This is a genomic window from Achromobacter aegrifaciens (assembly GCF_902859735.1).
GTDB lineage: Bacteria > Pseudomonadota > Gammaproteobacteria > Burkholderiales > Burkholderiaceae_B > Achromobacter > Achromobacter aegrifaciens.
On the sequence record NZ_CADIJY010000001.1, the window covers coordinates 282588 to 338582 of the forward strand.

General features: G+C 65.7%; 51 protein-coding genes and 1 tRNA gene (2 of these 52 running past the window's edge). 30 read left to right on the top strand and 22 right to left on the bottom strand.

Translation table 11 applies throughout. The features are described from left to right. Positions 1-558 carry the 5' portion of an NAD(P)H-hydrate dehydratase gene (locus HV766_RS01315; protein ID WP_175180411.1) on the bottom strand. The gene continues 303 nt to the left of window position 1, outside the view, so only the first 558 of its 861 coding nucleotides appear in the window; it begins with the start codon at positions 556-558; its stop codon lies beyond the left edge, outside the window. Positions 559-671: 113 nt separating this feature from the next. Here HV766_RS01315 and HV766_RS01320 point away from each other — a divergent pair, with 113 nt between their 5' ends. Then, positions 672-1505 carry an enoyl-CoA hydratase/isomerase family protein gene (locus HV766_RS01320; RefSeq protein ID WP_054455150.1) on the top strand — a complete coding sequence of 278 codons (834 nt, stop codon included), beginning with the start codon at positions 672-674 and terminating at the stop codon, positions 1503-1505. Positions 1506-1551: 46 nt separating this feature from the next. Here the strand turns inward: HV766_RS01320 and HV766_RS01325 are convergent, their stop codons facing one another. Continuing rightward, positions 1552-2292 carry an enoyl-CoA hydratase-related protein gene (locus HV766_RS01325; protein WP_175180412.1) on the bottom strand — a complete coding sequence of 247 codons (741 nt, stop codon included), beginning with the start codon at positions 2290-2292 and terminating at the stop codon, positions 1552-1554. Then, a complete protein-coding gene (locus HV766_RS01330; RefSeq protein WP_175161198.1) occupies positions 2289-3260 on the bottom strand; it encodes an NAD(P)H-dependent flavin oxidoreductase in 972 nt (323 codons plus the stop codon). Before HV766_RS01330 ends, HV766_RS01325 begins: the two co-directional genes overlap by 4 nt. 194 nt (positions 3261-3454) lie before the next feature. On the opposite strand from HV766_RS01330, the gene HV766_RS01335 reads away from it, so the two are divergent. The 4 genes from HV766_RS01335 (at position 3455) to HV766_RS01350 (ending at position 8243) form a co-directional block, all read left to right on the top strand. Beyond that, positions 3455-4078: a TetR/AcrR family transcriptional regulator gene (locus tag HV766_RS01335; RefSeq protein WP_175180413.1), complete on the top strand. Its 624-nt coding sequence runs from the start codon at positions 3455-3457 to the stop codon at positions 4076-4078. Between the two features lie 47 nt (positions 4079-4125). Continuing rightward, positions 4126-5274: an acyl-CoA dehydrogenase family protein gene (locus tag HV766_RS01340; RefSeq protein WP_054455144.1), complete on the top strand. Its 1149-nt coding sequence runs from the start codon at positions 4126-4128 to the stop codon at positions 5272-5274. Positions 5275-5456: 182 nt separating this feature from the next. Beyond that, entirely contained in the window at positions 5457-6686 is a 1230-nt protein-coding gene (locus HV766_RS01345; protein ID WP_054455142.1) for a CaiB/BaiF CoA transferase family protein, read from the top strand. Between the two features lie 30 nt (positions 6687-6716). After that, positions 6717-8243: a 3-hydroxyacyl-CoA dehydrogenase gene (locus tag HV766_RS01350; RefSeq protein ID WP_175180414.1), complete on the top strand. Its 1527-nt coding sequence runs from the start codon at positions 6717-6719 to the stop codon at positions 8241-8243. 90 nt (positions 8244-8333) lie between these two features. Here HV766_RS01350 and HV766_RS01355 read toward each other — a convergent pair whose 3' ends face one another. The 3 genes from HV766_RS01355 to HV766_RS01365 are packed head-to-tail and all read right to left on the bottom strand — an operon-like array spanning position 8334 to position 11813. Next, positions 8334-9299 (bottom strand): Bug family tripartite tricarboxylate transporter substrate binding protein, encoded by a 966-nt coding sequence (locus HV766_RS01355; protein ID WP_119452137.1) that lies wholly within the window; start codon positions 9297-9299, stop codon positions 8334-8336. Between the two features lie 41 nt (positions 9300-9340). Continuing rightward, positions 9341-10774 carry a dihydroorotase gene (locus HV766_RS01360; RefSeq protein WP_310533835.1) on the bottom strand — a complete coding sequence of 478 codons (1434 nt, stop codon included), beginning with the start codon at positions 10772-10774 and terminating at the stop codon, positions 9341-9343. Then, a complete protein-coding gene (locus tag HV766_RS01365) occupies positions 10755-11813 on the bottom strand; it encodes a CobW family GTP-binding protein (RefSeq protein WP_175180416.1) in 1059 nt (352 codons plus the stop codon). Before HV766_RS01365 ends, HV766_RS01360 begins: the two co-directional genes overlap by 20 nt. A gap of 161 nt (positions 11814-11974) precedes the next feature. Between HV766_RS01365 and HV766_RS01370 the strand changes: the two genes are divergently transcribed. Beyond that, positions 11975-12799 (top strand): IclR family transcriptional regulator, encoded by an 825-nt coding sequence (locus HV766_RS01370; protein ID WP_054455132.1) that lies wholly within the window; start codon positions 11975-11977, stop codon positions 12797-12799. Positions 12800-12907: 108 nt separating this feature from the next. Here the strand turns inward: HV766_RS01370 and HV766_RS01375 are convergent, their stop codons facing one another. Continuing rightward, on the bottom strand, positions 12908-13819 hold the full coding sequence (locus tag HV766_RS01375) for a c-type cytochrome (RefSeq protein ID WP_175180417.1): 912 nt from the start codon (positions 13817-13819) through the stop codon (positions 12908-12910). Between the two features lie 232 nt (positions 13820-14051). On the opposite strand from HV766_RS01375, the gene HV766_RS01380 reads away from it, so the two are divergent. Together HV766_RS01380 and HV766_RS01385 are read left to right on the top strand one after the other, a co-directional pair. After that, positions 14052-14126, top strand: a tRNA-Arg gene (locus HV766_RS01380). 290 nt (positions 14127-14416) lie between these two features. Further along, positions 14417-14737: a HigA family addiction module antitoxin gene (locus HV766_RS01385; protein WP_309600011.1), complete on the top strand. Its 321-nt coding sequence runs from the start codon at positions 14417-14419 to the stop codon at positions 14735-14737. A gap of 42 nt (positions 14738-14779) precedes the next feature. Here the strand turns inward: HV766_RS01385 and HV766_RS01390 are convergent, their stop codons facing one another. The 3 genes from HV766_RS01390 to HV766_RS01400 are packed head-to-tail and all read right to left on the bottom strand — an operon-like array spanning position 14780 to position 18692. After that, positions 14780-15535: a GntR family transcriptional regulator gene (locus tag HV766_RS01390; RefSeq protein WP_175180418.1), complete on the bottom strand. Its 756-nt coding sequence runs from the start codon at positions 15533-15535 to the stop codon at positions 14780-14782. Next, entirely contained in the window at positions 15532-17301 is a 1770-nt protein-coding gene (locus HV766_RS01395) for a glycerol-3-phosphate dehydrogenase/oxidase (RefSeq protein ID WP_175180419.1), read from the bottom strand. Before HV766_RS01395 ends, HV766_RS01390 begins: the two co-directional genes overlap by 4 nt. Beyond that, positions 17298-18692 (bottom strand): FGGY family carbohydrate kinase, encoded by a 1395-nt coding sequence (locus HV766_RS01400; RefSeq protein ID WP_175180420.1) that lies wholly within the window; start codon positions 18690-18692, stop codon positions 17298-17300. The genes HV766_RS01395 and HV766_RS01400 overlap by 4 nt, the downstream gene beginning before the upstream one ends. Before the next feature lie 179 nt (positions 18693-18871). Here HV766_RS01400 and HV766_RS01405 point away from each other — a divergent pair, with 179 nt between their 5' ends. The 5 genes from HV766_RS01405 to HV766_RS01425 are packed head-to-tail and all read left to right on the top strand — an operon-like array spanning position 18872 to position 24323. Continuing rightward, positions 18872-19906 carry a substrate-binding domain-containing protein gene (locus HV766_RS01405; RefSeq protein ID WP_054455120.1) on the top strand — a complete coding sequence of 345 codons (1035 nt, stop codon included), beginning with the start codon at positions 18872-18874 and terminating at the stop codon, positions 19904-19906. After that, positions 19903-21426 (top strand): sugar ABC transporter ATP-binding protein, encoded by a 1524-nt coding sequence (locus tag HV766_RS01410; RefSeq protein WP_119452145.1) that lies wholly within the window; start codon positions 19903-19905, stop codon positions 21424-21426. Before HV766_RS01405 ends, HV766_RS01410 begins: the two co-directional genes overlap by 4 nt. Positions 21427-21467: 41 nt before the next feature. After that, complete coding sequence (locus tag HV766_RS01415) at positions 21468-22454, top strand: ABC transporter permease (protein WP_175180757.1); 987 nt, start codon at positions 21468-21470, stop codon at positions 22452-22454. Beyond that, positions 22451-23431 carry an aldo/keto reductase gene (locus HV766_RS01420; protein WP_175180421.1) on the top strand — a complete coding sequence of 327 codons (981 nt, stop codon included), beginning with the start codon at positions 22451-22453 and terminating at the stop codon, positions 23429-23431. The genes HV766_RS01415 and HV766_RS01420 overlap by 4 nt, the downstream gene beginning before the upstream one ends. Before the next feature lie 13 nt (positions 23432-23444). After that, complete coding sequence (locus tag HV766_RS01425; protein WP_175180422.1) at positions 23445-24323, top strand: class I fructose-bisphosphate aldolase; 879 nt, start codon at positions 23445-23447, stop codon at positions 24321-24323. Between the two features lie 15 nt (positions 24324-24338). On the opposite strand, the gene fdx is transcribed toward HV766_RS01425, so the two are convergent. From fdx to HV766_RS01440, 3 genes are all read right to left on the bottom strand, one after another. Further along, complete coding sequence (fdx, locus tag HV766_RS01430; RefSeq protein ID WP_054455112.1) at positions 24339-24677, bottom strand: ISC system 2Fe-2S type ferredoxin; 339 nt, start codon at positions 24675-24677, stop codon at positions 24339-24341. Positions 24678-24693: 16 nt separating this feature from the next. Further along, positions 24694-25173 (bottom strand): Cu(I)-responsive transcriptional regulator, encoded by a 480-nt coding sequence (cueR, locus tag HV766_RS01435; protein WP_054455110.1) that lies wholly within the window; start codon positions 25171-25173, stop codon positions 24694-24696. Positions 25174-25282: 109 nt separating this feature from the next. Continuing rightward, positions 25283-26284, bottom strand: coding sequence for a 2Fe-2S iron-sulfur cluster-binding protein (locus tag HV766_RS01440; RefSeq protein ID WP_175180423.1), 1002 nt, complete (start codon positions 26282-26284; stop codon positions 25283-25285). Between the two features lie 348 nt (positions 26285-26632). On the opposite strand from HV766_RS01440, the gene HV766_RS01445 reads away from it, so the two are divergent. The 3 genes from HV766_RS01445 to HV766_RS01455 are packed head-to-tail and all read left to right on the top strand — an operon-like array spanning position 26633 to position 32363. Then, positions 26633-27697, top strand: coding sequence for an efflux RND transporter periplasmic adaptor subunit (locus HV766_RS01445; RefSeq protein WP_280528335.1), 1065 nt, complete (start codon positions 26633-26635; stop codon positions 27695-27697). After that, complete coding sequence (locus tag HV766_RS01450) at positions 27694-30870, top strand: efflux RND transporter permease subunit (RefSeq protein ID WP_125471752.1); 3177 nt, start codon at positions 27694-27696, stop codon at positions 30868-30870. The genes HV766_RS01445 and HV766_RS01450 overlap by 4 nt, the downstream gene beginning before the upstream one ends. Before the next feature lie 20 nt (positions 30871-30890). Continuing rightward, on the top strand, positions 30891-32363 hold the full coding sequence (locus HV766_RS01455) for an efflux transporter outer membrane subunit (RefSeq protein ID WP_175180424.1): 1473 nt from the start codon (positions 30891-30893) through the stop codon (positions 32361-32363). A gap of 111 nt (positions 32364-32474) precedes the next feature. Here HV766_RS01455 and HV766_RS01460 read toward each other — a convergent pair whose 3' ends face one another. After that, positions 32475-32978, bottom strand: coding sequence for a ClbS/DfsB family four-helix bundle protein (locus HV766_RS01460; RefSeq protein WP_166738351.1), 504 nt, complete (start codon positions 32976-32978; stop codon positions 32475-32477). Between the two features lie 278 nt (positions 32979-33256). Here HV766_RS01460 and HV766_RS01465 point away from each other — a divergent pair, with 278 nt between their 5' ends. Both HV766_RS01465 and HV766_RS01470 read left to right on the top strand, forming a co-directional pair. Continuing rightward, the gene (locus HV766_RS01465) at positions 33257-35086 is read left to right on the top strand and encodes an ATP-binding response regulator (RefSeq protein ID WP_175180425.1); all 1830 of its coding nucleotides are present in this window, start codon (positions 33257-33259) and stop codon (positions 35084-35086) included. Continuing rightward, on the top strand, positions 35083-35709 hold the full coding sequence (locus HV766_RS01470) for a response regulator transcription factor (RefSeq protein ID WP_054455098.1): 627 nt from the start codon (positions 35083-35085) through the stop codon (positions 35707-35709). Before HV766_RS01465 ends, HV766_RS01470 begins: the two co-directional genes overlap by 4 nt. Before the next feature lie 147 nt (positions 35710-35856). Here the strand turns inward: HV766_RS01470 and HV766_RS01475 are convergent, their stop codons facing one another. Together HV766_RS01475 and HV766_RS01480 are read right to left on the bottom strand one after the other, a co-directional pair. Then, positions 35857-36615 carry an alpha/beta hydrolase family protein gene (locus tag HV766_RS01475; protein WP_054455097.1) on the bottom strand — a complete coding sequence of 253 codons (759 nt, stop codon included), beginning with the start codon at positions 36613-36615 and terminating at the stop codon, positions 35857-35859. Then, positions 36602-37735, bottom strand: coding sequence for a DUF3182 family protein (locus tag HV766_RS01480; protein ID WP_175180426.1), 1134 nt, complete (start codon positions 37733-37735; stop codon positions 36602-36604). The genes HV766_RS01475 and HV766_RS01480 overlap by 14 nt, the downstream gene beginning before the upstream one ends. Before the next feature lie 195 nt (positions 37736-37930). On the opposite strand from HV766_RS01480, the gene ku reads away from it, so the two are divergent. From ku to HV766_RS01505, 5 genes are all read left to right on the top strand, one after another. Next, a complete protein-coding gene (gene ku, locus HV766_RS01485; RefSeq protein WP_054455092.1) occupies positions 37931-38854 on the top strand; it encodes a non-homologous end joining protein Ku in 924 nt (307 codons plus the stop codon). A 2-nt stretch (positions 38855-38856) separates the two neighbouring features. Next, on the top strand, positions 38857-41382 hold the full coding sequence (ligD, locus tag HV766_RS01490) for a DNA ligase D (RefSeq protein WP_175180427.1): 2526 nt from the start codon (positions 38857-38859) through the stop codon (positions 41380-41382). 135 nt (positions 41383-41517) lie between these two features. After that, positions 41518-41997: a carboxymuconolactone decarboxylase family protein gene (locus HV766_RS01495; protein ID WP_119452206.1), complete on the top strand. Its 480-nt coding sequence runs from the start codon at positions 41518-41520 to the stop codon at positions 41995-41997. Positions 41998-42006: 9 nt separating this feature from the next. Beyond that, positions 42007-42762 (top strand): SDR family oxidoreductase, encoded by a 756-nt coding sequence (locus tag HV766_RS01500; RefSeq protein ID WP_175180428.1) that lies wholly within the window; start codon positions 42007-42009, stop codon positions 42760-42762. Between the two features lie 20 nt (positions 42763-42782). Next, positions 42783-43277, top strand: coding sequence for an Ohr family peroxiredoxin (locus HV766_RS01505; protein ID WP_054455086.1), 495 nt, complete (start codon positions 42783-42785; stop codon positions 43275-43277). Between the two features lie 3 nt (positions 43278-43280). Here the strand turns inward: HV766_RS01505 and HV766_RS01510 are convergent, their stop codons facing one another. The 4 genes from HV766_RS01510 to HV766_RS01525 all read right to left on the bottom strand — a co-directional run bounded on the left by HV766_RS01510 (position 43281) and on the right by HV766_RS01525 (position 46992). After that, positions 43281-44285 carry a LysR family transcriptional regulator gene (locus tag HV766_RS01510; RefSeq protein WP_054455083.1) on the bottom strand — a complete coding sequence of 335 codons (1005 nt, stop codon included), beginning with the start codon at positions 44283-44285 and terminating at the stop codon, positions 43281-43283. 140 nt (positions 44286-44425) lie between these two features. Further along, positions 44426-44860, bottom strand: coding sequence for a cupin domain-containing protein (locus tag HV766_RS01515; protein WP_054455081.1), 435 nt, complete (start codon positions 44858-44860; stop codon positions 44426-44428). Positions 44861-44978: 118 nt separating this feature from the next. Continuing rightward, a complete protein-coding gene (locus HV766_RS01520) occupies positions 44979-45857 on the bottom strand; it encodes an RNA polymerase sigma-70 factor (protein ID WP_175180429.1) in 879 nt (292 codons plus the stop codon). 133 nt (positions 45858-45990) lie between these two features. Then, complete coding sequence (locus HV766_RS01525; RefSeq protein ID WP_175180430.1) at positions 45991-46992, bottom strand: bestrophin family protein; 1002 nt, start codon at positions 46990-46992, stop codon at positions 45991-45993. A 438-nt stretch (positions 46993-47430) separates the two neighbouring features. On the opposite strand from HV766_RS01525, the gene HV766_RS01530 reads away from it, so the two are divergent. The 4 genes from HV766_RS01530 to HV766_RS01545 all read left to right on the top strand — a co-directional run bounded on the left by HV766_RS01530 (position 47431) and on the right by HV766_RS01545 (position 51611). Then, a complete protein-coding gene (locus HV766_RS01530; RefSeq protein WP_217472148.1) occupies positions 47431-48264 on the top strand; it encodes an alpha/beta fold hydrolase in 834 nt (277 codons plus the stop codon). Between the two features lie 27 nt (positions 48265-48291). After that, a complete protein-coding gene (locus HV766_RS01535; RefSeq protein WP_175161156.1) occupies positions 48292-49191 on the top strand; it encodes an MBL fold metallo-hydrolase in 900 nt (299 codons plus the stop codon). A 69-nt stretch (positions 49192-49260) separates the two neighbouring features. Then, complete coding sequence (locus tag HV766_RS01540) at positions 49261-50010, top strand: SDR family NAD(P)-dependent oxidoreductase (RefSeq protein WP_054455070.1); 750 nt, start codon at positions 49261-49263, stop codon at positions 50008-50010. 680 nt (positions 50011-50690) lie between these two features. Then, positions 50691-51611, top strand: coding sequence for a LysR family transcriptional regulator (locus tag HV766_RS01545; RefSeq protein ID WP_166738350.1), 921 nt, complete (start codon positions 50691-50693; stop codon positions 51609-51611). A gap of 34 nt (positions 51612-51645) precedes the next feature. On the opposite strand, the gene HV766_RS01550 is transcribed toward HV766_RS01545, so the two are convergent. Both HV766_RS01550 and HV766_RS01555 read right to left on the bottom strand, forming a co-directional pair. Beyond that, the gene (locus HV766_RS01550) at positions 51646-52638 is read right to left on the bottom strand and encodes a Bug family tripartite tricarboxylate transporter substrate binding protein (protein WP_254593261.1); all 993 of its coding nucleotides are present in this window, start codon (positions 52636-52638) and stop codon (positions 51646-51648) included. A gap of 181 nt (positions 52639-52819) precedes the next feature. Beyond that, positions 52820-53065 (bottom strand): hypothetical protein, encoded by a 246-nt coding sequence (locus HV766_RS01555; RefSeq protein ID WP_054455066.1) that lies wholly within the window; start codon positions 53063-53065, stop codon positions 52820-52822. Positions 53066-53262: 197 nt separating this feature from the next. Between HV766_RS01555 and HV766_RS01560 the strand changes: the two genes are divergently transcribed. The 3 genes from HV766_RS01560 to HV766_RS01570 all read left to right on the top strand — a co-directional run. Continuing rightward, positions 53263-54387 (top strand): cupin domain-containing protein, encoded by a 1125-nt coding sequence (locus HV766_RS01560; protein ID WP_175180432.1) that lies wholly within the window; start codon positions 53263-53265, stop codon positions 54385-54387. Positions 54388-54476: 89 nt separating this feature from the next. Continuing rightward, a complete protein-coding gene (locus HV766_RS01565) occupies positions 54477-55388 on the top strand; it encodes a fumarylacetoacetate hydrolase family protein (RefSeq protein ID WP_013391208.1) in 912 nt (303 codons plus the stop codon). Between the two features lie 51 nt (positions 55389-55439). Beyond that, positions 55440-55995, top strand: partial view of an ABC transporter substrate-binding protein gene (locus HV766_RS01570; RefSeq protein ID WP_054455062.1) — the 5' portion only. It continues 629 nt past the right edge of the window; 556 of the gene's 1185 nt are visible here — the first part of the coding sequence; the start codon lies at positions 55440-55442; its stop codon lies beyond the right edge, outside the window.

The window sequence follows — 55995 nt, forward strand, 5'->3', positions numbered from 1 at the left end:
GGCCAGTTTCCTGGCGGCGGCCGGCCGGTCGGCCTGCACCTCGGCCGTGTCCATGCCGAGCAGCCGCCCGGCCTCGGCCGGGTGAGGCGTCAGCACCACGGCGCCCTCGCCCCAGTTGGGCTGGATGTCGCCGCGGGCCAGCAGATTCAGGCCGTCCGCGTCCAGCACCAGGGGCGAGCCGCGGCGCAGCACGAATAGTTCGGACAAGGCGTTGGCCGCCAGGGCGTCCGTGCCGATGCCGCAGCCCGCCACCCAGGCGGTGACGCCCCAGTCTTGTTCCAGCAGCGAGCGAGCGTCGCGCAGCATCAGTTCGGGCTGCAGCGGATCGCAGGCCAGCGGCGCGGCGTCCTGGGCGAAGCCGACCAGCACCTTGCCGGCGCCGGTCTTCAGGGCGGCGCGCGCGGCCAGCAGCGCCGCGCCCGTCATGCCCGGGCCGCCGCCCACCACGCCCACTGTGCCGAAACTGCCCTTGTGGGTGTCCTGGCCGCGCGGCGCGAACAGGGCGGGCAGGGCGGCGCGGTCGATGGCGCCGCCGGCGGACGGGGCGGTAGTGTTCATGGGCTGAGGCTCCTGGGGATGGCGGCATGGCGCGAAAGCGCGTATCTACTATAGTGCGCCCAAACCGGCCGGCATCCGGCCCGGCCCCAAGACAAGATTACGTGGAGACGAACATGAGCGACATCACGCTGGAACACTATTCCGCCTATGAGTCCCTGAAACTGCGCCGGCACCCCGGCGGGGTGCTGGAGGTGATCATGGGCGCCAAGGGCGGCATGCCGGGCAAGCTGTCCACCGCCGATGACCGCATGCACCGCGAATTGGCCGACATCTGGCGCGATATCGACACCGACCCGGACACCCGGGTGGTGGTGATCCGCGGCGAGGGCAAGGGCTTCTCGGGCGGGGGCGACCTGGACCTGGTGCAGCAGATGGCCGACGACTTCGACGTGCGCACCCGCGTCTGGCGCGAGGCTCGCGACCTGGTCTACAACATCATCAACTGCAACAAGCCCATCGTGTCCGCCATGCATGGCGCGGCCGTGGGCGCGGGCCTGGTGGCCGGCCTGCTGGCCGACATCTCAATCGCGGCGCGCGACGCGCGCATCATCGACGGCCATACCCGCCTGGGCGTGACGGCCGGCGACCACGCCGCCATCGTCTGGCCGCTGCTTTGCGGCATGGCGCGCGCCAAGTACTACCTGATGCTGTGCGAAACCGTGACCGGCGAGGAAGCCGAGCGCATCGGCCTGGTGTCGCTGTGCGTGGACGAGGCCGAACTCATCGGCCGCGCCTTCGAGGTCGCCAACAAGCTGGCCGCCGGTTCCCAGACCGCCATCCGCTGGACCAAGTACTCGCTGAACAACTGGCTGCGCATGGCCGGGCCGAGCTTCGATACGTCGCTGGCGCTGGAATTCATGGGCTTTGGCGGCCCGGACGTGCGCGAAGGGATCCAGTCCCTGCGCGAACGCCGCGCCCCGAACTTCCGGCCGGATTCGCCGTTCTGAGGCGACGGATTACGCGCGCCAGGCTAGGGCGCGCAATCCGGCTTTCCTACTTCTTGAAGAACTTCGCGAACGCCGCCTGCGCTTCCTCGGATTGCAGGCGGATGCGGAATTGCTGGGCTTCATAGTCCAGCGTGTCCTGGATCACCTGGCGGTCCGGGCGGCGCAGCATGGCCTTGGTCAGGCGCAGCGCGGCCGGCGGCTGGCGCGCCAGGTCGGCGGCGGTGGCTTGCGCCGCCGCCAGCGCCTGGCCCTTGGGCGTGACCGAAGTGGCCAGCCCGGCGTCGCAGGCGTCCTGCGCCGTGAAGGCCTTGCCCTGCAACAGCCATTCGGCGGCGCGGCGGGCGCCGGCCAGGCGCGGCATCAGCAGGCTGGAAGCGCCTTCCGGGCACAGCCCCAGCGCCACGAACGGCATGCGCAAGGTGGCGCCTTCGCCGATGTGGACGAAATCGCAGTGCTGCAACAGGGTCACACCGATGCCGATGGCATAGCCTTCGACTGCGGCGATGACCGGCACGTCCGCCATGACCAGCGCCCGCAGGAAGGTCAAGGCGGCGCTGTCGCCTGCGCCGCGTTCCGCCTGGAAGTCGCGCAAATCATTGCCCGCCGTGAAATGCTCGCCCGCGCCGGTCAGGACCACTGCCGCCAGCGCCGTGTCGGCGCATGCCAGAGTGATCTGCTCGGTCAGGGCGGCATAAGTGGCCGTATCCAGCGCGTTGCGGCGGTCCGGGCGATTGATGGTCAGCGTCAGCACCGCGCCGTCGCGGCTGACCTGCAGGCCGGCGCTCATGCGCCGAAACCGTCGGCCAGGCGGGACTTGGCGTCCGCGTATTCGCTGCGCAGCGTGTCCACGATCTGGCGGGTCGGCAGCACGCTGGCGATGCCGCCTACGCCCTGGCCCGCGCCCCAGATGTCCTTCCAGGGCTTGACCCGGGTGGAGCCGAAATTGGACGCGCCGCTGTCTGGCTGCGGCAGGTTGGCCGGGTCCAGGCCGGCGGCGGCGATGCTGGCCTTCAGGTAGTTGCCGGGAATGCCGGTGAAGAACGGGGTATACAGGATGTCCGAGGCGCTGGCGTCCACGATGGCGGACTTGTAGCCTTCGCTGGCGTTGGCTTCCTCGCTGGCGATGAAGCGCGTACCCATATAGGCGAAGTCCGCGCCCATGGCCTGCGCGGCCAGGATGTGCGCACCCGAGGTGATCGCGCCCGACAGGATCAGCGGGCCGTCATAGAAGCGGCGCACTTCGGACACCAGCGCGAAGGGGCTGAGCGTGCCCGCATGGCCGCCAGCGCCGGCGCACACCAGGATCAGGCCGTCCACGCCGGCTTCCAGCGCCTTTTCGGCGTGGCGGATGGTGGTCACGTCATGGAACACCTTGCCGCCCCAGTCATGGATGCCTTTGACCAGGTCGCCGGGGGCGCGCAGGCTGGTGATGATGAGCGGCACGCGGTGGCTGGCGCACACGGCCAGGTCCTGCTCCAGCCGGTCGTTGGACTGATGGATGATCTGGTTGACCGCAAACGGCGCCACCGTCGCGCCGGGGTTGGCCTCGCGGTGCGACGCCAGGCCGGCCTGGACTTCGTCCAGCCAGTCGGTCAGCAGGCTCTGCGGACGCGCGTTCAGCGCGGGGAACGACCCCACGATGCCGCTGGTGCACTGCGCCACCACCAGCTTGGGATTGGACACGATGAACATCGGGGCGCAGATGACCGGCAGGGACATCTGGCCGTACAAATCATTCACGAGAGAGTGGGGCATGGCTTCGTCGCGGAAAAAGGTCACGGGAGAACTTGAACATCGGGACTTGAACACCGTTGGCGGGTGTGCCTATAATTACCTACCGACCGTCCGGTAATTAATTAATCCTTATTAAACGGCATGCGCTGAAGCGCTGTCAATGGAGGTACGCGAGTCCCTCCGGCAGCTGCGGCGCGGCCCTTGCAAAGGCTGCCATGGCGACCTCCGCCCCTCCCGCCCAGAAACGCGCCCGCGCCGGCCGGCCGCCCACCGTGGCGGCCCCGCGCGAACGCATCCTGGAAGAAGCCGCCAAGCTCTTCGCCCAAAGCGGCTACGACGGCAGCTCGGTATCCGACCTGGCCGGCGCGCTCGGCGTGTCCAAGGCGGCCATCTACCACTACTACACCACCAAGCAGGACATCTACGACGCCATCATCCTGGCCGTGCTCAGCGGCCTGACGGAGGCCGTCGCCCAGGATGTGGCGCGGGCGGAGGGCGCCACGGCCAGGCTGCGCGCCTTCATGGTGGGCCACGCGCGCTACTTCGAGCAGCACCACGCCGAATTCGTCACCATGCTGATCGGCTATTCCGGCATGGCCCTGACCGAACGCGAAGACGCCGCCCGGCTGCGCGACGGCTACGAGAAGCGCCTGCGCGAACTGATCGCGCAAGGCGTCGCCGCCGGCGAGTTCCGCGCGCTGGACGTGGCCGCCGCGGGCCGCGCCGTGTTGTCCATGCTGAACTGGATGGTGCGCTGGTACAAGCCCGGCCAGGGCGACAGCGCCGAAGCCATCGCCGCCGGCTATTTCGATCTATTGGTCGGAGGCATGCGCGCCTGAGGCGCGGCTGTCCCCGGCTTGCCCCGTATCTTCTTGAGACTCCCACCATGGCCCTTGATACCGAAACCCTGAACCTGTTGCTGGACGCCGTGCGCCGTTTCGTGCACGAACGCCTGATCCCCGCCGAAGACGAACTCGCCGAAAGCGGCCAGGTGCCGCCCGACATCGTCAACGAGATGCGCGACCTGGGCCTGTTCGGCCTGTCCATCTCGCCCGACCATGGCGGCCTGGGCCTCACCATGGAAGAGGAAGTGCGAGTGGTCTTCGAACTGGGGCAGACCTCGCCCGCGTTCCGTTCGCTGGCCGGCACCAACATCGGCATCGGCTCGCAGGCCATCGTGCTGGCCGGCACCGACGAGCAGCGCGCCCGCTACCTGCCCAAGCTGGCCAGCGGCGAATTGATCGGCTCGTTCGCGCTGACCGAACCCGACGCAGGTTCCGACGCAATGGCGCTGCGCCTGTCCGCGGTGCGCGACGGCGACAGCTATGTGCTCAACGGCACCAAGCGCTACATCACCAACGCGCCCATCGCCGGCCTGTTCTCTGTCATGGCCCGCACCGCGCCGGAACGTCGCGCCAATTCCATTTCGTGCTTCCTGGTCGAAGCAGGCACGCCGGGCCTGACCATCGGCAAGCCCGACAAGAAGATGGGCCAGGCCGGCGCCTTGACCAGCGACGTGGTGTTCGACAACTGCCGCGTCCCGGCCAGCGCGCTGCTGGGCGGCGAAGAGGGCAACGGTTTCCGCACCTCGATGCGGGTGCTGGACAAGGGCCGCCTGCATATCTCGGCGCTGTGCGTGGGCATCGCCGACCGCCTGCTGAGCGATGCCGTGAAGTACGCCATTGAGCGTAAGCAATTCGGCCAACCCATCGCCGAATTCCAGCTGATCCAGGCCATGATCGCCGACAGCCAGGCCGAACTCTACGCCGCGCGCTGCATGGTGCTGGACGCCGCCCGCATGCGCGACCGCGGCGAGAACACCACCATGCAGGCCGCTTGCTGCAAGCTGTACGCCACCGAAATGGTGGGCCGCGTGGCTGACCGTGCGGTGCAGATCCACGGCGGCGCCGGCTACATGTCGGAGTACGCGGTCGAGCGCTTCTACCGCGACGTGCGTCTGTTCCGCATCTTCGAAGGCACTTCGCAGATCCAGCAGCTGGTGATCGCCCGCGAAACCATCAAGGCGCATTCCTGAGCGCGGACCCGGCGCAAGAGGCTAATATCCTGCATGACTGACGGTGATCCGGCGCACGGCCCATGGCCGCGCCGGCATATGACGCGCCAGCGGCCGCGCGCCGCCGGCATGACGGAATTCCAGTCTGGCTTGCGCGCCGCCGCAAGCCGGACGTTTTCATTTCTCTTCTAGCGAAAAGACTAATGTCGCAACGTCCCGCTCCCCTTACCGGCATACGCGTGCTGGATCTCACCCGCGTCCTGGCGGGTCCCTGGTGCACCCAGAACCTCGCCGACCTCGGCGCCGAGGTCATCAAGATCGAACGCCCCGGCGCGGGCGACGACACGCGGGCCTGGGGGCCTCCGTACCTGAAGGACGAGGCGGGCAACGACACCACCGAAGCTGCGTATTACCTGTCCGCCAACCGCAACAAGCTGTCGGTGGCGCTGGACATCGCCTCGCCGCGCGGCGCCGAGCTGGTGCGCGAACTGGCGCTGCAAAGCGACATCCTGGTTGAAAACTTCAAGGTGGGCGGCCTGTCCAAGTACGGCCTGGACTACGAAAGCCTGAAGGAGCTCAACCCGCGCCTGATCTACTGCTCCATCACCGGCTTCGGCCAGACCGGCCCTTACGCCAGCCGCCCCGGCTATGACTTCATGATCCAGGGCATGGGCGGGCTGATGAGCATCACCGGCGAACGCGATGACCTGCCCGGCGGCGGGCCGCAGAAAGCGGGCGTGGCGGTGACCGACCTGATGACCGGCATGTACTCCACGGTGGGCATCCTGGCCGCGCTGCACGAGCGCTCGCGCAGCGGCCTGGGCCAGCACATCGACATGGCGCTGCTGGACTGCCAGGTCAGCATGCTGGCCAACCAGAACCTCAATTACATGACCTCGGGCGTGGCGCCCAAGCGCGCCGGCAATGCGCACCAGAACCTGGTGCCTTACCAGGTCTTCGCGGCCAGCGACGGCCACCTGATCGTGGCGGTCGGCAACGACAGCCAGTTCCGCAACTACTGCGGCGCGATCGGCCTGCCCGAGCTGTCGGCAGATCCGCGCTTTGCCACCAATCCGCAGCGCGTGAAGAACCGCGCCGAACTGGTGCCGCTCCTGGCCGAACGCATGGCCACCGGCGCGCGCGACCACTGGCTGGCCGCGCTGGAAGGCGTGGGCGTTCCCGCCGGCCCCATCAACACGCTGGACCAGGTCTACGAAGACCCGCAGGTCCTGGCGCGCGGCATGAAGCGCGAAATGCCGCATCCGACCGCGGGCACAGTGCCCATTGCCTCCAGCCCGCTGAAGTTTTCCGACAGCCCGGTCGAGTACCGTCGTCCGCCGCCCATGCTGGGCGAGCACACCGAACAGGTGCTGTCCGAGAAGCTGGGCCTGTCGGCCGAAGAAATCCTGGCGCTGGCGCAAAGCCGGGCCTGAACCCCATCCAATAAAGGCAGGAGAGTGTTGATGAAGGAGATTCAAACCATCGGCGTCGTCGGCGCCGGGGCCATGGGGCGCGGCATCGCGCAGATCGCGGCGCAGGCCGGGCTGCGCGTGCGCCTGTACGACACCAGCGCCGATGCCGTGGCGGCTGCGCGCGAATCGTTGCGCCAGACCTGGGACAAGCTGGCCCAGAAGGGCAAGCTGAGCGCGGCCGACGCGCAGGCCGTGCTGGAACGCGTGGAATCCGCCACCGCGCTGACCGACATGTCCAACTGCCAGCTGGTGGTGGAAGCCATCGTCGAACGCCTGGACGTCAAGCGTGACCTGTTTGCCGCGCTGGAAGGCGTGGTGGCCGAAGACTGCATCCTGGCGTCGAACACGTCGTCGCTGTCGATCACCGCCATCGCCGCCGCCTGCAAGCGGCCGCAGCGCGTGGCCGGCTACCACTTCTTCAACCCGGTCGCGCTGATGAAGGTGGTCGAAGTCATCGACGGCCTGCGCAGCGCGCCCGAAGTCGGCGACGCGCTGGCCGAGCTGGCGCGCCGCATGGGCCACACGCCCGTGCGCGCCAAGGACATGCCGGGCTTCATCGTCAACCACGCTGGCCGCGGCATGAATACCGAAGGCCTGCGCGTGGCGCAGGAAGCCGTGGCGACCTTCGCCCAGGTCGACGCCGTGATGCGCGAGCAGGCCGGTTTCCGCATGGGTCCGTTCGAACTGCTGGACCTGACGGCGCTGGACGTGTCGCACCCCGTCATGGAGTCCATCTACCGCCAGTTCTTCGACGAGCCGCGCTTCCGTCCTTCGCCCATCACCACCGTGCGCCTGGCGGGCGGGCTGATCGGCCGCAAGGCCGGCGAAGGTTTCTACGTCTACGCCGACGGCCAGAAGCAAGTGCCAGCCGAGCCGCCCGTGCCGGCGCTGCCCGAAAACCTGAAGGTCTGGGTCAGCCCCAAGCACGCCGAGGGCTACGCCCGCGCCGCCGCGCTGGCGGAAAAGCTGGGCGCCACGCTGGTGACCAGTTCCACGCCTGACGCCGACGCGCTGATTCTCGTCACGCCCTACGGCGAAGACGTCTCCACCACCGTTTCCGCGCAAGGCCTGAACGCGGCCCGCACGGTCGGCCTGGACACGCTCTACGCCTTCGACAGCGCCAAGCGCCGCACCATCATGGTGTCGCCCGCCACCGAAGCCAAGTGGCGCGACGCCGCGCACGCGCTGCTGGCTGCGGACGGCGTGCCCGTCACGGTGATCGAGGATTCGCCTGGCTTCATCGCCCAGCGCATCGTCGCCACCATCGTCAACATCGCCAGCGACATCGCGCAGCAGCAGATCGCCACGCCCAAGGACATCGACCTGGCGGTGACGCTGGGCTTGGGTTATCCGGTGGGCCCGCTGGCCCTGGGCGACAAGCTCGGCGCCGACCGCATCCTGGAAATCCTCAAGAGCATGCAGCGCGTGACCGGCGATCCACGCTATCGCCCCAGCCTGTGGCTGCAGCGCCGCGTGCAGCTGGGCATGTCGCTGACCAAGGCGGCTGGCGAAGAGTGACGCGATGAGCATGGCAGGCGCCGCCCTGGCATGCGAAAAAGCCCGCAAGACATCGTGTCTTGCGGGCTTTTTTTCGCGACGCCGGCCGCCTCAGTTCGCCGGCTTGACCCCGATCAGGGACACCAGCGGCGTCCATAGCGCGATGTCGTCGCGGATGCGCCGGGCGAACTTCTCCTTTACTTCGCCTGCCCGCGGCTGGCTGCCGGACGCGTCGAATTTGCTGAGCACCTCCGGGTCGCGCAGCATGACCTGCACGGCGTCGGCCAGCCTGTCCACCACTTCGGCGGGCGTGCCAGGGGGCGCGAACAGGCCGTTCCAGGTTTCGATCTCGTGTCCGGAGATGGTGTCGGCGATGGCCGGCACGCCGGGCAACTGAGGCACGGGCTGGCGGCTGGACACGCCCAGGAAACGAATGCGGCCGCTGTCCTTGTACGGCAGGATTTCGGAGATGTTGGCCGAGTACAGATCGGTCGTGCCGCCCATGGTGTCGAGCAGGGCGGGCGCGCCGCCCCGGTAGCCGATCAGTGTCGCCTCGACACCCGCGCGCTTGAGAAACACCAGCACCGACATGTGCGACATCGACCCTTCGCCGCCGTGCGCGACGGTCAGCGCGCCCGGCTTGGCCCGGCCATACTCGATCAGTTGCGCCAGGCTCTGGAAACGCGAACTGGACGGCACCGTGAGCACCAGCGGATTGCTGGCGATGTTGGCGACCGGCACCAGATCGTTCAACGGGTCGTAACGCACATTGAACAAAAACCGCACCAGCGAAACCTGGCCGATGGAGCCCACCATCAGCGTGTTGCCGTCGTTGCGCGAGCGTATCAGCGCATCGGTGGCAATAGTGCCGCCTGCGCCGGCCTGGTTCTTCACCACGACCGATGAACCCAGGGTGCGGCGTAGCGAATCGGAGGTAATGCGCGCCACGTAGTCGGTATTGCCGCCAGGCGGATACGGCACGATCAACGTGATGGCGGTCCCATCCTGGGCGCGGACCAACGTGGGCAGCAGCAATGGCGCAGAAGCCAGCAGCCGCGAGAACTGACGACGATTCATGATGTTTTCCCCTTGTGTCGTAGTGATGCGCGGCCTGGGCTTCAGCGTACCGCGGCAGCCATCTGGCCGCCGCCCTTGGCGCCGACCACTTTACCGTCCGCATATACCGTGGCGCCGCGCACCAGGGTGTGCACCGGCTTGCCCTTGAGGCGGCGGCCGGCATAGGGGCTCCAGCCCACCAGGCTGAGCACGTCCTCGTCACGCACCTCGTATTCCGTCTCCAGATCGACCAGCACCAGATCGGCGTCCAGGCCCGCGCGGATTTCACCCTTGCTGCGCAGTCGGAACAATTCCGCGGGCTTGGCCGAACATGCCTCGGCCACGCGCTCCAGGCTGATCTTGCCTTCCTGGGCCGCCGTCAGGAACATGCTCAGGTAGAACTGCGTCGATGGCGTGCCGGTATGGGCTTTCCAGCCATCGGTCCAGCCCACTTCCTTTTCTTCGCGCGTGTGCGGCGCATGGTCGGTGGCGATGATGTCGATCGTTCCGTCGTTCAGGCCTTCCCACAAGCCGGGCACGTTCTTCTCCGGCACCCAGTACGACAGCGCATACGAGCCCAGGCGCTGGATGGCCGACCATTCGCAACCCAGGAACAGGGCCCAGGGATTGATTTCGCAGGTGACCTTCTGGCCTGCCGCCTTGGCCTCGCGGATGAGCTGCACGCTGCCGGCGGTCTGGGTGTGCAGGATGTGCAGGTGGCAGCCGGCCGCCTTCTGCAGCCGCAGCAGCGTGGCAATGGCGGTTTCCCAGATCACGCCATCGTGGGCGGCGTAGGCGCGCGCATAGGCGAGAGCGTCACGTTCGCCCCGGTCCCAGTAGGTCTGTTCGATCACGTCCATCAGGGCCTGGTCGTGGGGATGCACCATCAAGGGCACGTCCAGTTCGGCGCAGCGCTGCATGATGCGCAGCAGCTTGCCGTGATCATGCACGCCGATGCCGGGCATGTGCGGGTAGTCTCGGCCCGTGTCCACCACCATGAAGATCTTGAACGCGGCGATACCCGTGGCGGTCATGGCTTCCATTTCCGACTCTATCGTCGGCGCCGGGTTGAAGTTCCAGTCGACCACGGCATCGCTGCGGTAGATGCCGAACTGCTTTTCCAGCAGGTCCAGCGAGTTGGGCGGCGGATTGACGTTGGGCATGCCCACGCTGGTGGTAACGCCGCCAGCGGCGCATTGCTGCGTGGCGGTGAGGATGGTGTCCTTGTACTCGAACCCCTTCTGCGAGCCCTGGCGGTGGTGCGAGTGCATGTCGATCGCGCCCGGCAATACGGCCAGGCCGCTGGCGTCGATGACGTTGCGCGCCTCGGGTTCGCTGCCTGCCTCGTACAAGCCGGCGATCTTGCCGTCGCGGATGCCGATAGAGGCGCGCACCTGTCCCTGGGGAGTGACCACCAGGCCGTTCTTGATCAAAGTGTCCATGCTGTTTTCCTTGTGATGGGGAATGCCGAAACGATCAGGCCGCGCGGGCGGCAGGCGGGAGGGCGCGCTCGCGCACCGTGTCCCAGACCTGCATGACGTAGTCCTTGCTCAGGCCTTTGGTAATGAAAACCATGCGGGATTGCCGGTCCGCGTCCGGCCATTGCGGCAACTCGACAGGCGGATGGAACAGGCGCTGCACCGCTTGCAGCACGATGGGCCGTTCGTGGCCGGCGATGTGCAGAATGCCTTTGACGCGCAGCAGCTCGTCGGGATGCGCCATGACCAGCGCATCCAGCCAGGCGCTGACCTGGGACCAGTGCAAGGGGTCGGCGAAGTCCAGGCAGAAGCTGTCGATGCGCGCATGGTCATGCGCATGCGTGTGTTCATGGTGGTGCCCATGCCCGTCCGCGTAGGGCGAGGCATTGAGCCATTGCCGCGCCTGCTCCGGAAGCACATCCACGTCATAGACGTCGGGTCCGTCCAGCACGGTGGCGTCCGGCCGGGCGGCGGGGTCGCAGACCAGGCGCCTGGCGCCGGGGTTGACTTGCGCAAGCGTGTCCACAAGCGCCGCGGCGCGCGCGTCCGGCAGGTCGGTCTTGGTGACGATCAAGGCATCGGCCACAGCCACCTGCTTGATGGCTTCCGGGTGTGCCGCCAGGGTGCCTGGCCCGTTGACGGCATCCACCACGGTCAGCACGCGGTTCAGGCGAAACGAGCGCGCCACCGGAAACGTCATCAAGGCCTGGATGACCGGCACCACGTCGGCCATGCCCGTGGTCTCGATCAGGACGCGGTCGAAGGCCGGAATCTGGCCAGCGCTGCGCTTGGCGCGCAAATCGCGCAGCGTCTCGACCAGATCGCCCTGCACGGTGCAGCACAGGCATCCCGTGCTTAGTTCGATGGTGTTGTCGTTACTGCTGGCGATCAGCGCGTGATCGATGCCGATCTCGCCAAACTCGTTGACGATGACCGCCGCATCGGCCAGCGCCGGATCGCGCAGCCAGTGATTCAGCAGAGTGGTCTTGCCGCTGCCCAGGAATCCCGTCAGCAAGGTGACCGGGATGCGTGTTTCGGAGGTTTCATCGATTGCCATGATGCGCCTTTGCAAAAAACATTAAATTCGCAACCATTGCGATTAAATGAATTTTTGCATCGAGTTGACGCTTTGGCAAGCCCCCCGCGATTTCGCGCCACAGCCCCCGGGGCAGAGGGAGGGATGACGCTGCTAGAATCGCGGAGAAATTAAATTTCGCAATGGATGCGAAATTGCGGGCCGTAAAGGCGCAACAACAAAGAGAGGGCGACGTGGCGGGTGAAATCAGGACGCGCAACCGGATACTGCACATCCTGCAGCTCTATGACAGGAGCGCCGCATGGTCGGTGGAGGAAATCGCCGTTGAAATGGATGTGTCCGTCAGCTCGGCCTATCGCGACGTGCAGGAACTGGTGCGCGCGGATTTCCTGACCCCGGTGATGGGCGCGCGCTACGTGCTGGGGCCCACGTTTGCCCATTTCGACCTGCTGATGCGCCATGGCGACCCCTTGCTCAAGGTGGCGGAGCCGCTGATGCGGCGGCTGGTGGAGGCCACCACGCCCTCGTCGGCCTCGGTGCTCACGCGCAGCTACCAGGACAAAGTCATGTGCATCCACCAGGAAATCGGCGACCCGGCCGCGCGCGTGGGCCGCTACGAACGCGGCGCCACCATGCCGATGTTCCGCGGCGCCACCTCCAAAGTCATCCTGGCGCACCAGAGCCGCCGCGCCCTGGAGCGCATGTACCTGGCCCACGAAGAGGAAGTGCGCGCCATTTCGCACTGGAAGAGCCTGAAGGACCTGTGCCTGGAACTCGATGCCATCCGCGAGGCGGGCGTCGCCGTCAGCGATTCCGAGATCACGCCGGGGACCATAGGCATTGCAGCGCCGATTTTTCTGGAGCAACGCGTGGTGGCCGGGCTGAGCCTGATCGTGCGCGCCGAGCATTGCCGTCTCGAGCCGTTCCGCGCGGCGGTCATCGAGGCCGCCGGCCAGATCAGCAGCCAGTTGGCCGAGGTGGAAGGCGCCTGGGTGGCGCGCGCCTGAGCGCCAGCACAAGACTTCGCAATCGAGTCGCGCCCGTGGTCTGGCGCAAAGAAAAAGCCCCTTGATCAGATCAAGGGGCTTTATTCATCATGGGCCGCGAGCCTTACTTCACTTGGCCGCATCCACCATGTACTGCACCGCTGCGCGGATGTCGTCTTCCGAGGCGTTGGCCGCGCCGCCCTTCGGGGGCATCGGCGGCTTGCCTTGCATGGCGACCTTCACCATGGCGTCCATGCCGGTCTTGATGTAGGGCTCCCAGGCGGCCTTGTCGCCGAACTTGGGGGCGTTGGCCACGCCGGTGGCATGGCAGGCGAAACAGACGCTCTTGTACAGCTTTTCGCCAGCCGGATTGACTGCCGCTGCTTGCGGCGCGGCGGCTTGGGCTGCCGGAGCGGGAGCAGGCGCGGCGGCGGCCGGTGCCGGGGCTGCCGCAGCGGGGGCGGCAGCGGCGGGCGCTGCAGGCGCTGCGGCGGGAGCGGCAGCGGCTTCCTTCTTGTCGCCTTCCGCGGCCGGAGCGGCGGGTTCGGGCAGCGAAGCGCCCGACTTGTTGGCCATGTACACCACGGCGCGCGCGACTTCGTAGTCGGACAGCGTGGGGTTGCCACCCTTGGCGGGCATGCCGCCCTTGCCGTGCAGGGCCACGTTCATCATGGCGTCGTAGCCCGCGGTGATGAAGGGCGCCCAGGCGGCGTTATCGCCCACCTTGGGTGCGCCAGCCACGCCGGCGGTATGACAGGCCGTACAGACGGCGGCGAAGACCTGTTCGCCGGTCTTGAAGACCTTGGGGGCATTTGCATCGACCAGCTGGAAACCCGCGACCGGGGCAATGCGCTTGGCGACAGCTTCTTGGGACAGCGTGTCCGAACCCGCTCCTGTTTTGGTGCCCGAGACCACCATGTTCACCAATAGGATGATGATGGCGATCGGGATCACGAAAGACAGGACGATCGTGACGATCAGTTGCTTCGGGGTCTTGATGGGGGAGGAGTGCTCTTCTATGTGTTCCTGCTCGTTGCTCATGACCAAATCCTGCTAACGGGTACCGGGGGCGCCTGGCGGCGGCAACAGAAAATCAGTACTGCACAAGTCGGCGGCATGAAGAGCCCGCCTTGCAAGCAAACGCTGGATTATATAACGGTGTCATAGACACGAGTCCAATGCAACCGACGGGGTTTTCGCTGAGTTTGCCGGAAGATTTGATCCCGTTCATGCAGTTCAGCGAAAACTGGGTACAATACCGCCTCCTTGCGCTGCGCCCGTAGTTCAATGGATAGAATGAGAGTTTCCGAAGCTCTTGATACAGGTTCGATTCCTGTCGGGCGCGCCACCAAATCCAAGCTAAGGAATGGCTTGGGTCCGCACCGGGCCTGAATGTGGCTGTTCCGATTCCGGTTCAGAAGGCCTGATTGGCCTCGCCCGAAGATGCCGCGCAGCAAGCCGCCGCATCGTGTCTCTCCCCTGGCTGATTTGCGATCTTGTCGATCCACTTCGAGTAGCGCTCGAAGAGCATCTTGACGTCTTGCGCCCATCTGCGTGGACGGATGCTTCAGGATATGCCACTTCAAGAACTGCGGTAGACACGAGGCTTGTCGCAGAAGGTTTTGGCTGACATATTGCATGTCCAGCAGCCGTTCAAGGCCAATCATGATGCAGAACCCTCCGCATCCGGGTGAAATTCTCCGGGACGATGTAATTGTTCCCTTGGGGCTATCGGTGACCGAGGCTGCCGACAGGCTGGCCATGTCGCGCGTGGCGCTTTCACGAGTTCTCAACGGCAAGGCGGGCATCAGCCCGGATCTTGCCGTCCGTCTGGAGCATGCCGGGGCCAGTACTGCCCAAGCTTGGGTCGCAATGCAGGCTAACTATGATCTGTGGCAGGCGCTACAGCATGAGCAGCCGCCCGTTAGGCCGTTGACTTCGACAGCAGCCGCGCAGTGATCCTGTCAATTTGATCGCCAAACAGGCCAGCCTCCTGCCGTCTCAGGTAGTAGTCTGCACATGCAGCCGGCTGGACTTGCAGCGGTGCAAGGCGCGGTAGTGCTCCAGCGCCCGCCCGTTGGCGCCATAGGCGATGGACTCGATGCGCAGCATGGGTTCGGGATCTTTCATGCCCAGCAATTCGCAGGTCTGGGCGTCCGGTTGCACCGCGTCTATCCAACGTTCCGCGCGCACGATGCGCAGGCCGTACTGTCTGCGCAGCACGTCGTAGAGCGAACGGTTTTCCAGGCGGGTGCGGTGCAGGCCCGGCACCAGGTCCGCGGGCACGGCGGTTTCCACCAGCAATTGCAGTTCGCCGTCGACGCTGCGCAACCGCTTGAGCGCCACCACCTGGCTGTCTTCGGTCAGCCCCAGTGAACTGGCTTCGTGCGCCGTGGGCGCGCGCAGTTCCTGCAGCAGCACCTGGGTGCGTACCGTGCGGCCCTTGCGCTCCATTTCGTCCGAAAAGCCCAGCACGGTGGACACGAAGTCTTCGTCGCGCTCGCGCGCCGACACGAAGGCGCCCTGGCCGCGTATCTTGTAGATCAGGCCGTTGCGGACCAGGTCCGCCAGCGCTTCGCGCACGACGATGCGCGAAATGCCATATTGCTCGCCGAACTCGGCCTCGGTGGGCAGCTTGTCGCCCACGGCCAGTTCGCCTTGCAGGATCTTGCCGCGCACCACGTCGCGGAACTGTGTCCAGAGCGGGGCGCCGGCGCTGCGGTCCAATATGGCTTCGGTGGAGATGGGGCTGCTCATGTCGTCAAAGAGTTTGAAATCGAACCTGTAGCCAAGGCGGAATCGGCGGGCTCTGCCCAGGGCGCCTCGTCTGGAGGAAGTTGAACACAGTGCCGGTCCCGCAGCGTCGCGGTGCAGGCTCGTAACTCGTCTTGCCGGCGCGCCGGGCTCCAGCCCAGCTCGGCTGCGGCGATATCCGCCAGTTCCGCAAGCAGTGCCGGCGTGACATGGCCGCGAATGGCCAGCAAGGTGCGCCGGATCGCCAGGTCGGCCAGGTGCTGCACAGACGTTTCGCGGCACAGATAGCGGATCTCGGCCGTTGAATGATCTGGCGCGTGGCGCAAGGGCTTATCGCCCGCCGCGGCGAAATCCGCCGCCACGGCGCCCGCCCGCGCACCATAGCGCATGAACAGTTCGGCGACGCGCCCGCGGTCCAGCGCGGTGGCGGCCTGAATGCTGTCCAGAAAGCGTTGCCGTCCCGCCGCATCGGCGGGCATGCCCGCGCCTCCACCGATCGCCACCTGCTCGGTCGACTGCCGCCGCGCGCGACCCAGTTGCTGCAGCACCGCGTCGGCCGCCAGTTGCGCTAGCGAACGGAACGTCGTCCATTTTCCGCCGACCAGGCACACCATCGGCACCTCGCGGCGCGCGTTGGGCGGGTCGATCACCACCGCGTGGTCGCGCGATATCTGCCCGGGTTTGTCGGCATCCGACTGGGCCAGCGGCCTGACGCCCACGTAAGTGTAGACCACGTCCTTGCGGCTGAAGTCCAGGCGGGGAAACACCTCATGCAATACATCGAGCAGGTAGTCGATCTCCGCCGGTTCGGTCGCGGCGAGGTCGGGATCATCCACCGGAATGTCGGTGGATCCCACCAGCACCCGGTCCAGGAACGGGTAGACGATGCACACCCGGCCGTCGGACGCCTCGAAGTACGCCATGCGTCCCTGGAGCGCGGTGCGCAGTGCGGGGTGATCCAGGATCAGGTGTGATCCTTTGGTGCCCATGACGCGCGAGCCGTCGCCTTCCAGGGCGCCAGCCGCGCGGTCCAGCCAGGCGCCCGTTGCGTTGACCACCGTGTCGGCAGTCACTTGCACGGATTCGCCGGTCAGCGCATCGCGCAGGGTAATGGCGCGGCCCTGGCAAGCCGTCACGCTGCAATAGTTCGACGCGACCGAGGCCGGGTGGCCGCGATGCGCATCGTCGATCAGCTCCAGCACCAGCCATTCCGGATGCCGTATCCAGGCGTCGTAATACGTGGCCGTCCAGCGCACCGCCGCGCCGAACAGCGCGCTGTCCGCCGCCGGCAGGCGCTCGATGCGATGTTCCGGCATGACGCGCTGGTTGCGGCCCAGCTTGTCATAGAGGCGCAAGCCCAGTCCCACCACGCACAGTCCCCGCGCGCCAGGCGAGGCGTTCAGGCCGGCAAAGCGCAGCATGCTGCCCCACAGTCCGCCGAAGCGGCTGGATAGCGGCACCACGGTTTCCAGCGGCTGCACCAGATGCGCCGCATTGCGCAGCAGCAGATTGCGTTCGCGCGTGGCCTCCGCCACCAGGGAAAATGATCCGCTTTCCAGGTAGCGCAAGCCGCCGTGGATCATGCGCGATGGCGCGCTGCTGGCGCCGGCGGCCACATCGTCCTTGTCCACGATCAGGCAATCCACGCCCTGCAGCGACAGGTCGCGGAACACGCCAGCCCCGTTGATGCCCGCGCCTACGATCACCGTCGAAAAATGGCGTCCCGCCAACGAAGCCGGGCGCATGAAAGCGGATGTGCGAGGAGTCATCGCGCGGATCCCGCAAGATGGCCGAAAGCCGGGGCCATGCTGTCCACCAGGCCATGGAAGCTGGCGTAGAAATCGGCGTGCGCCTGCGCTTCGGTGGCCAAGGGTTCGACCCGTTCGCATGGGGCGGGCAGCAAGTCGGCGCCGCCAGGGTTCTGCGACAGCGCGGCATACAGCGCAGCGCCGCGCGCGCCGGTTTCGTCGTCGCCGCAGCGTTCCACGGCGTGGCCCAGAAAGCCCGCCAGCAGGCGCGCCAAACGCAAGTCCCGGGCGCCGCCGCCCAGCGCGGCGACCTTGTCTGGCACGCCCAGTCCAAGCGCCGCCAGGCGCTTCAGGTGCCGCGCGTGCAGCGCTACCACGGCGTCCACCACGGCACGCGCCATGTGCGCGCGGGTGTGATGGCCTTGCAGGCCGACGTAACCCGCGCAGGCTCCCGCCGGCCAGCTGCCGCCATTGATGAAGGGCAGAAAACGCAGACCGTCGGCGCCCAGGGGCACGCCCATCGCGCAATCCACCGCCGCGGCCGCATCCTGGAACTGCAAGGTGCGCGCCAGCCAGGCCACGTTCGCCATCGATGAGGGGCTGTTTTCCAGATAAAGCCTGCGGTCCGGATCGCCGAAGCTGACGATGGCGCCCACCTCCGGCTTCGGTTCGCGGGCCGGCGCCACCACGGCATTCACGCACCAGGTGCCGAGCACGGCCACGGCGTGCCCCTGGCGCTCCGCGTTCACCGCCTTCAGCGAGGCGAGCAGATCGATTGCGCCGAGCGCCACGGGCAGGCCGGACAGGCCGGCGGCCTCGAAAGCCATCGTGGACCAAGTCCCCGTGTTGAGCGACAGCAGGCCGGCCGTGCTGGCGTCGCTGGCGTCCGTGACGATTTCGCCGGTCAACAGGAATCCCAGATAGTCCTTGGCGAACAGCAGGTGGCGGATGCGGCGGAGTTGAGCGGCGTCCGCGCCGTAGAGTTCTGCAGCGATAAGCGACGACTGTCCTGACCACGGCCGGCAGCCGACTTCGTCATACAGTGCGTCCCCCATGTTGCGGCCCAGCGCCCGGGCGCGCGCGGCGGCGCGCTGGTCGGTCGATGCCACCGCGCGGCCTTCCAGCAATTGGCCGCTTGCATCCAGCGCATACAGGCCGGCGCCATGGCCGGTGCAGCACAGCGCGCGCAGGTGGGCCACGCGCGGACCCAACTGGGTTGCCACGCCTTGCAAGGCCCGCGCCAGCGCCGTCTGGATGGCGTCCGCGGGCAGTTCGCAACCGCCTTGCGCCAGTTGCCGATAGGGCAGCGCGCCGCCCGATGCGGCCAGTGTGGTCCCGCTCCCGGCCTCGAAGGCAACCGCCTTCAAGCCCGTGGAGCCCATGTCTATGCCCAGGTAGATGTCTGTTTTCATGTCATAACATTGTCTACAGATATTTCCCGCAGAATAGCAGTGTTTCCCCTAGTAATCTAAAAAATCCGGCTGAAATATAGTTCGTCGATGTCATAACAACGATTCGACCAAAACAAGGTTGAACAACAGGCACCGAGGGCTGCAGGGTTCTTGGAACGATGCGAAAAAAGGAGCGGAACATGAGACGAGATTTCTTGAAGACCGTAGCGGCGGCGGGCGCCGGCCTGGCGAGCGTCAACGCCTTTGCGCAGAACACTCCGCAAGCCCCCGGGCTGCGCGGCAACGCCAACGACGTCTACGTGATGAACGTGATGGTGTCCGGGGTGGAGTACTGGTTCCCTGTCTACGAAATGATGAAGCAGCTGGGCCATTCGCTCGGCGTGCGCACCCGCTATTCGGGCACGCCCGAGTACGACGTCAATAAGCAACTGGCCTCGTTCGAGCAGGAACTGGCGCGCAAGCCGGCCGGCATCCTGCTGCATCCCATGAACCCCGACCCCTTCATCGAACCCATCAACCGCGCCGCGGCCATGGGCATCCCGGTGGTGACCTTTGCGGCCGACTCGCCCAATTCCAAGCGCGTGTCCTTTGTCACGTCCGACAACGACCGCGAAGGCGCGCAGGCCGCCGACGCCATCGCGGCCTCGCTCAATGGCAAGGGCGAATACGCGGTGCTGGAAAACCCCGGCCAGGACAACCATGACCGCCGCGTCGCCGCCTTCATCAACCGCATGAAGACCCAGCATCCCGGCATGAAGCTGGTGGGCCGCGCGGCCAGCAACCAGGATCCGAACAAGGCCTACCAGGCCACGCTGAGCCTGGCGCAGGCCAACCCCGGCCTGGGCGCCCTGTTCATGCCCGAAGCCAACTCGGCGCTGGGGGCGGCGCAGGCCTCCATCGAGACCAAGAAGAACATCAAGGTCCTGTGCTGCGACGTGAACGCCAAGATCCTGGACATGATCAAGTCGGGCGAGGTCTTCGGCTCCGTCAACCCGAACCAGGGCGTGCAGGGCTATATGGGCATGATGCTGCTGTTCCTGGCGCGCAACCAGCAACTGATCGACCCGATGAATGACGCCAAGCGCAACGGCACCAACCCCATGGCCGTGCCGTTCCTGGACAACGGCCTGTCCATCGTCAGCAAGGCGAACGCCGACGACTTCTATTGGGACAAGTACCTGGCGCGTCGCGGCACCAAGGGCATCAACGAATGAAGGCGCCCGCAGCGCTGCTGGAACTGCAGGGCATCAGCAAGCAGTTCGGCGCGTCCAAAGCCCTGGCCGACGTGCGCTTCACGCTGCGCCGGGGCGAAATCCATGCCTTGTGCGGCGAGAACGGCGCTGGCAAGTCGACGCTGATGAAGATCATCGACGGCATCCACCAGCCCGACAGCGGCGACATCTACCTGGAAGGCGAGCGCGTGGTCATCAACGGGCCGGCCCATGCGATGCGCCTGGGCATCGGCCTGGTGCACCAGGAAATCTCGCTATGCGGCGATGCGACCGTGGCCGAGAACATCTTCATGCCCATGATCAGCGCGGGTGCACAGGCCTGGATGGACTATGCCGGCCTGCAAGAGCGCGCTGCGGCCGTGCTGCGGCGGCTGGGCCAGGACATCGACCCGGGCCTGCGGGTGGATGCGCTGGGCATATCGAGCCAGCAGCTGGTCGAGATTGCCCGCGCCTTGACGCTGGACTGCAAGGTGCTGATCCTGGACGAACCCACCGCAGCGTTGACGGAAGTGGAGTCCGTGGCGCTGTTCCGCGTCCTGCATGACCTCAAGGCCCAGGGCATCGGCATCGTCTACATCAGCCACCGCATGGCAGAGATCTTCGAGCACTGCGACCGCGTTACGGTACTGCGCGACGGCCGCGATGTGCACAGCGGTGATATTGCGGCGCTTTCTCCGGATGCGCTGGTGCGCTGCATGGTGGGGCGCGATCTGGGCAATTACTACCCACCCCGGCAGGCGGCTGGCGATGCGCCGGCCGAGACCCTGCTGGAAGTGGAGGACCTTGCCGACGGCGCCGCAGTCCACGGCATTTCGTTCACGCTGCGGCGGGGCGAAATCCTGGGCATCTCCGGCCTGATGGGCGCGGGCCGCAGCGAGCTGGCCGAAACCGTGTGCGGCCTGCGGCGCGCGCGGCGAGGCGCCGTGCGGCTGCGCGGCCAGCCCCTGCGGCTGCGCCGCTATGCCGACGCCCTGCGCCATGGCATCGCCTACCTGAGCGAAGACCGCAAGGCCGCCGGCCTGTTCCTGGACATGCCTATCGAACAGAACGTGTCTTCGATGGCGCTGCGCCGCATCAGCTCGCGCTTCGGCCTGCTCAAACGCACGGCGGAACGCAGCCTGGCCGTCGAGCTGGGCGCCCGGCTCAGGCTCAAGTCGGACGGCGTGGCGATCGACGCCAGCTGCCTGTCCGGCGGCAACCAGCAGAAGGTGGCCATCGCCAAACTGCTGGCGACCCGCCCCTCGGTGCTGCTGATGGACGAACCGACGCGCGGCGTGGACGTCGGTGCCAAATCCGAGATCCATCACCTGCTGCGCGACCTGGCCAACCAGGGAGTGGGCGTGGTGGTGATCTCGTCCGAGCTGCCGGAAATTATCGGCCTGTGCGACCGGGCCTTGGTGATACGCAATGGCAGGCTCGCCGGAGAGCTTGCGGCCAGCGAAATGACGGAAGAAAAATTGCTGCGGCTGGCCTCCGGCCTGTCCGCCGAGGAGGCGACATGACGAGCGACCTGAAAACCCAACCGGCGGCGCAAGCAGTCCTGATGCCTCCGGCCGCCGGCCTGCCGACGGGGGCCCGCCCGGGACGCCGGCTGGGCAGCTTCCGCGAAGCGGGGCTGCTGCTGATCATTGCCGCGCTGTGCGTCGTCATGAGCTTCGCGTCGCCGCATTTCCTGACCTGGGAAAACGTGCGCGCCATGCTGCTGTCGTTTTCCATCGAAGGCATCGTGGTGGTTGGCATGACCATACTGGTCATCGTCGGCGGCATCGACTTGTCGGTGGGCTCGGTGGTCTGCCTGGCCATGGTCATCACCGGCAAGCTCTTCCTGATGGGACTGGACCCATGGACCGCCAGCCTGGCCGCGATCGCCGTCTGCACGATGGTGGGCGCGCTCATCGGCGGCTGCGTCACCCGCATCGGCCTCAGCCATTTCATCGCGTCGCTGGCGTTCATGGTGATCGTGCGCGGCCTGTGCCTGGCCATCACCCAGGGCACGCCGCAATCGCTGTTCTCGCTGCCGCCGCAGTTCAAGTTCATCGGGCAGGGATCCATCGCGGGCATTCCCGCCGTCATCCTGATCTTCGCCGCCATCGTCGTCATCAGCGATTTCGCGTTGCGCCGCGCCGCCCTGTTGCGCAAGGTGTTCTACACCGGCAGCAATGAAAAGGCGGCGCTCTATGCCGGCATCCGCACCGGCCGCGTGAAGTTCTGGGTCACTGTGCTGTGCTCGACCTTGGCCGGCGTCGCAGGGGTGGTCTACACGGCCCGCTTCGGCGCTGCCACGCCCAACTTCGGCGTGGGCATGGAGCTCAACGTCATCGCGGCGGTGGTGATCGGGGGCGCCAGTCTCAAGGGCGGCGCGGGCACCGTGCTGGGCGCGGTGCTGGGCTTGGCCTTGCTGTCGGTCGTCACCAGCTCGCTCATCCTGCTGGACGTGTCGCCCTACTGGCAAGACGTCGTCAAGGGGCTGATCCTGCTGGCCGCGGTCACCGTCGACCATCTCATGAACGTCAAAAAGGTTTCACGATGAAGACAACAACACTGGGCGCGTCCGGCATCGCCTGCGAATCCGTCGGCCTGGGCACCTGGGCCATGGGCGGGTGGATGTGGGGTGGCGGGGACGATGCGGATGCCGTTGCCGCCATCCAGGCGTCCCTGGACGCGGGCGTGCGGCTTATCGATACCGCGCCTGCCTATGGCCTGGGGCACGCCGAAAGCCTGGTCGGCCAGGCGCTCAAGGGGCGCCGCCAGCAGGCCGTCATCGCCACCAAATGCGGGCTGGTCTGGCATACACGCCAAGGCGAGCATTTCTTCGACGAGGAAGGCCAGGCCGTGCACCGCCACCTGGGCCGCGCTTCCATCTTCCACGAAGTAGAGCAAAGCCTGGCGCGGCTGCAGACGGACTACATCGACCTCTACATCACGCATTGGCAGGACGCCGGCACGCCCGTCGCCGAGACCATGGACGCCTTGCTGGATCTGAAGCGGCAAGGCAAGATCCGCGCCATCGGCGTCAGCAACGTGGATCCCGGCACTTTGGCCGAATACCTGCGCCATGGCCCGGTGGACGCCATTCAGGAACGCTACAGCCTGATCGACCGCGAGATCGAAGCCACGCTGATGCCGCTATGCCGCCGCCACAACGTCGGCATCCTCGGGTATTCCTCGTTGGCGCTCGGCCTGCTGGCCGGACCCATCGATCCGGAGCGCCGCTTTACCGGCGACGACCAGCGCGCCGGCAACCCCCGTTTCAGCGTCGCTAATCGCAGCCGGCTGCAAGGCTTCTTCGCGGAACTGGAACCGCTGCGCCAGCGGCTGGACTGCTCGGCTTCGCAACTGATGATCGCCTGGACCACGCGCCCAGGCGGGGTCACCGTGGCGCTATGCGGCGCCCGCACGCCGCAGCAGGCCAGGCAGAACGCCGGCGCTGCCGCGCTGGAACTTACGCCTGAAGACATTGCCGCCATCGACCTGGCAGCCGGGCGTCATCTGCAAACACTGGATTGAACAAGGAATCCCCATGCTGCACAGAAAAGAAGCGCGCCTGAACCGCCTGCTGAACGGCGGCCGCTGCCTGGACATCGCCGTCGACCACGGCGTCTGCAATGAACCCAGCTTCCTGTCCGGACTGGAGGACATGCCGGCCGTGATGGAACAACTGGCCGCCGCGCGTCCCGACGCCATCCAGCTGAACTATGGCCAGGCCGACCTGCTCCAGCAACGGCCAGGCCGGGACAAACCCGCGCTGGTCATGCGGCTGGACATGGGCAATCCCTACAACGCCACGACCCACCGCGTCATGTGGGCCGTGCTGCAGAACGAGCAGGACCCGGTGCTGCCTGCGGTCCAGATGGACGCGGCCTGCGTGGTGGTCAACCTGTTCATGCTGCCGGACGAGCCCGACCTGTTCCGCCAGTGCGTCGCCAACATCGCGCGGGTACGCGCGGACTGCGACCGCTATGGCATGCCGCTGATGATCGAACCCCTGGTCATGGCGCCGCATTCCGCGCGCGGCGGCTATATGGTCGATGGCGACGCGGAGAAGATCGTCACGCTGGTCAGGCTGGCGCGCGAAATGGGCGCCGACATCGTCAAGGCCGACCCCACGACCGCCACGCGCGATTTCCACCGCGTGGTGCAGGCGGCGCGCTGCCCGGTGCTGGTGCGCGGCGGCGGCCGGGAGGACCTGCGGCAGGTCTTCGAGCGGTCGCGCGAGTTGCTCGATGAAGGGGCGGTGGGGCTGGTGTATGGCCGCAATGTCTACCAACACGCCGATCCGTCATCGGTGGTGCGGGCGCTGATGGCCATGATCCATGAAGACGCCAGCGCCGGACAGGCATGGGACATCTACGAGGCAGGCGGCCGACAGGATGCAAGGCTCATCGGCCGAAGTTCCTGACACCTCAGCCAGATCCTAATGCTCTTCCTTCGCATGGTTGATCGTGTATTTGGGGATGGCGACGGTAAGGTCCTCTTCCGCGACGATCGCCTGGCAGCTCAGGCGGGATTGGGCTTCCAGCCCCCAGGCGCGGTCGAGCAGGTCGTCCTCGGATTCGTTCGCTTCGTTCAAGGATTCGAAACCCTTGCGCACGATGCAGTGGCAGGTGGTGCAGGCGGCGCTCATGTCGCATGCATGTTCTATTTCAATGCCGTTGGCCAGCAGGGCCTCGCAAATTGTGGTGCCAGCCCGCACCTCCAGCTCGGCGCCTTCGGGCGCCAGCTCGGCATGCGGGAGTACGGTGATTTTTGGCATATCGGATTCCAGGCGCTCAGCAAGCGGATGCGGGTTTTGCAGGCGATTCCTTGCGAGCGCTCCGCAGCACGGCGCCGCCGCGTGCGGCGGGCTCCTGTTCTTTTTCGTCCGGCTGCTCAAGGGTGTGCAGGATGGGGCAATTCGGCCGATCGTCGCCCGCGCAACAGCGGATCAGCGCCTCGAGCGTGTCGGCCATCTGCCGCATGCTTTCGATGCGCCGGTCCAGTTCAGCCAGGTGTTCCTGGGCTACGTGCTTGACGTCCGCGCTCTGGCGCGACTGGTCGTGCCAGAGGCTCAGCAGATCCTTGGTCTCGGCGACTGAAAAGCCCAGGTTGCGGGCACGGCGGATGAAGTGCAGCCGGTGAACATCGATCCGGCTGTAGGCGCGGTAGCCGGACGAGTTCCGCTGCGCCACGGGTATCAGGCCGATCTGCTCGTAATAGCGGATCATTTTTGCCGATACCTTGGAGGTCTTGGACGCTTCGCCGATGTTCATGGGAGTCTCCTCGCTCAAAGGAATGGTTAGAGGCATGAGAGAAGACTAGAGCTTTCCAACATGGGAAGGTCAAGCATGCCGCCGGCCGGGGAGGGACCGGTCCGGCTGGTTACTGTGGCGTAAAAAAAACATCGGCGTGCATGTCCTGGACGTTCAGTCCGCGCTCGAACGCCAGAGCCATCGCCGCTTCCACCATCGCCGGCGGGCCGGCGACATAGGCTTTCCAGCTTTTCAAGTCCGCGAGGTCTGCGCCGGCGGCTTGCGTGACGAAGCCGGTCCGGTATGACGTGGCATGCGCCTCGGACAACACGGGCACAAAGCTCAGGTTGGCGTGGCGGCGTGCCAACGCCTCGAAATGCTGGACGAAGTAAAGATCCCGTTCCGTGCGCGCGCCGAAGTAGACATGAATCGGCTGGCTCATGCCGTGCGCGAGCGCGGTTTCGACAATTGAGTTGATGGGGGCCAATCCCGAACCTCCCGCGATGCAGAGCATCGGCCCGGAATGTTCATCGCGCAGATGCGAGGAGCCGAGCGGCGCGCGCAGCGCCACGCGTTCACCAGGTTGCAGCGTGGCGTGGACATAGCCCGACGCGACCCCGCCCGGAACACGGCGGATGTGGAATTCCAGTTCGCGATCGCCTGGCCTGTTGGCCATCGAGTAGCTGCGCGCCGGCGACGGCCCGAACCTGATGTCGGCATACTGCCCGGCGGCGAACGGCAAGGTATTCGTTGCTTCAGGTCGGATCCTTACGCGCATGATGTCGTGCGTCAGTTCGTCCATGGCAACGACGGTCCCTTCCACATTCTGGATTGGCGCCGCGGCTGCTTCGTCGTTGCCCAGCCATGCCACCGCCACATCGCTCTTCGGAACCGCGCGGCACGCCAGGATGAAGCCGCAGCGCGTTTCTTCTTCCGTCAACGCGTAGCGCGAGTGCGGCAGCATTTCCACTGCGCCTTCGATCAGGCGCGATTTGCAGCTGCCGCAGCGGCCCGATCGGCAGCCGTGCGGATAGGCAACGCCATTCTGCAGTGCTGCTTCGAGTATGGTCTGGCCGTCCGGAACCGGCAGCCTGGCTCGCGCCTGCCGGATGTCCACCGTTCTACTGCTCATTGGGTTGCTCCAGATACTTCGGGTTGGTATGGAACGGCATCGAGATGCCCTTTGCCGTTCAGACGGCGGTCCCAATCTATTGCTTCCAACAGTTGCAAGGTCAATAGCCCGCCGCATCCGCCAGCGCATGCTTGACCTTCCTGTCGTTGGAATCCCTAGCCTTGCCGAATTTCTGCAGAGTGCTTCGGAAGGGCCGAAGCCCTGCCGTACAGAAGGGGCATGTCGATGCGTCGAAAATTCAGAATCGTTGTCGTGGCTGGAGCCATCGCGGCGGCCGGAACCATTGCGTGGGCGGCCGGTGATGCGTCCGGAGATGAAAGCAAGCCGCCGCCTTCCGCGGGCGCGCCGATGGCGCCTCAGGTTCCGGTTGCCGAAGTGATCCAGCGTGTCATCGCGCCATCGACCGACTTCACCGGATATCTGGCGGCTCCAGAATCCGTCGAATTACGCTCGCGGGTCAGCGGCGCGGTAGATGCCGTCAGCGTTCCCGAGGGCAGCCTGGTGCGCAAAGGACAGCAGCTGTTCCAGATCGATCCGCGGCCATTCCAGGTGGCGCTCGACACGGCCGCGGCGCAGTTGCGCCAGGCCGAGGCGCTGGCCAGCCAGGCCCAGGCTGACTTCGACCGCGCCCAGCGGCTGGTGGCGACCGGCGCGGTGTCGCGCAAGACCTATGACGACGCCGTGTCCGCGCGCAACGCCCGCCAGGCGGAGATCCTGGTGGCCAAGGCAGCCGTGGCGGCGGCGCGGCTCGATCTTTCCTACGCGCGCATCACGGCCCCGATATCAGGTCGCGTCGACCGGATCATGGTGACCGAAGGCAATCTGGTCAACGGCGGGGCGGGGGGCGCGGCCAACCTGCTGACCACGATCGTTTCGATCGACCCGGTGCACGTGTACTTCGACATAGACGAAGCGACCTACCTCAACGCCGTGAGGCTGGCCCGGCCAGACTCCCAGGGCGGAAAGGCGTCGCTGCCGGTCGCCGTGGCGCTCGCGACGGACCAGGGCTTTCCCCACAAGGGCACGCTGGATTTCGTGGGCAACCAGATCGACCGCGGCACAGGCACCATCCGCGCCCGCGCCGTCGTGCCGAATCCCGATGGCCTGTTGGCCCCGGGGCTGTTCGCGCGTGCCAGGCTGACGACCGGCGCCGAGCGCGCAGCCATTCTGGTCGATGATCTGGCGGTGGGCACGGACCAGGGGAAAAACTACGTCCTGGTCGTGGGTGCCGACAATCAGGCCCAGTACCGCGCGGTGCAGCTGGGCCAGATGGTGGATGGGCTGCGCATGATCAGTTCCGGCTTGCAGGCTGGTGAGAGGATCATCATCAAGGGGCTGGTACGCCCCGGCATGAGCGTCACGCCGCGTATGGTGCCTATGCAACAGGTAGCCGCTGCGGAGGCCCGCCCATGAAGTTCCCTCATTTCTTCATTGCGCGGCCAATCTTCGCCATCGTCCTGTCGTTGCTGATGCTGTTGGCGGGCGGCATTGCGTTCTGGCAGTTGCCGCTGAGCGAGTATCCCGCCGTCACCCCGCCCACGGTACAGGTGACGGCAAGCTATCCCGGCGCCAATCCGGAAGTGATCGCCGATACTGTGGCGGCCCCGCTGGAGCAGGTGATCAACGGCGTGGAAGGCATGCTGTACATGAGTTCCCAGATGGCCGTCGACGGCCAGATGGTGCTCACCATTGCCTTCAAGCAGGGAACGGACCCGGACATGGCGCAGATCCAGGTGCAGAACCGGGTCTCGCGCGCCTTGCCGCGCTTGCCGCAGGAAGTGCAGCGCATCGGGGTGGTCACGCAAAAGACCTCACCCGACGTGTTGATGGTGGTGCACCTGGTTTCGCCGGAAAAACGCTACGACTCGCTCTATCTATCGAACTTCGCCATCCGGCAGGTGCGCGACGAACTTGCGCGCCTGCCCGGCGTGGGCGACGTGCTGGTCTGGGGCGCTGGCGAGTACTCGATGCGCGTCTGGCTAGACCCCACCAGCGTCGCCGCGCGCGGCCTGACCGCCAGCGACGTGGTTGCGGCCCTGCGGGAGCAGAACGTGCAGGTCGCCGCGGGGTCGGTGGGCCAGCAGCCGGATACCACGGCGGCCTACCAGGTGACGGTCAACACGCTGGGGCGTCTGACCAGCGCGGAGCAGTTCGGCGACATCGTGGTGAAGACGGGCGCGGATGGCCAGGTTACCCGGCTGCGCGACGTTGCCCGCGTTTCGCTGGGGGCGGATGCCTACACCTTGCGCAGCCTGATCGATGGCGAATCGGCGCCCGCTCTGCAGATCATCCAGAGTCCCGGCGCCAACGCCATCGACGTCTCCAATGCGGTGCGCGGCAAGATGCAGGAGCTGCAGCAGAGCTTCCCGCAGGATGTGGAATACCGGATCGCCTACGACCCCACCGTGTTCGTGCGCGCCTCGCTGCAATCGGTGGCGGTCACGCTGCTGGAGGCCATCCTTCTCGTCGTCATCGTGGTGGTGCTGTTCCTGCAGACCTGGCGCGCGTCCATCATTCCCCTGGTGGCCGTGCCCGTGTCGCTGGTGGGGACCTTTGCGCTGATGCACATGTTCGGCTTTTCGCTCAACACGCTGTCGCTGTTCGGCCTGGTCCTGTCGATCGGCATCGTGGTGGACGACGCCATCGTGGTGGTCGAAAACGTGGAGCGGCACATGGCCCTGGGCGAATCCCCAAGGCAGGCCGCGATCAAGGCCATGGACGAGGTGACGGGGCCGATTATTGCGATCACCTCGGTGCTGGCGGCAGTCTTCATTCCGTCGGCCTTCCTGTCCGGGCTGCAGGGCGAGTTCTATCGCCAGTTCGCGCTGACCATCGCAATTTCGACCATACTCTCCGCCATCAACTCGCTCACCCTGTCGCCCGCGCTTGCGGCCATCCTGCTCAAGCCGCATCACGACGCGGCCAAGGCCGACTGGCTTACGCGCATCATGGGCCGGGCGCTGGGCGGCTTCTTCCGGCGCTTCAATGTCTTCTTCGACAGCGCCTCGAATGCCTACGTCGGAACGGTGCGCCGGGCGGTGCGCGGCAGTGCCATCGTGCTGCTGCTGTACGCCGGCTTCGTCGGCCTGACCTGGCTGGGCTTTCACCAGGTGCCGAACGGATTCGTGCCGGCCCAGGACAAGTACTTCCTGGTGGGCATCGCACAGTTGCCCAGCGGCGCTTCGCTCGACAGGACGGAGGCGGCGGTGAAGCAGATGTCCGAGATCGCGCTGGCCGAACCGGGCGTGGAGAGCGTGGTTGCCTTCCCCGGGCTTTCGGTCAACGGTCCGGTGAACGTGCCGAACTCGGCGCTGATGTTCGCCATGCTCAAACCCTTCGATGAACGCCAGGATCCTTCGCTGTCCGCCAACGCCATCGCCGGAAAGCTGATGGGCAAGTTCAGTCAGATTCCGGACGGGTTCCTCGGTATCTTCCCGCCGCCTCCCGTGCCGGGCCTGGGGGCCATGGGCGGCTTCAAGCTGCAGATAGAGGACCGCGCCGGATTGGGGTTCGAGGCGCTGGCGCAGGCGCAGGGTCAGATCATGGCTAAGGCCATGCAGGCTCCCGAGCTGGCGAACATGCTGGCCAGCTTCCAGACCAACGCGCCGCAGTTGCAGGTGGACATCGACCGCGTCAAGGCCAAGTCCCTGGGGGTATCGCTGACGGACGTGTTCGAGACTCTGCAAATCAATCTGGGATCGCTCTACGTCAATGACTTCAACCGCTTCGGGCGCACCTACCGGGTCATGGCGCAGGCCGACGCGCCGTTCCGCATGCAGGCCGACGACATCGGGATGCTCAAGGTGCGCAACGACAGTGGCGAAATGATTCCCCTGAGCGCCTTTGTGACGCTGACGCGCGGGTCCGGGCCGGACAGGGTCATCCGCTACAACGGCTTTCCGTCGGCGGATATCAGCGGCGGTCCCGCGCCGGGATATTCCTCGGGGCAGGCGACGGACGCGATAGAACGCATCGTCCGCGAGACCTTGCCCGAAGGCATGGTCTACGAGTGGACGGACCTCGTCTACCAGGAGAAGCAGGCTGGGAATTCAGCGTTGTACATCTTCCCATTGGCGGTGCTGTTGGCCTTCCTCATTCTTGCCGCCCAGTACAACAGCTGGTCGCTGCCGTTCGCCGTGCTGCTCATCGCGCCCATGGCATTGCTTTCGGCGATAGGCGGGGTCTGGCTGTCCAACGGCGATAACAACATCTTCACGCAGATCGGCTTTGTGGTGCTGGTCGGCTTGGCCGCCAAGAATGCCATCCTGATCGTGGAATTCGCCCGCACCAAGGAGGACGAAGGCGCCGATCCGCTGGCGGCAGTGCTGGAGGCTGCCCGGTTGCGCCTGCGCCCCATCCTGATGACCTCGTTCGCTTTCATCGCCGGCGTGGTGCCGTTGGTGCTGGCCACAGGCGCCGGGGCGGAGATGCGCCATGCCATGGGGATCGCAGTGTTTGCGGGAATGGTTGGCGTGACCCTGTTCGGCCTGTTGCTCACGCCCGTGTTTTACGTCGTGGTGCGCAAATTGGCGCTGCGACGGGAAGCCCGCCGGGCCGCGACCCGCTCGGCCAAGCAACACGCATGATGGCCAGGAGGAATAACGACATGAAGCATCTTTACACCCGCTCCCGGCGCTGCCTGAAGCTCGCGCCGCTGACGCTTGCGGCCGCGTTGGCCGGCTGCTCCCTGGCGCCGAAGTACGAACGCCCCGCTGCGCCTGTCGACGCGACCTATTCTTCGGATGCCGAGGATGCGCGGCACAAGCCCGATGCGATGGCCGCGGCCGACATAGGATGGCGCGACTTTTTCCGGGATCCGCTCTTGCAGCAATTGATAGAAATCTCGCTGCACAACAATCGGGACATGCGCCGCGCCGCGCTCAACGTCGAAGCGGCGCAGGCGTTGTACCGAATCCAGCGCGCCGCGATGCTGCCGAACCTGAGCGTCTCGGCCAGTGGCGCATCCGAGCGCATTCCGGGCGACCTTGGCGCCACGCAGGACGGCCAGGTCTCGAAGCGCTATGACGTGGCCGGCGTGACGACCGCCTGGGAACTGGACCTTTGGGGCCGTATCCGCAGCCTCAGCGATCAGGCCCTGGCCACATATCTGGCACTGGAGGAGAACCGGATCGCCACGCAGCTGAGCCTGGTTGCCGAAGTGGCCAACGCCTACCTCACGCTGCGCGCCGACCAGGAACTGTTGCGGCTGACGGAAGACACGCTGGCCACGCAAAAGCGTTCGTATGATCTGACGGCCGATCTGGCTGCGGCCGGAAACTCGACGCAGCTCGACCTGCGTCTGGCCGAGATTGCGTTGCGTAATGCGGAAGCCAACCGGTCCGCCTACACGCGACAAGTAGCCAGGGACCGCAACGCGCTGGTGCTGCTCCTGGGACAGCCGCTGACGCCCGAGTTGTCCAGCCAGCTGGACGCGGCAACGACGCTGCCAGACGGTATCGTTCCATCGGATTTACCGACCGGACTACCCTCCGAGTTGTTGGTCCGACGGCCCGACATACGCGCGGCGGAGCAGATGCTGCGCGGCGCCAATGCCAATATCGGCGCGGCGCGCGCCGCTTTCCTGCCGGCGATCAGCTTGACGGGCTCGGCGGGAACCGCCAGCGCCTCTCTGGACGGCTTGTTCGACTCCGGGTCGCGGGCCTGGGCATTCCTGCCGCACATCACGCTGCCCATTTTTCGGGGAGGCGCCTTGCTGGCCAACCTGGACGTGGCGCATGTAAAGAAGCGGGTGGAAATCGCCAACTACGAGCAGGCCATTCAGGTGGCATTCCGCGAGGTGGCCGATGGCTTGGCGGGCAAGCGCACGCTTGACGACCAGATCCGTTCGGAGCAGTTGGCGGTGACGGCAAGCCGCAGCGCTTATGAGCTGGCGGAACTGCGGTTTCAGGAGGGCGTGGACGACTATCTCACCTTGCTTGAGGCCTATCGCTCGCTATACGGCGCGCAACAGATCCTGGTGCGCACGCGCCTGACGCGCTTGAACAACCTGATCGACCTCTACAAGGCGTTGGGTGGAGGTTGGTCCGAGCATTCGGCGCGCATGCCCGCCGGGGCATAGGGTCCGCCAAATGTCGCCAGGCCCTGGAGTACATAGCCAGTCCCCGGGCTTGGGCCGCCGCGTCAAAGCGGCGGCCCAAGCCTTGTCCGCGGCGACCGGGCAGCGATGCTGCTACACGGCCTGCTTCCAGGCGCGCAATTTCGACAGCCCATTGGCATAAGCCATGCAAGTCAGAATCTGGAGTTGGCCGCCCAAGGTTCCAGTTCCTGCGCCCGAGGGCGCGAAGAGGGCGGCGTCCGTATGCCGCGCTACGCTGCTGACCACGCGTTCCTGCCCCAGACGGGTCAGTTCATGCAGCCTGTGCAGGCTGCTGCCGTTGAAGTCGCGTCGGAAGCCGTGGGTCAGGCGGCAGAATCTGTCCAGCATCGCTTCCCTGCTGTAGAAGGGGGAGCCGGCATCCCCTGCCCCTGCGGCGGCGAACTGCAGGATCATCGTGTTCCAAAGAATGAGGTCGACCAACACGGTGGCGGCATCGATAGGCATGCGATGAGCATGTCCCACCTCGGCCGTCCTTCGGTAGAGGCTCGCGCGTATGGTGGCCGCCTCGACGCGGAATTGCCTGTGCCGGTCGCGGAGGTTACACAGCAGCTCTTGCCTGGATGCGGGTAGTTTCATCGGATCTTTCCACCAAGTCGTCGCGGATCGGGCCGTCGGATTGAGTCTGACGGGTTGGCGCGCCTCGGGCGTGGTGCCGGCCGCAGGAAAGCGGGCAGGGAGCGCATACGCCCGGGGCCAAGGCGGAAATCCTGGGGTTTTCCACCGTTGGAATGTCAATGCCGAACGAAAATCGCGCAGCGCCTGCGGAAATCCGCACGATGGGTCTAAAATCCGCACACGTTTCGATCCGCCCCTGCGCAAGCGGCAGGTCCCTCGCACGTAACATCCCCACGCCATTGCAGCCAACCATCGGTCAGACTTCCGCTTCCACGCCGCCAAGTTCGTCCTATGCCGCCCGCATCCATCAGGTGCAGGTCGACGCATTGCGCCGAAGCTTTCCGTTCGCCCTGGCCGGGTCGCTGATCAGCGCCTGTTTTTCCGCATTCGCCTTGGTCGGCGTGCTGCCCCACCACGAGATCCTGCTGTGGCTGGGCGCCACGTTGGCCGTGGGCGTGCTGCGCTGGGCCGCCGTGGTGGCGTACGACCGCCATCGCGCCGACCCGTCAGCGGCGCAGCGCTGGGTGCGCCGCATGCTGGCCGGGAATCTGTGCTCCGGCATCCTGTGGGGACTGCCCCTGGCCTACTGGACGTTTTTCGTCCCGCTGGAGTATCAGCTGTTCTTCATCGTCATCCTGTTCGGACTGGGTACGGGCGCCATCTATTCGAACTACATGATGCTGCCGGTGATGTACGCGTTCGAAGTGCCGGCTTTCGCGCCGATGTTCATCGCGCTGGCGGCGCAGCCTTCCGCCATCCATCTGGCGCTGGTGACGGGCGGCCTGGCATATCTGGTCGCGACCCTGGCGTTCATCCATCGCATGAACCGCACCCACCTGGACGCGTTGCGGCTGGGTTATGAAAACCTGGCGCTGCTGGAACAGGTGCGCCAGGAGAAGATAGCGGCCGAACGCAGCGATCTGGAGAAGTCCCGCTTTCTTGCTGCGGCCAGCCACGACCTGCGCCAGCCCGTGCATGCGGTGAACTTGTTCCTGGGCTTGCTGGCGAACGAACCCCTGTCCCGGCACGGGCGCTATCTGGTCGACAACATCACCAGCGCGCTGTCGGCGATGGGCCATCTGTTCGACGCGCTGTTGAATCTGTCGCGGCTGGACGCCGGCGTCATCGAACCTCGTTTCGAGACGTTCAGGATGCAGCCGCTGCTGGACCAGCTCAAGGCCGAATACGCGCCGCAGGCCAGCGAGAAGGGGATACGGCTGCGGGTGCGCGCGTGCGCGGCCAGCGTGCGTTCGGATCCCGTGCTGCTGGAGCGCATGCTGCGCAATCTGATCAGCAATGCCATCGTGCACTCCGACGGCGGCCGCGTCCTGGTGGGCTGCCGCAGGCGCGGAAGCCGATTGCGCATCGAGGTCTGGGACAACGGCCCAGGGATTCCCAAGGCCGAGCAGGAGCGCGTCTTCTGGGAGTTCCATCAACTGGCCAATCCCGAGCGCGACCGCAGCAAGGGTCTGGGCTTGGGCCTGGCCATCGTGCGCCGCACCGCCAGGCTGCTGGCCCACGAACTGGCGCTGCGCTCGGAAGAAGGCCGCAGCACGGTGTTCGCGGTCACGGCGCCGCTGTCGGATCCGGCCGCGGCAGGCCTTTCGATCACGGATGCCAATGTGGGACTGCCCCGGGCGCCTGCAAGTGAAGACAGCCTGCGCGGCAAGCTGGCGCTGCTGGTGGACGACGACGCGCAGAACCTGGCGGGCCTGTCGATGCTGTTCGAAAGCTGGGGCTGCCGCGTCATCGCCGCGACCAGCGGCAATGCGCTGTTCGAGCGCGTGCTGCCGCTGGCCGAAACGCCGGCCCTGATCGTCACGGATTACCGGCTGCGCGAACACGAGACCGGCATTCACGTAATCGAAAGGCTGCGCGAGGAATACAACGATCCCGATCTGCCTGCCTTGCTGGTCAGCGGCGATACCGATCCGGCGCGCCTGACCGAGGCCGCCGCGCGCGGCGTGCCGCTCTTGCACAAGCCCGTGCAAGTCCAGGCTTTGCGCGAGCACGTGACGGGCCTGCTGCATGCCAGGCAAGCAGCGCCCCTTCCCGGAGATGCCGAATGACGGCAGTGTTATTGGTCGACGACCACGCCATGTTCCGCGAAGCGCTGGTGATGGCGCTGGGCCAGGGCGTGGCCGGCCTGGAGATCCATCCCGCGGCCAGCGGCCAGGAAGCGCTGGAGATACTGGACCGGCATACGGCGATCCAGCACGTCATCATGGATTTCTATCTGCCCGACATGGCTGGCGCCGACTTGCTCAAACGCTTGCGTCAGCGCCGGTCGAAGTTGCGCATCCTGGTGCTGTCGGCCTCGCAAGATCCCGAGGACATGCGCCGGGCGCTGGAGGCCGGCGCGCAGGGCTTCCTGAACAAGTCCGCCAGCTGCCAGGAGCTGGCCGCCGCGCTGGAAGCGGTCAACGAGGCGGCGCCGCCGCAGCGCCGCGCGCTGTCCGCAGGCGACCAGGACGAAGCAGCCTTGCTGCGCGCGCTGACGCCTCGCCAGGTCGAGGTGCTATGCCTGATGTGCGACGGACTGCGCAACAAGGAAATCTCGGAACGGCTGAACATGACCGAAAAGACCGTCAAGACGCATGTGTCGGCCATTCTGGGCACCCTGGGCGTGCTCAATCGTACGCAGGCGACGCTAGTGGCGCGGCGCGGCGGCGTGTTCGGGAAGCCGGCATAGGCGGCTGCCCGCTGTCGCTGGCCACCTTGCCGGCTACCAGCGAGATCTCGCGTCCGGCCGTCGCAATCGTGTCGGGGCGATGCGCCACGATCACGCGCGCGGTGCGTGCGCATCGGTCTTTGGCCGGCAGGGAGATTGCGCTTGCGCTCAGAAGCTCGCCCGGCCCTCGCCCATGCGCGCGCCCGTCACCATCTCCGTCACCCAGTTGACCAGGATCGAGGTATACGCGCGTTGCGCCGGCTTTTCCGTCAGCGCGTGATCGGCGCCGTCGATGATGCGGTGGGTCAATGAGTGCGAACGGCGGAAGGCCGATCGGTAGCTCATGATGGTGGAGTGCGGGATATAGATGTCGTGCTCCGCTTCCACCAGCAGCACGTCGCCGGAGAATTCCGTGCAAGCCTTCAGCGCGCGGTTTTCTTCCGGCGGCACGTAGGCGCTGCGGTAGGCGCGCAGCGTGTCGCGGTTGAGCTGGTTCTTGGGCACCAGCCATTCGTCGTCGCGATACAAGGCGGGGACATGCAACGCAAGCCAGCGCACCCGGCGCAGCGTGCAGAGCAGGGCGGCCAGATAGCCGCCGTAGCTGCTGCCCACTACGGCGATGGAACCGGAGTCCAGCGCGGGGTGGAGCGACAGCCTGTCGTAGGCCGCCACCACGTCGCGCAGATTGTCCTCGCGGGTCACCTGTAGTTGCTGGGCCCGGGTGCCCGCATGACCGCGCAGGTCGAAGGTCAGGCAGACACAGCCCAGCGCGGCGATCCCCTTGGCCCGGGACAGGTCAAATTCCTGGCTGCCGCCCCAGCCGTGGATAAACAGCACGCCAGGGACCTTGTCCTGCGGAGTGAGAAAGGTCGCCTCGAGCGACACGTCGTCGACTTCCAGAGCGGTAGGGGTGCTATGCGCCGCCATCTTGCGCCTCCAGGATGCCTCCCGATTTGCTGATCTGGCCGATGGCGCTGTCGACCCCGTGGAACACCAGCCGTTGCGCGATTGGCACGGGTTCGCCGGCGCCGTAGCGTTCGCGGGTCTCGGCGCGCACTTCCATCAGCGCCGGTGACAGCGCGAAGGCCTGCATGGCGGCCAGTTCGGCCAGACTGGCGCCGCCAGCGCGCCAGGATTGCTCCAGCACGCCGGCGCGCGCGCCGCCGTCCGCCGCGCGCCCGATCGCCACGTCGTAGTTGCGCCGCGATGCGATCAATTGCGGATAGGCGGCCCAGGCCGCCGTGTCATAACGGCACGCCAGCTCGATGGCGCGTCGCTCATCCGCGCGAAGATCCAGCGCGCGCAGGGCGTCAAAACCGCCGCGCGCCACGCGCAGCTCGGACCCGCCGTACACCTGGCAGCCCTGATTGTCGTCGGTCAGCGATTGGGTGCCCACGTAGGCGATCTCCATCTGGCCCACTTTCGACCAGCCCACGCTATACGTTTCGATTTCTTCCAGGTCTTCTTCCAGCACCAGGCCCAGGCGCTGCATCAAGCGCGGGGATTGCTCGGCCAGGGCAGCCTGCAGCGCATCCAGGCTCCTGACCACGACCTGTCCGCGACCCGCCGTGGCGTCCGCGGGCTTCACGCGTACCGTGGCGCGTGCGAGCAAGCGTCGTCCTGCGGCTAGGGCGTCTTCGGGGCAAAAGGCGGTATAGCCTTCCAGCACGGCGTCGCCCAGCATGTCCGCCAGTGCCATGGACCAGCTGGCAGGGCGGGAGGCCTGCGGCCCCACCAGTCCGTGGCTGATGGATTTGGTGGCCACGAACGCATGCGGCGCCACGCCGCCGTAAAGGTCTGTCTCGCTGACGATGCCCAGCACGGTGGCGCGCCTGGCGCCTATGATGGTGCGATCAGGCACATAATAGGGAACCACCCCGCCGCCGTGGCGGCTGGGTCGGTAATCGGGCACGTAGCGTCTGCCCAGCAACGCGGCCAGTCGGGCGGCTTGGGCATCGAGTGATGCCACCTCGTGTTCGGAGGCCCGCGCGCGCCGGGGAAAAGCCGCCACGATGCCTTCCGAGCGGGAATCGGGTAGGGATGTCATGGCAGGCAACTCAGCAAGCGGCGTGCCTGTGCAGGAATCGCGGTCCGGGGAGCCGGCGGCGGCGCAGTCAGGCGCGGGTCGGGCGTCGGGCATGGAAGTTGCTGCTCTGCGTTTTCCGCCGTGGCGATGGCTGCCGTTGTTGTCGCATCCGAAGCCGCGGCGAGAGCGCGTGCACATCACCTAGGAGAAATTCTCATGGCCACGCGAACCATCTGGAAGGGCGCGATCACCTTCGGCCTGGTCCACATCCCCGTGGGCTTGCATACCGCCACGACGGAATCGGGCGTGGATTTCGATTGGCTGGACCGCCGGTCGATGGACCCCGTCGGCTACAAGCGCATCAACAAGCGCACGGGCAAGGAGATCGAATCCAAGGACATCGTCAAAGGGGTGGAATACGAGGACGGCCAGTACGTCATCATCTCCCCCGAGGAGATCGCGGAGGCATATCCGCGCACGACGCAAACCATCGAAATCCAGCAATTTGTCGAATCGGCCGAAGTCTCGTTCGTCTACCTGGAGCGGCCGTATTACATCGCCCCGATCAACAAGGGGCAGAAGGTGTATGCGCTGCTGCGCGACACGCTGGTGAAAAGCGGCAAGATAGGCATCGCCAAGGTCGTGATCCAGACCAAGCAGCATCTGGCGGCATTGATTCCCATGGGAGACGCGCTGGTCCTGAATCTGATGCGTTGGGGCGACGAGGTGAAGTCCGTGGAGGGACTGGATCTGCCCAAGGCAGGCGCCAAGAGCATGTCGCCCAGCGCGTCCGAATTGAAGATGGCCAAGATGCTGGTGGACGAAATGTCGGCAGAGTGGGATCCGGCCGAGTACCAGGACGAATTCAAGGCGGCCATCATGGGGCTGGTGGAACAGAAGGCCCAGGCGGGCAAGACCGAAACCGTGATCGCGCCGCAGGAGGAAGCGCCTGCGTATGCGGATAACGTGATCGATCTGACCGACCTGTTGCAGCGCAGCTTGCGCGGCGGCGCGTCCAAGGGGCGCGCCAAGGCCGAGGCCAAGCCCGCCAAGAAAGCCGCGCCGCGTAGTTCCGCTGTGAAAAAGGCGCCCGCGAAGAAGGCCGCCAAGAGCGCCAGGCAGGCGAAAAAGGCGGCCTGAAAATGGCGGACAGCCTGAAGAAATACCGCGAGAAGCGCAATTTCGCCGTCACGCCGGAACCGGCGGAAGGCGGTGAATCAGGCGGCGCAGACCTGGTGTTCGTCATACAAAAGCACTGGGCCAGCCGCCTGCACTATGACTTCCGCCTGGAGCTCGATGGCGCGATGAAAAGCTGGGCGGTGCCGAAAGGGCCGTCGTTCGATCCCTCCGTCAAGCGCATGGCGGTGCAGGTCGAAGACCATCCCATCGCGTACAACCAGTTCGAAGGCACCATCCCCGAGGGGCAGTACGGGGCCGGCAAGGTGATCATCTGGGACGAGGGGCGCTGGACGCCTATAGGCGATCCGCGCAAGGGATACAAGACAGGCCATCTGAAGTTCACGCTCGACGGCGTGAAGCTGCGCGGGCGCTGGGCGCTGATCCGTATGAAGGGCAAAGAGCGCGATCGCCAGCCGCCCTGGCTGCTGATCAAGGAAAACGACGAGTACGCGCGGCCAGACCGGGATTTCAGCGTCGTGGATGAGATGCCGGACAGCGTGGTGCCGCTGCGCACGAAGAAGAAGGCGGCGGCGCGCAGCAAACCGCAAGCCCGCGCCGTGAATGCAACAGAATCCGCCGCGGCCTTGCCGGGCAAGGCCGCTCCCTTGCCCGCGTCGCTCAAGCCTCAGCTGGCCACTCTGGTCGACGGCGTGCCGCGGGGCGCGGACGACTGGTCCTATGAAATGAAGTTCGACGGCTACCGGATCCTGGCCAGGCTGGATGGCGGCAGCGCGAAGCTGTACACGCGCAACGGCCACGATTGGACAGCCAGGATTCCGCGGCTGGCCCAGGAGCTGGCGGCACTGGAGATCGCCAATGCCTGGATCGACGGCGAGATCGTCGTGCTGACGCGCGAAGGCGTGCCCAGCTTCCAGGCCTTGCAGAACGCCTTCGATGCCGCGAGCACGGCGGATATCGTCTTCTACGCCTTCGACCTGCCCTACGTCGCGGGACGCGACCTGCGCGACGAGCCTCTCAGGCTGCGGCGGGACTTGCTGCGGCAGGTCATCGCCAGGTGCAAGGGCCAGCACGTGAAGTTCAGCGAGGCCTTCGATAAGCCGCCGGCAGACCTGGTCGCTTCGGCCTGCAAGCTGGGCCTGGAGGGGATCATCGGCAAGCGTCTGTCCGCGCCCTATGTGTCGCGCCGCACGGACGACTGGATCAAGCTCAAGTGCACCAAGCGCCAGGAATTCGTCATCGTGGGCTACACCGAGCCCAAGGGCAGCCGCCAGGGCTTTGGCGCGCTGCTGCTGGCGGTGCACGAGCCGGATGGCGAGCTGCGCTACGCCGGCAATGTAGGCACGGGTTTCGACGACAGGACGCTGCTGGACCTGCATCGCAAGCTGGCCGGCATTGAACAAGAAACCAGCGCGTTGACCCAGGGCAAGCCGCGCGCCCTCAAGCAGGTCCACTGGGTCCAGCCTACGCTGGTGGGAGAGGTTTCGTTCGGCGAATGGACTGGCGACGGCCATGTGCGCCATTCGACCTTCCGCGGGCTGCGGACCGACAAACCCCCCAAGAAGATCACGCGCGAGGTTGCCATGCCGGCTGAAAAGATATCCACCCGCGAACGTCCCGCCAAGGCCTTGAAAGAGGGCGCGGCAACGCCGCCGAAGGGAATGAAACTGTCCAATCCCGACCGCGTCATAGATCCCTCTTCGGGAGCGACCAAGCTCGATCTGGCGCGCTATTACGGGTTGGTGGCGCCACTGATGATGCCGCACCTGCGCGGCCGCCCGGTTTCCTTCGTCAGGGCGCCCGCGGGGATCCAGGGTCAGCACTTCTTCCAGCGGCACTCGGAATCACCCATCGCGGGGGTGCTGGCGCTGCCTGAACGCCTGTACCCAGAGCATCCGCCGCTCATGGAAATCTCGAACGAAGCAGCGATACTCGCTGCCGCCCAACTGAACGTGGTGGAGTTCCATACCTGGAATGCGATCAAGACCTCGATCGCCAAGCCGGACCGGATGCTGTTCGACCTGGACCCTGGAGAAGGGGTGGATTGGCCTGCCGTGCAGCAGGGCGCGGAGCTGGTGCGCGTGCTGCTTCAGGAGCTAGGCCTGCGCGGCTGGCTGAAGACCAGCGGCGGCAAGGGCCTGCATGTGGTCGTGCCGATCCGCAAGCAATACGGCTGGGACGCCGTGAAGGACTTTTCCGAAGCCATGGTGCGCCATCTGGCGCAAACGCTGCCGAAGCTGTTCGTCGCCAAAAGCGGGCCCAAGAACCGCGTGGGCAAGATATTCGCCGATTACCTGCGCAACGGCTTCGGCGCCACGACGGTGGCGGCCTGGTCGGCCCGCGCCCGGCCCGGCCTGGGCGTGTCCGTACCGGTCCGCTGGGACGAACTGGACGGGCTGAAAGGCTCGGCGCAATGGACCATCGCCAACATCCACACCCGCCTGGATGCGGGCAACGAGCCTTGGGACGATTACGCGCCCCAGGCCATCGGCCGGGCCATGAAACAACTCGGGATCGAACCGAAATCCTGAACCTGAACATGGCCGTCAGCGCGCGCTGACGATTGTTGCCGCCGCGGCAACATCATGGTCCCCTCCGCGGGCCTACTGCCGTTTTGCCGGCAGACCTACGATTTGGGCGTCGTTCAACCCATCGAGGAAGTCACCATGAGTCAACGTCTGAATGCCTTTGCGCAATCGCCCGAACTGTTCAAGAAATTCGTCGAGTTCGGCATGCTCCTGAAGTCCGGCGCGATCGAGCAATCGATCCTGCGCCTGGTCGAAATCCGCGCTTCGCAGATCAACGGCTGCGGCTTCTGCCTGGACATGCATGTGAAGGATGCCAAGATCCACGGCGAAGGCGAACTGCGCCTGCATCACGTGGCGATCTGGCGCGAATCGACCGAGTTTTCGCCGCGTGAACGCGCCTGCCTGGCCTGGACCGAAGCGCTGACCACGCTGGGTGCGCAGGGCGTGCCCGACGAGATCTATGAACGCGTCCGCACGCAACTGTCCGAAAAGGAAATCTCGGACCTCAGCTTCGCCGTCATGGCGATCAATGGCTGGAACCGCCTGAACGTGGGCTTCCGCACCGTGCCGGGTTCTGCCGACAAGGCATATGGCCTGGATAAGGCCAAGTTCAACTAAGGGACTACCATGAAAATCCTGGTTATCGGCGGCACGGGCCTGATCGGCTCCAAACTCGTCAAACTGCTGACTGAGCGCGGCCATGAGGCGATTGCCGCATCGCCCGCCACGGGCGTCAACACCATGACTGGCGAGGGCCTGGACACCGCGCTCGCCGGCGTCGACACGGTGGTCGACGTCGCCAACTCGCCGTCGTTCGAAGACCGCGCCGTGCTGGAGTTCTTCCAGACCTCGGGGCGCAACCTGTTGGCGGCGGAGGCCCGCGCCGACGTGCGCCACCACGTCGCGCTGTCGGTGGTCGGCACGCAGCGCCTGGCCGAAAGCGGTTACTTCCGCGGCAAGATCGCGCAGGAAGCGCTGATCGTGGCTGCTGGAATCCCGTACACCATCGTGCATAGCACCCAGTTCTTCGAATTCCTGGGCGGTATCGTGCAGTCGGGGACCGAAGGGGCGGAAGTGCGGCTGTCGCCCGCCTACGTCCAGCCCATTGCGTCGGACGACGTCGCCCTGGCCATGGCCGACGCCACGCTGGCGCCGCCGGTGAACGGCATCGTCGAAATCGCCGGCCCCGAGCGGGTACGCCTGGCCGAGCTGGTGCAGCGCTACATGGCCAAGATCGGTGACGCGCGCCCCGTGCGGGCGGACACCGGCGCGCGCTATTTCGGCGCGCTGCTCGATGACGACACGCTGGTTCCGGGAGCCGGCCCGCGCCTGGGCCAGATCGGCTTCGAAACCTGGTTCAGCCGTTCGGGCGCAAGAAAGTAGCGGCAGGCGCAAGGACCCTCATGAGCAAACTGCGGCCTCCTCCCCAGAGTCTCCTGGACAAGTACCGGGGGAAGGATTTCCATCCCCTGTACACCACCAGCGTGACGGTGCGCGGCGGGGAGGCCGCGCATGGACGCGCCTCCGGCATGGCCATTTCGGACGATGGCGAGCTGATCGTGGAACTGCGCCTGCCGGTGGAGCTGGGCGGCACGGGCGGGGGCACCAACCCCGAACAGCTATTCGCCGCCGGCTATGCGGCGTGCTTCCACGGCGCGCTCAGCATGCTGGCCGAACGCGCTGGCCTGGCCATCCCGGACGCTTCCGTGACGGCCACCATCTCGTTCGGCCGGGACCCCGTCGACGGCTTTTTCGCGCTGACGGCGGACGTCAATATCCACCTTCCGGGCGTGCCCACGCCCATCGCGGAAGAGCTGGTGCGCAATACGGAACGCCTGTGTCCTTACGCCAAGATGGCCCAGGGCGGGATCCAGAGCGTCGTGGCCCTGACCCAATAGCGCTCAGGCCTGTTTCGGCAGCAGGCTGTCGATGATCAGCAGGTCCTGCGCGCGGATGCTCTCGGTCATGAAATCGATGAAGACCCGCATGCGGGCGGGCAGGTGCTGGCGGCTGAGAAAGCACAGGTAGTGCCCGCGGTCGTCGGGCGAGTACTGCGGCATGCAGGCGACCAGCGTGCCTGCGCGCAGATGCTCGCAGACCTGGTACGCCGCCATTTGCGCGATGCCATGGCCGTCCAGCACGGCCTGCAGGACCAGGTCGGCATCGTTGAAGGTCAGCATGGCGGGCGGCGCGAACTTGCGCAGATGGCCGCCGACCTTGAATTCCCATTCGAATACGCGGCCGGACGCCAGCAGGAAGTTCACGCAGCTATGGCCGGACAGCTCGTCGACGCTTAGCGGCAGCCCGTGCCTGGCGGCATAGTCGGGCGAGGCGCACAGGATCATCTGCATGGGAATGACTTTCTTGGCGATCACCTGGCTGTCTTCCATGCGGCCATTGCGAAACGACACGTCGACGCGGTCCGTGGTGAAGTCGGTCGGGCCGTCATCCAGCAACAGTTCCACCGAGATGTTCGGATGCGCTTCGCGGAACGCCTTCAGCAGGGGCGCCACGACCTTGCGGCCGAAACCCACGGTGGAGCAGACGCGCACCAGGCCGGAAGGCGGGCCCTCGCGCAGGTCGCGCATGTTGTCCAGTGCCTGGATGATCCGTTCCACGCCGGGATGGCATTGCTCGTAGAAGCGCTGCCCCTCCGCGGTCAGCGAGGTGCTGCGCGTGGTGCGCACGAAGAGCCGCACGCCCAGCTGGTCTTCGAGTTTCTGCACGCTGCGGCTGACTGCCGAACGCCCTATGCCCAGCCGGTCGCCGGCCTTGGCGAAGTTGCCCTCGGCGGCGACCGCCAGGAAGGCCATGACGCCGGCATAGCTGGTGGCAAAGCTGTCGGCCAGGGAGTCCGGGCCGTTCGCGGGAGGGGTGACCGGGGAGGCTGGGATAGGGGTAGGCATGGTGGCAGCGCCGCAAGTTGGTTGATCCTACCTGCTAAGACGTTGCGCTGGACGGTTTTGTGACGCCTCCTTGAAAAAAATGGCCATCCCCGGGCGGGGAGACACCCGGGGATGGCCAGGAAGGGATAAATATCCGTCCCTTATTGAACGGGGATCAGGGCGGGAGCGCCCTTTTTCTTGATCAGCACGACCACGAACTTGGCCGGCTTGGTCTGGCTGGCGTTGCGGCCCACGGTGTGGATGTCGTCCGGCCCTTCGTAGAAGGTCTGGCCCGGGGTCAGCGTCACTTCCTTGCCGCCTTTGACCTGCATGACGATGCTGCCCTCCAGCACATAGACGAAGGCCGAGGCGTCATGGCGGTGCAAGGGGTCGGCGGCCCCGGGCGGGTAGTCGACGACGAGCATGACGGCATCCCGGCCGGGAATGTCGGGCAGGTCCTTGCTCATCACTTCGGTGACGATGGGATCGGCCGGCTTGCCGGCGGGCGCGCCGTGGTGCGATGCAGCATGGGCGGGCTGGCCCAGCAGCGCGCCGGCGGCGATGAAAGACAACGCGAGTTTGGTGAGTTTCGGCATGGCCTGTCCTGAGCGGAGTGGTGACAGGTCCATCGTAGAAGCGAGGGCGGCGCGGCGGTAGGTCCGCGCAAGGGACCACCATGTTGCCCGCGATGCACCAACGCCGGTGCGGGCGGTCTCAGCGTTGCGCCAGGGCGGCCGCGATGCGGGCCAGCTTGTCCGGATTGCGCTGCACCAGCACCCGGGTCAGGCGCTTGCCGTCCGTTTCGTAGGACTGCACCGATTCGAGATCGCCATCGATGAAGCGCAGCAAGGTCCACTGGCCGTTCACCTGGACCACCTCGGTCCGCAACGCGTCGCGGTAGCGGCGCTTGCCGGCGTAGAACAGCTGCGCCAGCCGCTTGCCGCCCACCAGGCTGGCAAAGGCGGTGACCTTGTCGCCGCCGTCGCCGATAAGTTCGGCATCGTCGCTCAGCAGCGCATGCAGGCCGTGGAAGTCGCTGCGGTCCATCGCATCGGCAAAGGTCAGCAGCAGCCGATGCAGCGTCGCGCGCGGCACGGCCTCGCGCGGGGTGCCTTGGCGCAATTGCTGCTTGGCGCGCCGCACCAGCTGGCGGACCGCGGCCTGGGTCTTGTCCAGGGTCTGCGCGATGTCCTCGTAGTCGGCGTCGAACACTTCGCGCATCAGGAAGGCCGCGCGGGCGTCCGGCGACAGGCGCTCCAGCATGAACAGAAATGCCACTGACACATCGTCGGCCAGTTCATGGATCTGTTCGGGCGTGGAAGGCGCGGCCATCAGCATCGGTTCCGGCAGCCAGACGCCCACGTAGTTTTCCCGTTCCGTGCGGGCAGCGCGCAGGCGGTCGATCGCCAGACGGGTGGTGACGGTGACGAGCCAGGCCTCGGGGTTCTCCAGCGTGGAGCGGTTGGCGCCATGCCAGCGCAGCCACGCATCCTGCACCACGTCTTCCGCCTCGGCCACCGAGCCCAGCATGCGATAGGCGATCGCGTAGAGGCGCGGGCGATGGCGGTCGAACAGGGTCACGGAGCCGGTCATGGAATGGGCCAATGCCTAGCGGAAATGGGGGGGCGGGAGGGCAGGGTATTTTGCCGCAGCGGCCCGGGCAGGACAAGCTGCGCAAGCCTCTGCCAGCCAGTCCCGGACGGAGGGGCGCGCCGCGTGCCGCGCGCTACAGCGCGATCACCGAGGCAGGCAGCGCGGGCAGGTTGGCGCTGCCTGCCATCTGCTTCAGATCCCTTTCGATCATGACGCTCAGGCGGCTGATGGGTACGTCGTTGGCGCTGCCCTCGAAGGGATTCTCCGTGCTTTCGCCCACCTGCTCGAGCGAGGTGTAGATCCACGAGATGATCACGCTGAACGGCACCGCCAGCCACGCCATCTGACCTTGCATGTAGCCGCCGATATCCTGGCCCAGCTGGGCGAATTGGCCCGTCAGTCCGAACGGCAGCGCCACGCAGAAAGAGCGCACGAACAAGGTGTTGATGATGGCGTACTGGCGTGGATACGGAAAATTCTTGATGCGCTCGGCCTGTCCCTGCAGATCCAGCAGTTCCCGGATGCGGCTGTTGAGCTCGGCGTATTCCGCCGCGGTGATGGCGCCTGCATCCAGCAGTCCGCGGACCGCCCGGCCTTGCATTGCCAGCATTTGCGCGGCCTTGTCATCGGTCTGCATCAAACCGGCAATGTCCTGTGCCGGCAGGTAGCGGGAAAGCGCGGACTCCAGGGGCTCGGCGCGTTCCGGGATCACGTACTGCCTGCGGTATTCGGCATTGGGACGGTTGCCGACGGTCTCCCATAGGCGGGCCTCGCGCAGCTGGTAGCGCAACGCCGTCAACCAGGCCAGATGCCGCTGCACCAAGGCCGTGCCGCGTTCGGCGTCGCCGACGTAGTTGCGGCTGATCACGCCCCAGTAGCGGCTGGCGCTGACAATGCTCATCCAGACCTTCTGCGCTTCGACCGTGCGCGCATAGGTCTGCACGTTCTTGAAGCCGACGACAAAGGTGGTGGCGGTGCCCAGTAGCGAAACCACCGACAAGGGCAGGGTCAGCCATTTCAGGCCAGCCAGCTGATGGAGCAGCACTGGCGCGAAGCCCAGCGCCAGCAGGACGTAGATCTTCCTGCGGGTCCAGATGATGAACTCGCCCAGGCGATAGGATTTTCCCAGATGCATGATGTCGGCCCCCCGGTCGGCGCGCAGCGGCGCGTCTGGTGTGTATGGGTGCGCTCATCCTAAGAGCGTCGCGCGTGACGCGGTAGGGCCATGCAAGGACGCATGGTGTTGCCGGCGCGACACCAATCGTCGTTTCTCCTTCCGAACAAGTGCGGCCCGCGTGACGTGGGCCTGTGTAGCGCGCGTCATGTCCATGCCGCGGCGCATTGGTGCCCGTCGCGCAACAGCGTGCTTCCCGCCGCGTGCCTACCGCGGACCAGACCGCATACCTACCATGCCCTCACTCACTTTGCCGAAACAGGAGTTCCCATGAACGACTCGCACAACCCGGCCCGCCGCAGTCTTCTTGCCGGCAGCGCCGTCCTGGCGACGGGGGCATTCGCCATCCGCGCCGAAGCAGCCGCGCAGAGCAACGCGCAATCCAACCGGAGCACGACCATGACCCGCAATACCTTCACCACCAACGACGGTACGCAGATCTACTTCAAGGATTGGGGCCAGGGCCCCGTGGTCACCTTTTCGCATGGCTGGCCGCTGAACGCGGATGCCTGGGACGGGCAGATGCACTACCTGGCGCGCAATGGCTTTCGCGTCATCGCGCATGATCGGCGTGGCCATGGCCGTTCTTCGCAGCCGTCTGCCGGCAACGACATGAACGGCTATGCCGATGACCTGGCGCAGTTGATCGAGGCGCTCGATCTGAAAAACATCACCATGGTTGGCCATTCCACCGGCGGCGGCGAAGTGGCGCGCTATATCGGCCGCCACGGCAGCAAGCGCGTGGCCCGCGCGGTGCTTATCGGCGCGGTGCCGCCGGTGATGTTGAAGTCCGCTGCCAATCCCGAAGGCCTGCCTGTCGAGGTCTTCGACGGCATCCGCGCGGGCGTGGCGGGAGACCGCTCACAGTTCTACAAGGAGCTGGCGGTTCCCTTCTACGGCGCCAACCGCCCCGATGCCAAGGTCTCGCAAGGCATGCTGGACCAGTTCTGGTTGTGGAGCATGCAAAGCGGCCAGAAGAACGCCTACGAATGCGTCAAGGCGTTTTCCGAGACCGACTTCACCGAGGACCTGAAGAAGATCGACGTCCCGACCCTGTTCATGCACGGCGAAGACGATCAGATCGTGCCGGTGCACGACTCGGCGAAGAAGGCCGCGCGCCTGGTCAAGAACGCCAGGGAAATCTATTACCCCGGCGCGCCGCATGGCCTGACCGCCACCATGCAGGACCGCGTCAACGACGACCTGCTCGCCTTCATCCGCGCCACCGCCTGAACGGCGCACCTACCTGGAGTTACCGCCATGTTTGCCATTGAAAACACCGAATCCCTCGACCTGGTCCCGTCGCGCTACGCGCTGCAGATCGGCGACATCGACGCCCTGGTCGTGAGCGACGGCGTGCTGCCGCTGCCGACTTCGACCATGGCCACCAATGCCGATCCTGCCGATCTCGCTGCCTGGCTGGAACACATGTTCATGCCTCCGGACGCGTTCGACTGGCCGCTGAACGTGATGGTGGCGCGCAGCGGCGACCAGACCATCCTCATCGATGCGGGGCTGGGCGGGCAGTTCGCGGGCTTTCCGCGCGCCGGGATGTTCCCGCAGAGATTGGAGTCCGCCGGCATCGCGCTGGAATCCGTGACCGACGTGATCATCACGCACATGCACATGGACCACGTGGGCGGGCTGCTCGTGCCGGACGTCAAGGAGCGCTTGCGTCCCGACGTGCGCATCCACGTGTCCGCGACCGAAGTGGCGTTCTGGACCTCGCCGGATTTCTCGCACACCGTCATGCCCAAGCCTGTGCCTGCGGTATTGAAGTCGACGGCTACCAGCTTCTACAACGAGTACCGCGACCGGCTGCGCCTCTTCGACGATCGGCATGAGGTGGCGCCGGGCGTCATCGTGCGCATGACCGGCGGCCATACTCCCGGGCACAGCGTGGTCGACCTGATCTCGGGCGGCGAAAGGCTGACGTTTGCTGGCGACGCCATGTTCCCGGTCGCGTTCGACCATCCCGAATGGCAAAACGGTTTCGAGCACGACCCCGAGGAATCGGCCCGCGTCCGCCTCGGTCTGTTCCAGGAGCTGGCGCAGAACCGCGGGCTGTTGGTCGCGGCCCATCTGCCGTTCCCGTCCCTGGGCCGTGTGGCGGTCGACGGCGACGCGTTCCGCTGGGTGCCGGTCATCTGGGACTTTTAAGCGCGCCGATGCCAGCCGACGAGGCCTGTCGCGTCGGCCGGCGTCTTACCTGTACGAAGGAACATCATCATGAAAAAACTGTTGGGCAAGACTGCCGTCGTCACCGGCGGCAACAGCGGCATAGGCTATGCCGCGGCCGAGGCCTTCATTGCCGAAGGCGCGCGCGTGGCCATCCTCGGGCGCAGGAAAGATGCCGTCGACGCGGCGGTGGCGCAACTTGGAGCGTCCGCCTTCGGCATGGTTGGGGACGTTGCCGACCTGGCCACGCATGACCGCGTGGCGGCAGAAGTCCGTGAACGGTTCGGCGCCGTCGACATCTACATGGCCAACGCCGGCATGAATAACATCGAGCCTTCGACCGCGGTAAGCGTGGACAGCTATGACGTCCAGTTCGACACCAACACGCGCGCCGTGTTCTTCGGCGTCACCAAGGTCCTGCCGCTGGTGCGCGACGGTGGTTCCATCATCATCACTGGCTCCATCGCCAGCGCCAAAGTGCTGGAAAACCATGCGGTCTATGCCGGCTCCAAAGCCGCCATCGAGGCGTTTGCGCGCGCCTGGGCGCTGGAATTCAAGTCGCGCAAGATTCGTTTCAACGTATTGAGCCCCGGTCCTACGGATACGCCCATTCTGGAAAAGCTGGGCGTGGGCGCGGCGCATCGGCCCGCATTCGAACAGGGCATGGCCTCATTGATTCCGCTTGGGCGGCTGGCGCAATCTGCGGAATTGGCGCGCGCCGCATTGTTTCTCGCTTCGGACGACGGCGGGTTCATTACTGGGGTCAATCTGCGCGTCGACGGCGGCATCGCGCTGACTTAACTGGATCATCACTGCCTGGCAGAACGCGGGCGGACGATGGCAGGCGCTGGATCGGAAACGTTTGATTGCCTCTGCGCGTGGCGGATTTCAAATTCAGGCAACGATTGTTTATTGCCGATTCTTCATGATTTGAACAACCGATCCTGTGCAGACGTTCCAGCGCCATACGCGGCTGTCTACCCGCAGGTACTGGATCTGACCAGGTATGCGCCCGTCTGGGCGACGGCAATGTGGATTAATTTTGTTGCAGTGAAACACGCGGAATATTTCGATTATCCAGCATCCTGATCCCGCCTCGATTGGCAAACTCTTACAAGGTTGAAGCACACAAAAAAACACGAAGTTCTGATAGGGTCCATTTATGTGGAAACCTCGGAAAATTCGTTAAAATCAATTGCTTGGGATTATGAGCGGGAGCCTTGTCTCCCGCTTTGTGTTCAGATCCGCAGGTCGCCACCCGCGTCTGCGGTCCACGAAAAAAATGGGTTGACCGGCCGTATTTTTTTCTGGAATCAGCGTTTGCTGGCTAATCCAGTCAGCATTTTGATGCATTGCAGCATCGCAACAACGAAGCCCAGCTCCCTGCAGATTCTGATTCTGATGGCCTATCCCATTCCTGGCGGATTGTCCTGATGCCGGCCGGGGGCTTGGGTTGCGTCTCAGGCTTAGGATATCCACGCATGAATCTCCGGTTTCTGGAAACGTTTGTCCGAGCCGCCAGGCTCAAGAAAATGACCTTGGCCGCGGAAGAACTGCACGCGTCCCAGGCGGCCATCTCTGCCCGCATCGCAGCCTTCGAGGAAGAACTGGGGGTGAGGGTCTTTGTGCGGGAGAAGGGCAAGCAACTGAGCTTGACGCCAGTCGGCGCTGAAATGCTTGGACCCGCGGAAGAACTGCTGGCTCATGCGAGAGCCTTCACCAGCCGGTTCGCGACCACGGACGTACGGCTTACCCAGATCAGCATCGGCCTGAGCGGAACCGTCGCGGAAGCCATACTCGAGCCTATGGCCGCCGCCTTGAGCAGACAATGGCCGAACGTCACCGTGCACCTGCAATCGTTGACCAGTACGGATATACGGCAGCAATTGCTTGGGGGGGCGCTCGACATCGGACTGTTGCTGGGCAGCATCGAAGAGCCGACGGTGGTCAACCGGCAATTGCTGGGGCTGGATTACGTCTGGGTCTGCAGCCCGAGCCTGATGCGCGGCGAGGTCGAGCCGTCGATGAATCAGTTGAAGCGGCTGCCTCTGCTGTCCTATCCGGTGGATTCGCTGCTGTACTCCTCGATTGCCAGCTATTTCTCATCTCCGCAGATGCAAGGCTTCAAGTTGATCGTCGTGAGGTCGCTGACGGTCATGCTGCGGCTGGCCGTTGCGGGTGCGGGCTACGCGGTACTGCCGCTCGAACTCATCCGCGGCGAACTCGATTCGGGAAAGCTGGTGCGGCTGCCATTTCCCAGGCCCTTTCCGAAGCAGACCTACTTCGCCGCCTATGTCGACCAGCCTGCGATTCCGTTGCGCGCAGCCATGGCCGACTGCATTTGCGAGGTAGCGCGGCTGGTCTCGGATGGCGTGGCGGACGAGACAACTTTTGCCGCCTGAGCGCAGCCGGGCTTCGGTCTGCGCTGTCTGCCTCTCAGTCCGGTTCGTTGGGGGACGCCGCGATGATCTGCCGCCACGCGATGGCATCGCGCTGTATCGTCTGCGCAAACGCCTCGGGGCCGTCTCCTACCGGTTCCGCAATCTGCCTGGCGAATGTTTCCCGCAACGCGAGTTGGGCCAAGGCCAGCTGCGCGCTGCGGGCGACCTTGGCGCTGATCTCGGGCGGGGTGTCGCGCGGCGCGCAAATGCCGACCCAGCCTTCGAAGCCCAAATCGTCCAGGCCCTGTTCGGCCAAGGTCGGTACGGACGGCATCTGCGGCAGGCGCTGATCCGTGCTGACGGCCAATCCCTTGACACGGCCAGACTCGATAAAGGGCAACGCTGAAATGATGCTGTCCATCATCACGTTCACGCGCCCCGTGGCGAGATCCGCATAAGCCGGCGTGGATCCGCGGTAGGGCACATGCAGCATGTCCAGGCCATTGCGCGCGCTGACTGTCTGGCCCGCAAGGTGGGGCATGGTGTTCTTGCCGCCCGAGGCGTAGCCGTATTTGCCGGGCGCCTGTTTGGCCGCCGCGATGAATTCCTGGAGATTGTTGGCAGATACGGCCGGATCGGCCACCCAGATCGTCGGCGTATCGGCGATGTGGACGACGGGAGCCAGATCCTCGACGCGGTACGGCAAGCCGGGATAAAGCGCTGTCGCCATGACCAGGCTGCTGGTGGAGCAGAGCAGCAGGGTATATCCATCGGGGCGTGCCCGGGCGACGGTCGCCGAGCCTATGGTGCCTCCTGCGCCCGGCCGGTTTTCGATGACCAGCGGCTGGCCCAGTGCCTGGCCCACCGGGCCGGCGATCTGCCGGGCCACTGCATCATTGCCGCCGCCGGGGGGGAAAGGCACCACCAGCGTCACGGGTCTGCTTGGCCAGTCGGGGGATTCGGCCGCGTGCGCAGCAGGCGTCAGCGCGCAAGCAAGGAACAGAAGCCCCGCAATGGCGGAACCGTGCAAGGGGAGTCGGCGGATCATGCTGCTTCTTGGTGGCAAGAGTGGGTGGGCGAATTGCGCGCAACCCCGCATGCTGCCGGACATCCTTGCGTTAATGAAGCTAGAAAATACTCATTCAAATCAAAGAAAATTCATAACCTGGCTCGTTGACGACCAGGCGTCGTCGCCGGGCCGAATTGGGCCCGGCACGGTGGACACGCGTTCAATCGTCCAACGCCGGTACGGTCCCGATCTGGGCGAGGATGCGCGGCGATTCCATGTCGCCGGTTTCCTTGTCCACCAGCACTTCGTAGGCGGCAACGCCGGCGAACTTGGAGGCCATGGAGTTGGCGATGCGGATGGCGCCGAACTCGCTGCTGGCGGCGCGGATTTCACCAGGCGCGACGCCATCGGCGGCGGCGCGGTAGGGAACGACGATGTACTGAACGAGATGGGCAGCTTCTGACACAGGGTTCTCCTGGACGACAGTTTTTGGGCGAGCGAAATGTATCACGTTGTACTGTGTTTTTGTACAGTATTGTTTGACACCGCGCCAACAATTTTCAATCAGCCTGGGAAAACCCCTAGCGCGCATTCATTGCCCGATTTTCCGCCGGCCTCTATTATTTTCGAAAATATTTAAATTTTTATAAAAAGAGGCAAGGGATGGAAGCGAACCGCTATGACGCGTACCGCGAGGACACCATAGGCCGCGCCAATGTGGCCGACTCGCCCGAGCTCATCGCCTACTACCAGGAGCTGGCCCGCCTGGAGACCGGCGCCCTGTGGACGGTGGCGAACAAGATCGAACCGTGGGCGCCGCGGTCGGCCTCGGTGCCGGTGGTGTGGCGCTACCAGGACCTGCGCGGCCACGTGCTGCGTTCTTCCGAGCTGGTTTCGCCCGAAGAGGCAGGCCGGCGCGTGATCTACCTGAACAACCCGGGCCGGCGCGACGTGGCCGCCGCCGTGGGCTGGCTGTACTCGGGCCTGCAGGTCATGAAGCCGGGCGAACTGGCTTCCGCCCACAAGCATTCGCATTCGGCGCTGCGCTTCATCATGGAAGGGCGGGGCGCCTTCACCGTGGTCGACGGCCACAAGATGACACTGGGCGCGAACGATTTCGTGCTGACGCCCAATGGCACCTGGCACGAGCACGGCGTGGCCGAAGACGGCACTACCTGCATCTGGCAGGACGGCCTGGACATTCCGCTGGTCAACGCCATGGAGGCCGGTTTCTATGCCGTGCATCCGGACCTGAACCAGACTGTGACCTATCCGGTGGACGACACTACCGCCGCCTGGGCCAACCCGGCGCTAAGGCCTCAGGTGTCCGGTTGGACCAAGCCGTATTCGCCGCTCTTCAAGTACGAATGGGAGCCCACCTACGAGGCGCTGCGCCGCTATGCGCGCACTACCGCCGGCAGCCCCTACGACGGCATCCTGCTCGAATACGTCAACCCGGCCACGGGCGGCCCGGTCATGCCCACCATCGGCGCCAGCATGCAGCTGCTGCGGCCCGGCGAGCACACCAAGGCCCACCGCCATACCGGCAGCTTCATCTACCAGGCGGCCAAGGGCAGCGGCTATTCCATCATCGACGGCAAGCGCTACGACTGGACCGAACGCGACATCTTCTGCGTGCCCTCGTGGGCCATCCATGAACACGTCAATCTTTCATCGAACGACGACGCCTGCCTGTTCAGCTTCAACGACCTGCCCGTGATGCGCGCGCTGGCGCTTTACCGCGAAGAAGCGGTCAAGGAAAACGACGGCCATCAAGTGCTGATCTAGCGCTGCCCGATCCCTCTTGAATTTTTCATCCGCCGCGCGGGCCGGGCCCGCGCGCCTGACTCAACTCGTCCTGAATTTATGGAGTTCTTATGCGCTTGGTAACTTTTCGCGCCCATCCCACCGCCGCTGCCCGCCTGGGCGCGCTGGCCGAAGGCTATGTGATTGACCTGGCCCTGCTGGGCCGCGCAGGCGGCGTGGACCTGCCCGACGACATGCTGGCTTTCATCGACCTGGGCCCCGTGGCGGTGGCGCAGGCCAGCAAGCTGATGGAGGCTTATCGCGGCAACTGGCCCGTGGGCAGCGCGCTGCCGCAGGAAAACGTCAAGCTGCTGGCGCCGATTCCGCGTCCGCGCAAGAACATCTTCGGCATCGGGCTGAATTACGTGGAGCACGTGGCGGAATCCAGCCGCACGCTGGATACCTCGGCCGACCTGCCCAAGCAGCCGGTGATCTTCTCCAAGCCGCCCACCACCGTCATCGGCCCGGGCGACGCCATCGAGCACAACGCCAAGATCACGCAACAGCTGGACTGGGAAGTGGAGCTGGCCGTGATCATGGGCCGCCGCGCCTCGCGCGTGGCCGAAGCCGATGCGCTGTCCTATGTGTTCGGCTACAGCGTGATGCTGGACATGAGCGCGCGCGATTGCCGCCGCGCCGGCCAGTGGATCTATTCCAAGGGCCAGGACACCTATGCGCCCTTCGGCCCGTGCATCGTGACCGCCGACGAGATCCCGGATCCGCAGGTGCTGGATCTGTGGCTGACGGTCAATGGCGAGAAGAAGCAGGGCTCGAACACGCGCCACATGCTGTTCAAGGTGCCGTTCCTGATCTCGGACATCAGCGCGGGCATCACGCTGGAGCCGGGCGACATCATCGCCACCGGCACGCCTGAAGGCGTGGGCGCGGGCCGCAAGCCGCAGGAATGGCTGTGGCCGGGCGACGTGGTGGTGGCCTGCGTCGAAGGCATCGGCACGCTGCGCCATCCGGTGGTGGCGGTCTAGAAAACGCCTGGCCGCGCCGCGGCGGGCAACGCAGTCTCCAAGGGGAAAAACATGATCAAGAAACAGATACTGGGCGGCGCGTTGTCCGTCGCGCTGGGCGCCGCGGCGTCCATGGGAGCGGCCCATGCCGCGGAACCGGTCAAGATCGGCTTTATCGCCACCTTGTCCACGCCGGCGGGCTATATCGGCGAGGACGAGCGCGATGCGTTCAACCTGGCCATCAAGCAGGGCGGCGGCAAGCTGGGCGGCGTGCCCGTGCAGCTGGTGATCGAGGACGACGGCCTGAAGCCCGCCAACGCCAAGCAGGCGGCCGACCGCCTGCTGCAATCGGGCGTCAAGCTCTATACCGGCGTGAACTTCTCCAACGTGCTGGCAGCGGTCGTGCCCAGCGTGGTGAAGTCCGGCGCCTTCTATGTCAGCCTGAATCCCGGCCCGTCGAACTTCGCGGGCGAAAAGTGCGATCCCAATTACTTCGTGGCGTCCTACCAGAACGACGCCTTCCATACGGCCGGCGGCGTGGCGGCCAACGAACTGGGATACAAGAAGGTCGTGCTGCTAGCGCCCAACTACCAGGCGGGCCGCGACGCCATCGAAGGCTTCAAGCGCA

What these genes read in the sequence shown, in the direction of transcription:
- HV766_RS01320 (WP_054455150.1), top strand. Translation starts at nt 672, where the DNA reads ATGAGCGACATCACGCTGGAACACTATTCCGCCTATGAGTCCCTGAAA.
- HV766_RS01325 (WP_175180412.1), bottom strand. Translation starts at nt 2,292, where the DNA reads ATGAGCGCCGGCCTGCAGGTCAGCCGCGACGGCGCGGTGCTGACGCTG.
- HV766_RS01330 (WP_175161198.1), bottom strand. Translation starts at nt 3,260, where the DNA reads ATGCCCCACTCTCTCGTGAATGATTTGTACGGCCAGATGTCCCTGCCG.
- HV766_RS01335 (WP_175180413.1), top strand. Translation starts at nt 3,455, where the DNA reads ATGGCGACCTCCGCCCCTCCCGCCCAGAAACGCGCCCGCGCCGGCCGG.
- HV766_RS01340 (WP_054455144.1), top strand. Translation starts at nt 4,126, where the DNA reads ATGGCCCTTGATACCGAAACCCTGAACCTGTTGCTGGACGCCGTGCGC.
- HV766_RS01345 (WP_054455142.1), top strand. Translation starts at nt 5,457, where the DNA reads ATGTCGCAACGTCCCGCTCCCCTTACCGGCATACGCGTGCTGGATCTC.
- HV766_RS01350 (WP_175180414.1), top strand. Translation starts at nt 6,717, where the DNA reads ATGAAGGAGATTCAAACCATCGGCGTCGTCGGCGCCGGGGCCATGGGG.
- HV766_RS01355 (WP_119452137.1), bottom strand. Translation starts at nt 9,299, where the DNA reads ATGAATCGTCGTCAGTTCTCGCGGCTGCTGGCTTCTGCGCCATTGCTG.
- HV766_RS01365 (WP_175180416.1), bottom strand. Translation starts at nt 11,813, where the DNA reads ATGGCAATCGATGAAACCTCCGAAACACGCATCCCGGTCACCTTGCTG.
- HV766_RS01370 (WP_054455132.1), top strand. Translation starts at nt 11,975, where the DNA reads ATGGATGCGAAATTGCGGGCCGTAAAGGCGCAACAACAAAGAGAGGGC.
- HV766_RS01375 (WP_175180417.1), bottom strand. Translation starts at nt 13,819, where the DNA reads ATGAGCAACGAGCAGGAACACATAGAAGAGCACTCCTCCCCCATCAAG.
- HV766_RS01385 (WP_309600011.1), top strand. Translation starts at nt 14,417, where the DNA reads ATGTCCAGCAGCCGTTCAAGGCCAATCATGATGCAGAACCCTCCGCAT.
- HV766_RS01390 (WP_175180418.1), bottom strand. Translation starts at nt 15,535, where the DNA reads ATGAGCAGCCCCATCTCCACCGAAGCCATATTGGACCGCAGCGCCGGC.
- HV766_RS01395 (WP_175180419.1), bottom strand. Translation starts at nt 17,301, where the DNA reads ATGACTCCTCGCACATCCGCTTTCATGCGCCCGGCTTCGTTGGCGGGA.
- HV766_RS01400 (WP_175180420.1), bottom strand. Translation starts at nt 18,692, where the DNA reads ATGAAAACAGACATCTACCTGGGCATAGACATGGGCTCCACGGGCTTG.
- HV766_RS01405 (WP_054455120.1), top strand. Translation starts at nt 18,872, where the DNA reads ATGAGACGAGATTTCTTGAAGACCGTAGCGGCGGCGGGCGCCGGCCTG.
- HV766_RS01410 (WP_119452145.1), top strand. Translation starts at nt 19,903, where the DNA reads ATGAAGGCGCCCGCAGCGCTGCTGGAACTGCAGGGCATCAGCAAGCAG.
- HV766_RS01415 (WP_175180757.1), top strand. Translation starts at nt 21,468, where the DNA reads ATGCCTCCGGCCGCCGGCCTGCCGACGGGGGCCCGCCCGGGACGCCGG.
- HV766_RS01420 (WP_175180421.1), top strand. Translation starts at nt 22,451, where the DNA reads ATGAAGACAACAACACTGGGCGCGTCCGGCATCGCCTGCGAATCCGTC.
- HV766_RS01425 (WP_175180422.1), top strand. Translation starts at nt 23,445, where the DNA reads ATGCTGCACAGAAAAGAAGCGCGCCTGAACCGCCTGCTGAACGGCGGC.
- fdx (WP_054455112.1), bottom strand. Translation starts at nt 24,677, where the DNA reads ATGCCAAAAATCACCGTACTCCCGCATGCCGAGCTGGCGCCCGAAGGC.
- cueR (WP_054455110.1), bottom strand. Translation starts at nt 25,173, where the DNA reads ATGAACATCGGCGAAGCGTCCAAGACCTCCAAGGTATCGGCAAAAATG.
- HV766_RS01440 (WP_175180423.1), bottom strand. Translation starts at nt 26,284, where the DNA reads ATGAGCAGTAGAACGGTGGACATCCGGCAGGCGCGAGCCAGGCTGCCG.
- HV766_RS01445 (WP_280528335.1), top strand. Translation starts at nt 26,633, where the DNA reads ATGGCGCCTCAGGTTCCGGTTGCCGAAGTGATCCAGCGTGTCATCGCG.
- HV766_RS01450 (WP_125471752.1), top strand. Translation starts at nt 27,694, where the DNA reads ATGAAGTTCCCTCATTTCTTCATTGCGCGGCCAATCTTCGCCATCGTC.
- HV766_RS01455 (WP_175180424.1), top strand. Translation starts at nt 30,891, where the DNA reads ATGAAGCATCTTTACACCCGCTCCCGGCGCTGCCTGAAGCTCGCGCCG.
- HV766_RS01460 (WP_166738351.1), bottom strand. Translation starts at nt 32,978, where the DNA reads ATGAAACTACCCGCATCCAGGCAAGAGCTGCTGTGTAACCTCCGCGAC.
- HV766_RS01470 (WP_054455098.1), top strand. Translation starts at nt 35,083, where the DNA reads ATGACGGCAGTGTTATTGGTCGACGACCACGCCATGTTCCGCGAAGCG.
- HV766_RS01475 (WP_054455097.1), bottom strand. Translation starts at nt 36,615, where the DNA reads ATGGCGGCGCATAGCACCCCTACCGCTCTGGAAGTCGACGACGTGTCG.
- HV766_RS01480 (WP_175180426.1), bottom strand. Translation starts at nt 37,735, where the DNA reads ATGACATCCCTACCCGATTCCCGCTCGGAAGGCATCGTGGCGGCTTTT.
- ku (WP_054455092.1), top strand. Translation starts at nt 37,931, where the DNA reads ATGGCCACGCGAACCATCTGGAAGGGCGCGATCACCTTCGGCCTGGTC.
- ligD (WP_175180427.1), top strand. Translation starts at nt 38,857, where the DNA reads ATGGCGGACAGCCTGAAGAAATACCGCGAGAAGCGCAATTTCGCCGTC.
- HV766_RS01495 (WP_119452206.1), top strand. Translation starts at nt 41,518, where the DNA reads ATGAGTCAACGTCTGAATGCCTTTGCGCAATCGCCCGAACTGTTCAAG.
- HV766_RS01500 (WP_175180428.1), top strand. Translation starts at nt 42,007, where the DNA reads ATGAAAATCCTGGTTATCGGCGGCACGGGCCTGATCGGCTCCAAACTC.
- HV766_RS01505 (WP_054455086.1), top strand. Translation starts at nt 42,783, where the DNA reads ATGAGCAAACTGCGGCCTCCTCCCCAGAGTCTCCTGGACAAGTACCGG.
- HV766_RS01510 (WP_054455083.1), bottom strand. Translation starts at nt 44,285, where the DNA reads ATGCCTACCCCTATCCCAGCCTCCCCGGTCACCCCTCCCGCGAACGGC.
- HV766_RS01515 (WP_054455081.1), bottom strand. Translation starts at nt 44,860, where the DNA reads ATGCCGAAACTCACCAAACTCGCGTTGTCTTTCATCGCCGCCGGCGCG.
- HV766_RS01520 (WP_175180429.1), bottom strand. Translation starts at nt 45,857, where the DNA reads ATGACCGGCTCCGTGACCCTGTTCGACCGCCATCGCCCGCGCCTCTAC.
- HV766_RS01525 (WP_175180430.1), bottom strand. Translation starts at nt 46,992, where the DNA reads ATGCATCTGGGAAAATCCTATCGCCTGGGCGAGTTCATCATCTGGACC.
- HV766_RS01530 (WP_217472148.1), top strand. Translation starts at nt 47,431, where the DNA reads ATGACCCGCAATACCTTCACCACCAACGACGGTACGCAGATCTACTTC.
- HV766_RS01535 (WP_175161156.1), top strand. Translation starts at nt 48,292, where the DNA reads ATGTTTGCCATTGAAAACACCGAATCCCTCGACCTGGTCCCGTCGCGC.
- HV766_RS01540 (WP_054455070.1), top strand. Translation starts at nt 49,261, where the DNA reads ATGAAAAAACTGTTGGGCAAGACTGCCGTCGTCACCGGCGGCAACAGC.
- HV766_RS01545 (WP_166738350.1), top strand. Translation starts at nt 50,691, where the DNA reads ATGAATCTCCGGTTTCTGGAAACGTTTGTCCGAGCCGCCAGGCTCAAG.
- HV766_RS01550 (WP_254593261.1), bottom strand. Translation starts at nt 52,638, where the DNA reads ATGATCCGCCGACTCCCCTTGCACGGTTCCGCCATTGCGGGGCTTCTG.
- HV766_RS01560 (WP_175180432.1), top strand. Translation starts at nt 53,263, where the DNA reads ATGGAAGCGAACCGCTATGACGCGTACCGCGAGGACACCATAGGCCGC.
- HV766_RS01565 (WP_013391208.1), top strand. Translation starts at nt 54,477, where the DNA reads ATGCGCTTGGTAACTTTTCGCGCCCATCCCACCGCCGCTGCCCGCCTG.